44 protein-coding genes, 2 tRNA genes and 1 riboswitch are annotated in these 46,681 nt (G+C 61.5%); of the genes, 23 read left to right on the top strand and 23 right to left on the bottom strand.

Translation table 11 applies throughout. The annotated features are described in order from the left end of the window. Positions 1 to 2,832, top strand: a 2,832-nt coding sequence (locus tag B5E56_RS13090) for an S-layer homology domain-containing protein (protein ID WP_143383175.1), incomplete at its 5' end; no start/stop codon positions are given. Between the two features lie 69 nt (positions 2,833 to 2,901). Here B5E56_RS13090 and B5E56_RS13085 read toward each other — a convergent pair. After that, a complete protein-coding gene (locus B5E56_RS13085) occupies positions 2,902 to 3,333 on the bottom strand; it encodes a hypothetical protein (RefSeq protein ID WP_087390900.1) in 432 nt (143 codons plus the stop codon). Between the two features lie 323 nt (positions 3,334 to 3,656). Here B5E56_RS13085 and B5E56_RS13080 point away from each other — a divergent pair, with 323 nt between their 5' ends. Continuing rightward, on the top strand, positions 3,657 to 4,682 hold the full coding sequence (locus B5E56_RS13080) for an aldose epimerase family protein (protein WP_087390896.1): 1,026 nt from the start codon (positions 3,657 to 3,659) through the stop codon (positions 4,680 to 4,682). Positions 4,683 to 4,742: 60 nt separating this feature from the next. Here the strand turns inward: B5E56_RS13080 and B5E56_RS13075 are convergent, their stop codons facing one another. Beyond that, a complete protein-coding gene (locus tag B5E56_RS13075; protein WP_087390893.1) occupies positions 4,743 to 5,696 on the bottom strand; it encodes a hypothetical protein in 954 nt (317 codons plus the stop codon). Between the two features lie 128 nt (positions 5,697 to 5,824). Between B5E56_RS13075 and B5E56_RS13070 the strand changes: the two genes are divergently transcribed. Then, positions 5,825 to 7,996, top strand: a complete 2,172-nt coding sequence (locus tag B5E56_RS13070) for a Tex family protein (RefSeq protein ID WP_087390890.1) — start codon at positions 5,825 to 5,827, stop codon at positions 7,994 to 7,996. Then, positions 7,993 to 8,361, top strand: a complete 369-nt coding sequence (locus B5E56_RS13065; protein ID WP_087188359.1) for a metallopeptidase family protein — start codon at positions 7,993 to 7,995, stop codon at positions 8,359 to 8,361. The genes B5E56_RS13070 and B5E56_RS13065 overlap by 4 nt, the downstream gene beginning before the upstream one ends. Before the next feature lie 38 nt (positions 8,362 to 8,399). Here B5E56_RS13065 and B5E56_RS13060 read toward each other — a convergent pair whose 3' ends face one another. The 5 genes from B5E56_RS13060 to B5E56_RS13040 all read right to left on the bottom strand — a co-directional run bounded on the left by B5E56_RS13060 (position 8,400) and on the right by B5E56_RS13040 (position 10,201). Beyond that, positions 8,400 to 8,732, bottom strand: coding sequence for a cupin domain-containing protein (locus B5E56_RS13060; protein ID WP_087390887.1), 333 nt, complete (start codon positions 8,730 to 8,732; stop codon positions 8,400 to 8,402). A gap of 13 nt (positions 8,733 to 8,745) precedes the next feature. Then, positions 8,746 to 9,105, bottom strand: a complete 360-nt coding sequence (locus B5E56_RS13055) for a DUF6483 family protein (RefSeq protein ID WP_087390884.1) — start codon at positions 9,103 to 9,105, stop codon at positions 8,746 to 8,748. Positions 9,106 to 9,120: 15 nt separating this feature from the next. Continuing rightward, complete coding sequence (locus B5E56_RS13050; RefSeq protein WP_087269901.1) at positions 9,121 to 9,750, bottom strand: LexA family protein; 630 nt, start codon at positions 9,748 to 9,750, stop codon at positions 9,121 to 9,123. Between the two features lie 278 nt (positions 9,751 to 10,028). Beyond that, a tRNA-Tyr gene (locus tag B5E56_RS13045) sits at positions 10,029 to 10,113 on the bottom strand. 12 nt (positions 10,114 to 10,125) lie between these two features. After that, positions 10,126 to 10,201: transfer RNA gene (locus B5E56_RS13040), tRNA-Thr, on the bottom strand. A 259-nt stretch (positions 10,202 to 10,460) separates the two neighbouring features. Between B5E56_RS13040 and B5E56_RS13035 the strand changes: the two genes are divergently transcribed. From B5E56_RS13035 to B5E56_RS13020, 4 genes are all read left to right on the top strand, one after another. Then, positions 10,461 to 10,694: a hypothetical protein gene (locus tag B5E56_RS13035; RefSeq protein WP_087188354.1), complete on the top strand. Its 234-nt coding sequence runs from the start codon at positions 10,461 to 10,463 to the stop codon at positions 10,692 to 10,694. Next, on the top strand, positions 10,675 to 10,992 hold the full coding sequence (locus B5E56_RS13030) for a sigma-70 family RNA polymerase sigma factor (RefSeq protein ID WP_242958984.1): 318 nt from the start codon (positions 10,675 to 10,677) through the stop codon (positions 10,990 to 10,992). The genes B5E56_RS13035 and B5E56_RS13030 overlap by 20 nt, the downstream gene beginning before the upstream one ends. A gap of 97 nt (positions 10,993 to 11,089) precedes the next feature. Further along, on the top strand, positions 11,090 to 12,454 hold the full coding sequence (gene rpoN / locus B5E56_RS13025) for an RNA polymerase factor sigma-54 (protein WP_087390878.1): 1,365 nt from the start codon (positions 11,090 to 11,092) through the stop codon (positions 12,452 to 12,454). Further along, complete coding sequence (locus tag B5E56_RS13020; protein ID WP_242958982.1) at positions 12,451 to 13,125, top strand: HAD family hydrolase; 675 nt, start codon at positions 12,451 to 12,453, stop codon at positions 13,123 to 13,125. The genes rpoN and B5E56_RS13020 overlap by 4 nt, the downstream gene beginning before the upstream one ends. A 149-nt stretch (positions 13,126 to 13,274) precedes the next feature. On the opposite strand, the gene B5E56_RS13015 is transcribed toward B5E56_RS13020, so the two are convergent. The 8 genes from B5E56_RS13015 to rd all read right to left on the bottom strand — a co-directional run bounded on the left by B5E56_RS13015 (position 13,275) and on the right by rd (position 22,893). Beyond that, positions 13,275 to 14,063 (bottom strand): OAM dimerization domain-containing protein, encoded by a 789-nt coding sequence (locus B5E56_RS13015; RefSeq protein WP_087390875.1) that lies wholly within the window; start codon positions 14,061 to 14,063, stop codon positions 13,275 to 13,277. Continuing rightward, positions 14,060 to 15,628 (bottom strand): lysine 5,6-aminomutase subunit alpha, encoded by a 1,569-nt coding sequence (locus B5E56_RS13010; protein ID WP_087188350.1) that lies wholly within the window; start codon positions 15,626 to 15,628, stop codon positions 14,060 to 14,062. Before B5E56_RS13010 ends, B5E56_RS13015 begins: the two co-directional genes overlap by 4 nt. An 84-nt stretch (positions 15,629 to 15,712) precedes the next feature. Beyond that, positions 15,713 to 16,966: a lysine 2,3-aminomutase gene (gene ablA, locus B5E56_RS13005; RefSeq protein ID WP_087269892.1), complete on the bottom strand. Its 1,254-nt coding sequence runs from the start codon at positions 16,964 to 16,966 to the stop codon at positions 15,713 to 15,715. A 430-nt stretch (positions 16,967 to 17,396) separates the two neighbouring features. Beyond that, positions 17,397 to 18,437: an L-erythro-3,5-diaminohexanoate dehydrogenase gene (locus tag B5E56_RS13000; RefSeq protein ID WP_087188348.1), complete on the bottom strand. Its 1,041-nt coding sequence runs from the start codon at positions 18,435 to 18,437 to the stop codon at positions 17,397 to 17,399. 79 nt (positions 18,438 to 18,516) lie between these two features. After that, complete coding sequence (locus B5E56_RS12995; RefSeq protein ID WP_087390872.1) at positions 18,517 to 19,335, bottom strand: 3-keto-5-aminohexanoate cleavage protein; 819 nt, start codon at positions 19,333 to 19,335, stop codon at positions 18,517 to 18,519. Between the two features lie 121 nt (positions 19,336 to 19,456). Next, positions 19,457 to 19,634: riboswitch (Lysine riboswitch) on the bottom strand. 204 nt (positions 19,635 to 19,838) lie between these two features. After that, positions 19,839 to 21,335 (bottom strand): MutS-related protein, encoded by a 1,497-nt coding sequence (locus B5E56_RS12990; RefSeq protein WP_087390871.1) that lies wholly within the window; start codon positions 21,333 to 21,335, stop codon positions 19,839 to 19,841. Continuing rightward, positions 21,319 to 22,335 (bottom strand): hypothetical protein, encoded by a 1,017-nt coding sequence (locus B5E56_RS12985; protein ID WP_087390868.1) that lies wholly within the window; start codon positions 22,333 to 22,335, stop codon positions 21,319 to 21,321. The genes B5E56_RS12990 and B5E56_RS12985 overlap by 17 nt, the downstream gene beginning before the upstream one ends. A gap of 399 nt (positions 22,336 to 22,734) precedes the next feature. Continuing rightward, on the bottom strand, positions 22,735 to 22,893 hold the full coding sequence (rd, locus tag B5E56_RS12980; protein WP_087188344.1) for a rubredoxin: 159 nt from the start codon (positions 22,891 to 22,893) through the stop codon (positions 22,735 to 22,737). A 133-nt stretch (positions 22,894 to 23,026) separates the two neighbouring features. Between rd and dusB the strand changes: the two genes are divergently transcribed. The 6 genes from dusB to B5E56_RS12950 all read left to right on the top strand — a co-directional run bounded on the left by dusB (position 23,027) and on the right by B5E56_RS12950 (position 29,396). Continuing rightward, entirely contained in the window at positions 23,027 to 24,013 is a 987-nt protein-coding gene (gene dusB / locus B5E56_RS12975; protein ID WP_087390864.1) for a tRNA dihydrouridine synthase DusB, read from the top strand. 39 nt (positions 24,014 to 24,052) lie between these two features. Continuing rightward, positions 24,053 to 24,649 carry an RNA polymerase sigma factor gene (locus B5E56_RS12970; RefSeq protein WP_087390862.1) on the top strand — a complete coding sequence of 199 codons (597 nt, stop codon included), beginning with the start codon at positions 24,053 to 24,055 and terminating at the stop codon, positions 24,647 to 24,649. A 41-nt stretch (positions 24,650 to 24,690) separates the two neighbouring features. Beyond that, positions 24,691 to 25,650: an anti-sigma factor family protein gene (locus B5E56_RS12965; protein ID WP_087390859.1), complete on the top strand. Its 960-nt coding sequence runs from the start codon at positions 24,691 to 24,693 to the stop codon at positions 25,648 to 25,650. 120 nt (positions 25,651 to 25,770) lie between these two features. Next, positions 25,771 to 26,271: an RNA polymerase sigma factor gene (locus B5E56_RS12960; RefSeq protein WP_242958981.1), complete on the top strand. Its 501-nt coding sequence runs from the start codon at positions 25,771 to 25,773 to the stop codon at positions 26,269 to 26,271. Continuing rightward, positions 26,264 to 27,145, top strand: a complete 882-nt coding sequence (locus B5E56_RS12955) for a DUF4179 domain-containing protein (RefSeq protein WP_087390856.1) — start codon at positions 26,264 to 26,266, stop codon at positions 27,143 to 27,145. The genes B5E56_RS12960 and B5E56_RS12955 overlap by 8 nt, the downstream gene beginning before the upstream one ends. A gap of 172 nt (positions 27,146 to 27,317) precedes the next feature. Continuing rightward, complete coding sequence (locus B5E56_RS12950) at positions 27,318 to 29,396, top strand: elongation factor G (protein ID WP_087390853.1); 2,079 nt, start codon at positions 27,318 to 27,320, stop codon at positions 29,394 to 29,396. 433 nt (positions 29,397 to 29,829) lie between these two features. On the opposite strand, the gene B5E56_RS12945 is transcribed toward B5E56_RS12950, so the two are convergent. Both B5E56_RS12945 and B5E56_RS12940 read right to left on the bottom strand, forming a co-directional pair. Continuing rightward, positions 29,830 to 31,302 carry a hypothetical protein gene (locus B5E56_RS12945; RefSeq protein ID WP_087390850.1) on the bottom strand — a complete coding sequence of 491 codons (1,473 nt, stop codon included), beginning with the start codon at positions 31,300 to 31,302 and terminating at the stop codon, positions 29,830 to 29,832. Beyond that, positions 31,289 to 31,837: an RNA polymerase sigma factor gene (locus B5E56_RS12940; protein WP_087188339.1), complete on the bottom strand. Its 549-nt coding sequence runs from the start codon at positions 31,835 to 31,837 to the stop codon at positions 31,289 to 31,291. Before B5E56_RS12940 ends, B5E56_RS12945 begins: the two co-directional genes overlap by 14 nt. Before the next feature lie 188 nt (positions 31,838 to 32,025). Here B5E56_RS12940 and B5E56_RS12935 point away from each other — a divergent pair, with 188 nt between their 5' ends. After that, the gene (locus tag B5E56_RS12935; protein ID WP_087390847.1) at positions 32,026 to 32,892 is read left to right on the top strand and encodes a DUF6612 family protein; all 867 of its coding nucleotides are present in this window, start codon (positions 32,026 to 32,028) and stop codon (positions 32,890 to 32,892) included. A gap of 63 nt (positions 32,893 to 32,955) precedes the next feature. On the opposite strand, the gene B5E56_RS12930 is transcribed toward B5E56_RS12935, so the two are convergent. Beyond that, positions 32,956 to 34,440, bottom strand: coding sequence for a DUF1846 domain-containing protein (locus B5E56_RS12930; protein WP_087390844.1), 1,485 nt, complete (start codon positions 34,438 to 34,440; stop codon positions 32,956 to 32,958). Positions 34,441 to 34,613: 173 nt separating this feature from the next. Between B5E56_RS12930 and B5E56_RS12925 the strand changes: the two genes are divergently transcribed. From B5E56_RS12925 to B5E56_RS14645, 6 genes are all read left to right on the top strand, one after another. Continuing rightward, a complete protein-coding gene (locus B5E56_RS12925) occupies positions 34,614 to 34,979 on the top strand; it encodes a BlaI/MecI/CopY family transcriptional regulator (protein ID WP_087390841.1) in 366 nt (121 codons plus the stop codon). A 3-nt stretch (positions 34,980 to 34,982) separates the two neighbouring features. Continuing rightward, positions 34,983 to 36,917, top strand: a complete 1,935-nt coding sequence (locus B5E56_RS12920; RefSeq protein WP_087390838.1) for a M56 family metallopeptidase — start codon at positions 34,983 to 34,985, stop codon at positions 36,915 to 36,917. Next, positions 36,914 to 37,450 (top strand): hypothetical protein, encoded by a 537-nt coding sequence (locus B5E56_RS12915; protein WP_087390835.1) that lies wholly within the window; start codon positions 36,914 to 36,916, stop codon positions 37,448 to 37,450. Before B5E56_RS12920 ends, B5E56_RS12915 begins: the two co-directional genes overlap by 4 nt. Before the next feature lie 278 nt (positions 37,451 to 37,728). Continuing rightward, a complete protein-coding gene (locus tag B5E56_RS12910) occupies positions 37,729 to 38,088 on the top strand; it encodes a BlaI/MecI/CopY family transcriptional regulator (RefSeq protein ID WP_087390832.1) in 360 nt (119 codons plus the stop codon). A 6-nt stretch (positions 38,089 to 38,094) separates the two neighbouring features. Next, a complete protein-coding gene (locus B5E56_RS12905) occupies positions 38,095 to 40,794 on the top strand; it encodes a M56 family metallopeptidase (RefSeq protein ID WP_087390829.1) in 2,700 nt (899 codons plus the stop codon). Positions 40,795 to 40,811: 17 nt separating this feature from the next. After that, positions 40,812 to 40,988 carry a hypothetical protein gene (locus tag B5E56_RS14645; RefSeq protein WP_158098729.1) on the top strand — a complete coding sequence of 59 codons (177 nt, stop codon included), beginning with the start codon at positions 40,812 to 40,814 and terminating at the stop codon, positions 40,986 to 40,988. 43 nt (positions 40,989 to 41,031) lie between these two features. On the opposite strand, the gene udk is transcribed toward B5E56_RS14645, so the two are convergent. The 5 genes from udk to selD form a co-directional block, all read right to left on the bottom strand. Continuing rightward, positions 41,032 to 41,649, bottom strand: a complete 618-nt coding sequence (gene udk / locus B5E56_RS12900; protein WP_087390827.1) for a uridine kinase — start codon at positions 41,647 to 41,649, stop codon at positions 41,032 to 41,034. Positions 41,650 to 41,724: 75 nt separating this feature from the next. Beyond that, positions 41,725 to 41,985 (bottom strand): DUF3343 domain-containing protein, encoded by a 261-nt coding sequence (locus B5E56_RS12895; RefSeq protein WP_087390824.1) that lies wholly within the window; start codon positions 41,983 to 41,985, stop codon positions 41,725 to 41,727. Further along, positions 41,963 to 42,166 carry a sulfurtransferase TusA family protein gene (locus tag B5E56_RS12890; RefSeq protein ID WP_087390821.1) on the bottom strand — a complete coding sequence of 68 codons (204 nt, stop codon included), beginning with the start codon at positions 42,164 to 42,166 and terminating at the stop codon, positions 41,963 to 41,965. Before B5E56_RS12890 ends, B5E56_RS12895 begins: the two co-directional genes overlap by 23 nt. A 10-nt stretch (positions 42,167 to 42,176) precedes the next feature. Further along, positions 42,177 to 43,250: a YedE family putative selenium transporter gene (gene yedE / locus B5E56_RS12885; RefSeq protein ID WP_242955386.1), complete on the bottom strand. Its 1,074-nt coding sequence runs from the start codon at positions 43,248 to 43,250 to the stop codon at positions 42,177 to 42,179. Positions 43,251 to 43,448: 198 nt separating this feature from the next. Then, complete coding sequence (selD, locus tag B5E56_RS12880; RefSeq protein WP_087390818.1) at positions 43,449 to 44,492, bottom strand: selenide, water dikinase SelD; 1,044 nt, start codon at positions 44,490 to 44,492, stop codon at positions 43,449 to 43,451. A gap of 72 nt (positions 44,493 to 44,564) precedes the next feature. Here selD and B5E56_RS12875 point away from each other — a divergent pair, with 72 nt between their 5' ends. Further along, positions 44,565 to 45,470: a selenium metabolism-associated LysR family transcriptional regulator gene (locus tag B5E56_RS12875; protein ID WP_158098728.1), complete on the top strand. Its 906-nt coding sequence runs from the start codon at positions 44,565 to 44,567 to the stop codon at positions 45,468 to 45,470. A 68-nt stretch (positions 45,471 to 45,538) separates the two neighbouring features. After that, entirely contained in the window at positions 45,539 to 46,627 is a 1,089-nt protein-coding gene (locus tag B5E56_RS12870) for a hypothetical protein (RefSeq protein ID WP_242958979.1), read from the top strand. Positions 46,628 to 46,681 lie beyond the last annotated feature (54 nt).

The raw sequence follows: 46,681 nt of genomic DNA, 5'->3' as shown, positions 1-46,681 counted from the left end.
AGCCTGGCTCTGGCCGCTGTTATGCTGATGGGCATGATGGTCGTGGGCGCCGGCGCTGCGAGCAAGGATTTCACTGACGCCAGTGAGATCAAGAATGTTGAGGCTGTCGACGTTATGGTTGCTCTCGGTATTCTCGAGGGCGGCGATAAGGGCGACTTCCAGCCCAACACCATTCTGACCCGCGAGCAGGCTGCAAAGATCATCACCTATATGCTGCTTGGCTCCGACGCTGCTGAGAAGCTGACCACCAACTCCGCCGTCTTTAAGGACGTGGCTGCTGATCGTTGGTCCGCTCCCTACATCGGCTACTGTGTGAACCTGGGCATCCTGGCTGGCGACGGCAACGGCAACTTCTTCCCCGAGGGCAAGCTGACCGGCGCTGCTTTCGCCAAGATGCTGCTGGTTGCTCTGGGCTATGATGCCAAGATCGAGAAGTACGTGGACAACGAGTGGGTTATCAATGTGGCCACCGACGCCATTGCTGCGGGCATCGTTCCCTCCGGCCTGGTGCTGACCGATAACCTGTCCCGTCAGGACGCTGCCCAGATGGCTTTCCAGGCTCTGACCGCTGACATGGTGTACTACACCTCCAAGGGCACTACCGTTATCGGTTCCGATGGTATGCAGGTCATCATGGGCGCTTCTGCCCCCACCAAGGTTGCTCATGCTACTACTACCGGCTATAAGGCCACTGGCAACGATGCCTATCAGCAGTTCTGCGAGCAGTACTTCAAGGATCTGCGCCTGACCGTTGGTGCTCCCGACGGCATGAACCGCCTCTCCAACCAGTGGGCTTATAAGAACAAGACTGTTGGCACCTATGCTGAGACTCCCGATTACACTGTTGTGATCGATGAGGCCCAGACCGCTGCCAAGGCCATTGATAACATCAGCAAGTCCTACACTGACAGCGGCTCCATCGTCTCTGTCAACGGCGGCTCCAAGACCACTACCGCTGCCACCAGCCTGAAGGTCGGCGACGTGATCGAGGTCTATATGAGCGACACCACCGCCAACCAGGTTGCCAATATCACCGTGACCCGTTACTCTGTTGCTAAGCTGAACGGCGATGTGGCCACCAAGGGCGAGGGCGACGATCTGGAAGTGCGTGTGCCTGGCGTGTTTGCCGGTTACAAGAGCGCTGACGATGTGTCCGGCTATGCTGGCCTGACTAAGAACGATGTTGTCTACTACTATGTTGACAACGCTGGTGTTTACTACCTGGCCAAGGCTGATTCTTTCGAGGGCCAGCTGACCGGTACCAAGAACACCACCCCCGTCAAGTATGTCATCAGCGGTTCTGACTATGTTGCCAACGGCAACATCACCATCAGCGGTGTGACTACTGGCGCTGTGTACAACACCACTTATGCCTACTACACCGATGCTAACGGCTACCTGATTTATGCTGATGAGGTTGAGGCTGCTGCCAGCGATTACGTTGTGCTCCAGCAGATCGTCTATGTTCCCGGCGACGGCTCCATCGGCGGCTCTGCCCGCGTTGAGGCCCGCGTTGTGAAGATGGACGGCACCACTGAGGTCGTGACCATTGAGTCCATCACCGACGGCACCACTAAATATGTGGACATCAGCACCACTGATGTTGATGGCACCCATGATGGCGGCACCGACAAGTATCTGGTTTGGAACAACAGCGGTGTGAAGCTTGACGCCACTGTGAACGGCTATACCAGCAAGGCTTACTTCACCTACACTATCAACTCCGACAACGAGTATGCTCTGACCAAGGTGAACGCCAACGCCACTGACAAGATCACCGTTGGCAGCCTCACTTCCGCTGCCATCAACAACGGCAAGGTGTCCATCACCGGTACCGGTTCCCCCAACACTGTGAACGTGAACAACAACACTGTGTTCGTGGTGGCCAAGACCTCCGGCGATAAGACCTTTGCTGTGTACACCGGTAAGGACAACGTGCCCGATGTGGCCGGTGCGGCCCTGACCTGGGTTGCCAAGAATGGCGTTGCTACTCACGTCTATGTAAATACTTATAGCACCAGCACTGTCTCCGGTGACACCGTGTTTATCATGGACGCCAACAAGGTGGGCTTCGAGACCGTGAAGGACGGCAACACCACCACCTACTACAACACCTACAAGGCCATTGTGAACGGCGAGTCCACCACCGTGAAGGTGAAGGCTGCCTCCAACGGCAACAACAGCCTGGATGGCGGTTCCGCTTCCGTTGCTGTGGGCCTGTTTACTCCCACCTACAACACCGACGGCCTGATCACCAAGCTGACCACTAACAGCCTGGGCCAGCGCGTCCAGTACGGCTATAAGCTGAGCGATGGCACTCTGGTCGTTGGTACTTCCACTGGTTACTCCTACAGCAACGACGCACTGGTCTTCATCATGGACGAGGATGGCAATGTCACTGAGGCTGTGGCTTCCGACCTGACCGAGGATAAGAACGACAGCATCTATGTTGTGACCACCAATGCCACCGATGCCGAGGTTGATTATCTGTTCATCGTGGAGAATGACGACAGCGATGTGTCTCTGGCTACCATGACTGCTACTGGCGGCGCTGGTCTGACTCTGGATAAGGATACTGTTGTGCAGACCGTGACCGCTGCTAGTGGCCAGACCTACACTTTTGCGGCTACTGCCAATGGCGTGGGTGCCACCGTTACTTATGACAACAATAACGACGGTACCTTCGGCTCCGGCGAGACCGGCATCACCGCTGCTACTCAGACCACTTCTGCTCAGACTGTGGTTATGAAGATCAAGGTCGCTACTGTGGATGGTACCGAGCAGGTTTACACCATCAATATTGTAACTCCTGCTGCTCCTGCTGCGCCCTAATCTATCCTGATAGGATTCTGTTAGGCAACGAAGTAAAGAAGTCCTCCGGCATTTGCCGGAGGACTTCTTCTATTTAACAGCAAAATATCGAAAGCGTACGCTTTTTAAGTTGGTAGTATAATAATAGGTCTGATTTGTGCCATAAACCTGGTCCTCTTGATAAATAACCTGGAATCCGCTCTCCGTTGCGCATAGGTAGATAACATCATTTGCAACTGCGGGCAGGTCAGGAAAAACCAACCCCCCATGATAGTCCAATGAATAGTTTGTGGAAGAAAATGTGGTACCAATTTCGTTGCAGACGTATAAAAGTCGAGGCATAAAACCAAGATCAATCGTACGATTGTGTGAACCATCACCAACATAGGTGCCCACTATGATTTCCGGAAACCCGCTTAATATATGGTCGATCTTCTCCAAATCCTCATTAAAGTCGGTCCGCAGAAAGGGGTCCTCCGGCTCCCACTGGTGGAGCTGATAATGTTCCGTATAGTTTGCCATATTCATTCCTCCTCGTTTTCTCCAAAAGGGGAGAGCTGCCCTCAAAACCCCTCCCCTTGCTCTATAGATATCACCAAACTGGGATGGTGTTGCACAGCCACAAAATAAGCCCCGTCCCGGGGTGGGGAGGGGGCGGAAGAACAGCGGGGAAATGAGGCTGCTCCGGGCAGTCTGACTATTGGCAGCGGCTGCGAAATATGCTATCATTTAAGGCAAAGCTGCTCCGGCCAGGAGGCGGCTGTGGAATGGAAGAACATGGCTGATGGGAGCCCCGCCCGCAGCAAAACAGAGGGTTCCCCGGTTCGGGAGAAAGGTTGTGCACCATGGCAGACTGGACAAGAGAACCCTTCGGCGTCACCGCCGGGGGGAAAGAAGTGGAACAGTGGACCGCCCAGGCGGGCAGCTATACGGCCAAGATCCTCACCTATGGCGGCATCCTCCGCAGCTTTATGGTGGAGGACAGAGACGTGGTGCTGGGATGCGACACCCTGGCCGACTATGAGAAGCAGGACAAATACTTCGGCGCCCTGGTGGGCCGGGTGGCCAACCGCATCGGTGGCGCCTCCTTTGACCTGAACGGGGTCCATTACCCCCTGGCCGCCAACAACGGCCCCAACTGCCTCCATGGCGGCGTTCACGGCTTTCATGAGGCCGTGTGGGAGGCGGCAGTCCGGGAGGGCAGGCTGGTGCTCTCCCACACCAGCCCCGACGGGGAGGAGGGCTTCCCCGGCACCCTGGAGGTGCGGGTGAGCTACGACCTCACCGCCGACGGCGTACTCTCCCTGGATTACTGGGCCAAGAGCGACAAGGATACCCTGTGCAACCTGACCAACCACAGCTACTTCAATTTGATGGGCCACAACTTCGGCTCCCTGGAGGGACAGCGGGTCCAGGTGTATGCCAGCGCTATCACCGAAAACGACGCCAACAGCACCCCCACCGGGTCCCTGCTGGCGGTGGAGGGCACCCCCTTTGACCTCCGTTTCCCCCGGGCGTTCCTTCAGGGGCTGGCCATGCAGCATCCCCAGCTGACGGTGGGCAACGGCTACGACCACAACTTCGTGCTGCGCACCCAGCCCAACGCCCCCCTGGGGCTGGCGGCCCGGGTGATGGGCGGCGGGCTGTGCCTGGAGTGCTACACCACCCAGTGCGGCCTCCAGCTCTACACCGCCAACTATCTGGACGGCGTGCCCGGCAAGGATGGGGCGGTGTACGGGCCCCGGTCGGCCTTCTGCCTGGAGACCCAGGGCTGGCCTGACGCCATCCACCACCAGGGCTTCCCCAGCCCCATCCTGCGGGCGGGGGAGGAGTACCGCCACACCACCACCTACCGGCTGGCTACCATTTAAGCCGGGCGAACGCAAGCAAAGAGCCGGTCTGCCTCATTGGCAGGCCGGCTCTTTTGTGTTTTAAGATGAGACCGAATCCAGCAGATCTTCCCGCTCCCGCTTTAGAGAAGCCTGCTGGTCGTTCAGGTCCTGGGAGGCGGCCTCCAGATCCCGGAGTGCGGCGGTCAGCTTCATGTGGACCTCCGATACCCCCTCCTGGGCCTTTTTGATGCTGGACTGGACGTACCAGTCGGAGAAAATGCCGTCAAAGAAGTAATCGGCAAAGGTGGCAAACTCCCCGATCTGGATGTTGGGCACCTGGAGCTGACTCACATCGGCCAGCTCGGTGCGGAAGTCGCTCAGGGCCCGCTGAGCCGCCCGGATGCTGGACTGGGCGCTGTCCAGCCGGTCGTACTTGGCCATGGTGGCGATGAGTCCGCCACCCAGCATATCCCAGGTGCCCCAGCTGCGGGCGCTGTCCAGATCGTCCTGGACCTGGCCCAGCAGCCGCTTGGCGTTCTCGCCGGCGGAGAGTGCCTCCTCCAGTTCCTTCTGCTGATGGGTCACGTCAGACAGCTGGCGGTCCAGCTCCACCAGCCGGGCCCCTGTCTGGCCGCCCATGGCCTTCACCAGCTCCGCCTTCTCCGTCCACAGTGCCTCCAGCTGCTCGGGGGCGTCCCGCAGGCCGTCCCGCTCCCGGATCAGGCCGTTGAGCTTGTTCTCCAGATATTCCAGGTCCGACCTGGCCTGGTCGTACTGGAGTTTGGCGGCCAGAGCCTCCCGGCGCTCCTTGTCCAGCCGCTCCTCCTTATGACCAATCAGGGTAAGGAGAAAGGCGTGCACGCCGCCCTTCTCCAGCTTGTCCACGTCGTCCTGCTCCTTGCGGAAGCTTTGGGCGGTCTCGTCCACCTTGGCCTGCCGCTCCCCCCGCTGACGGTGGAGTTCCTCGATCTGGGCATCCAGCTGCTTGCGGCGGGCCTGGGCGGCGGTCAGGGCCTCGATGGCCTGGTCGATCTCATAAAGGCGTTGATTCATGACGTCTCTCCCCCTTCTTTCCCCTTGATTTTACACGCAACGACGGGGGAAAGCAAGGAGATACCCTGGACTTGCGGTCCAAAACCGGGTAAAATATTGATGACAAGCCCGCTGCAAAGGAGAACACTATGGATACCATCATTCAGATCCTGGCCAGGGAACTGGGCCAGAAGGAGACATACATTCAGAACGTGGTGAACCTCATCGACGAGGGCAACACCATTCCCTTTATCGCCCGCTACCGCAAGGAGCTCCACGGCGCCATGGACGACACCACCCTGCGCACCCTGGCCGACCGGCTGCAATACCTGCGGAACCTGGACAAGCGGCGGGAGGAGGTCAAGGGGGCCATTGAGGCCCAGGGCAAGCTGACGGAGGAGCTTTCCGCCGCCATTGACTCCGCCGCCACCCTGGCGGAGGTGGAGGACCTGTACCGCCCCTACAAGCAGAAGCGGCGCACCCGGGCCACCATGGCAAAGGAGAAGGGATTGGAACCCCTGGCCGATCTGCTCTTTGCTCAGGCCATGGACGGCCCTGTGCCGGAAGAAGCTGCCGCCGGGTATGTTGACCCGGAGAAGGGCGTGGAGACGGTGGAGGAGGCCCTCCAGGGCGCCAACGACATCATTGCAGAGCGCATCTCCGACGACGCCGACATCCGCAAGCTGCTGCGGGAACTGGTGTGGAAGAAGGGCTATCTGGTGTCCGCCGCCGCGGCCAAGGAGCGGTCGGACACGGTGTACCGGCTGTACTACGACTTCCGGTCTCCCATCAACCGCCTCCAGGGCCACCAGATCCTGGCCATCAACCGGGGCGAGCGGGAAGATATCCTGAAGGTGAGCGTGGAGATGGACCGGGAAGCCGCCCTCATCCCCGTCCGCCGGCGGGTGCTCAACCCCGGCACCCCCGCTATGGCCTTTGTGCGCGCCGCCGCCGAGGACGCCTACGACCGGCTCATCTTCCCCTCGGTGGAGCGGGAGATGCGCAACCTGCTTACCGAGCAGGCCGACGAGGGGGCCATCAAGATGTTCGGCCTCAACCTGAAACCCCTGCTGATGCAGCCGCCGGTGAAGGGCTTTGTTACCATGGGCCTGGACCCGGGCTACCGCAACGGCTGCAAGGTGGCGGTGGTGGACGCCACAGGCAAGGTGCTGGACACGGCGGTGGTCTATCCCACCTTCAATGAAAAGAAGAAGCAGGAGGCCATTGATATTCTGTCCAAGCTCATCCGCAAGCACGGTGTGGCTCACATCGCTATTGGCAACGGCACCGCCAGCCGGGAGACCGAACAGATGGCGGTGGAGATGATCCGCAAGCTGGGCGGCGGGGTGAGCTACATGATCGTCAACGAGGCGGGCGCATCGGTGTATTCCGCCTCCAAGCTGGCGGCGGAGGAGTTCCCCGACTACGACGTGAACCTGCGCTCCGCCGTGTCCATTGCCCGGCGGCTCCAGGACCCCCTGGCCGAGCTGGTGAAGATCGATCCTAAGTCCATCGGCGTGGGCCAGTACCAGCACGATATGCCCCAGGCACGGCTGGACGAGACGCTGGGCGGCGTGGTGGAGGACTGCGTCAATGCGGTGGGCGTGGACCTGAACACCGCCTCGGCGCCCCTGCTGGCCTATGTGGCGGGCCTCAATAACACCACCGCCAAGAACATCGTCAAGTACCGGGAGGAGAATGGCGCCTTTGCCACCCGGAAGGGGGTACTCAAGGTGCCCAAGCTGGGCCCCAAGGCCTTCGAGCAGTGCGCCGGCTTCCTGCGGGTGCCGGAGAGCAAAAACGTGCTGGACCACACCGGCGTCCACCCGGAGAGCTATGAGGCGGCCCAGAAGCTGCTGGAGCTGTGCGGCTACACCCTGAAGGATGTGGCGGCAGGAACCATTGACGAGCTGTCTGACCGGGTAAAGGCTTACGGCAGGGAAAAGGCAGCAGAAGCCTGCGGCGTGGGCCTGCCCACCCTGGATGATATCGTAAAGGAGCTGCTCAAGCCGGGCCGGGACCCCCGTGACGAGCTGCCCAAGCCCATTCTGCGTACCGACGTGATGGAGATGAAGGACCTGAAGCCGGGGATGGAGCTCACCGGCACGGTGCGCAACGTTATCGACTTCGGCGTGTTTGTGGACATCGGCGTCCACCAGGACGGCCTGGTCCACATCTCCCAGCTGTCCAACCGCCGGGTGCGCCACCCCAGCGAGGTGTGCGCCGTGGGGGATATCGTCACCGTCTGGGTGCTGGAGGTGGACGAGAAAAAGAAGCGCATCTCTCTCACCATGAAAAAGCCCAAGGAGGGAGCGGTATGATCCTCAGCTTTGACCAGGTGGGGGATCTGCTGGACGAAATGGCGGAGGAGTTCCCGGAGGAGTTCTATCAGGATCTGAATGGGGGTATCTCCCTGCTGCCTGAGGCGGTGGAGGACCCGGCGGGGGAGGACCTCTACATTATGGGGGAGTACTGCAACGATATGATGGGGCGGTACATCAACCTCTACTACGGCTCCTTTGCCGCCCTGGCTGAGCAGGAGAACTGGACGGAGGAGGACTGGGAGGACGAGCTGTACACCACCTTGTCCCACGAGTTTACCCACCATGTGGAGGGCCTGGCCGGCGAGCGAGGCCTGGAGATCAAGGACGAGCTGGAACTGGAACAGTACCGGCGGGAACAATAAAAAAAGCGGCGGACGCATCGCGTCCGCCGCTTTTTTGTTTAGTTGTGCTGAGGTACCACAGCAAAAAAGACCAGGTCGGCCCCGCCGTCGTTGATGAGGGTATGGGCGTGGCCCTCCGGGCAGTAGTGGCAGTCGCCGGGGCCCAGACGCTCCTCCACGCCGTCGCAGATGGCCTTGCCGGTGCCGGAAAGGATGTACATGACCTCGCTGTTGCCAGTGTGGGTGTGCAGGCCGATGGAGGCGCCGGGTTCCAACCGGTTCATCATGATGCGGTTGTGGCCGTCGGCCAGAAAACGGCTGTAGGTGGTCTTTTCGCCCCCTTTGAACTGGGGCAGGGGAGTCTCTTCCATCTGGGAAAAACAGAGTTTCATAGGGGTATCCTCCTTACAGAATCACACCGTAACGGGCCGCCAGCTCCTGCAGGCCCTCCTGCAGCTCCTGCCGGTCAAAGCCGGCCTGGTCCAGCTGGTCGTCGGTGAGGGTGTTGGCGCGGGCATAGAAGTCCACTGCCACCTCCAGGTAGCGAAGGTCGTCCCAGTCGCTCTCCTGAAAGAGCAGATCTTCTCCGCCGCCCACATCGCCGGCGGCCAGCAGTTCTACCAGGTGCAGGTGAAGAGCATCCAGAGCAGCATCTTCCTCCGCGCCGGTGGGGAGATAGTCGGGAGAATCTTTTTTCAGGACCAGTTTGGCCAGAGAACGGGCCAACCCGTCCACCTGCCGCAGCATCCAGTCGTCTGTCAGCATGGTATCGCTCCTTTGTTATAATTCCCGCACCAGTTTGACGGCTATGCCCACGATGCGGGCCAACCCCTGCTCGAAGTCCCGCAGGGGAATGATTTTGGGCTCATAGCAGGGATTTTCCGGCTGAAGGATTACCATGCCCTTCTGACAGCGGAAGCGCTTCAGAGTGGCGTCCTCGCCGTCCACCAGACAGGCCACGATCTGACCGTTCTCCGCCGTGGATTGCCGCCGGATGAGCACCAGGTCGCCGTCCCTGATACCGGCGTTGATCATGCTGTCGCCGGTGACCCGAAGATAGAAATGCTCCTCCGGATCGGGTACGTCGGCAGCGGCATAGCCCTCGATCTGCTGGCTGGCCAGAATGGGGGAGCCCGCCCGGATGACACCGAGTATGGGTACCACCGGTTCCCGGCGAGCAGGGCAGGGGGGCTGGCGGGGGACGTTGAAACCCTGCAGCCACAGCGGGTCCACCCCAAGGGAGCGGGCAATGGCGGCGGCGGTGCCGATTTTGGGCTCACGCTGGCCCAGGACATAGCGGTTCAGAGTCTGGGGATTCATATTCAGCCGGTCCCCCAGCTGTTCATAGCTGAGGCCGGACTCTTCCATCAGGCTGCGCAGACGGGCGCCGAAGGTGCTCTCCTGCTCCATACCATGTTCCCTCCTGTCCAATTTGTGGGTCTATTCTATCACATTTTATCACCAAACGCAACATATTTCGACAAAAAATGATTGACTTTTATCTCCGTTTGGTGTTATTATGGCTATGCGATGGAACGAAAGTTCCATATTTGGATAAGTTCATCACCAATCGGAGATTTATTTCGGAGAGGGGAGAAACGCAGGGGAAGAAAAAAGCCCCGCCGTCCGGCGAGGGATCCGATTGGGGAGGAAAATAAAAAATGCCCCGCCTTCTGGCGAGACATTTTTGGTGGAGGAGGGTGGATTCGAACCACCGAAGCGAATCGCAACAGATTTACAGTCTGCCCCCTTTGGCCACTCGGGAACTCCTCCATATGAACTTGTTGGAGCTGGTGGACGGACTCGAACCCCCGACCGGTTGATTACAAATCAACTGCTCTACCAACTGAGCTACACCAGCAGACCAGCTCGTCCACAGCGAATGTTATTTTATCAGGGAGAAGGGGATTTGTCAAGAGAAAGAACAAAATTTTTTTAAAAAATTTTTGGAGGAGGAATGGGTATCCGGCCACGGGTGTGGACAGACCCGCTGCGGGATGTGCAGCGGATACCGCCGGCAGAGTGGTGCCGCCTTTGCGGTGCGGAGCTGTATGGCCAGGAGCGGGAGCTTTGCCCGCTCTGCCGGGCGGAGCTTACCGACAGAGAGAAGGGGACTAGGCATGACATTACAGGAGTTATCGATTCAATATCGGGCAGGTGCGGAGACCCTGCGGCAGCGGGTGCGGCTGCTGGAGAGCCGAAGGACGGCCGCGGTGGACGAGCACGGACGCCGGCTGCTGGAACAGCGCATTCGCCATCTGGAGGCCATGTGGCGAGAGGCCCGGGACCTGGCGGTCCTGTGTGAGCGCTATTACGACAGGGGGTATCACTGCAATGTCCGGTACACGATATAGGAGAGGGAAAGAGTTTGCCGCCGATATGGCAGTCTATGCTCAGGTCATGGCGGAGGATAACTCCGAGCAGATGGGGCGGCTGCGCCGCAATGTGATGCGGGCCCTCCAGGAGGATGTAACCCCCCGGCAGCGGGAGTGTATGCTGCTCTATTATGATAAGGGGCTCAATATGCGGCAGATCGCCGAGCTGACCGGTGTGGATAAATCCACCGTGTCCCGCAACATCAAGCGGGGAGAGTCCCGGCTGCGCCGCTGCCTGCGCTATGGAGCCGAGCAGCTGCTGGCGCCTCGGGAGTGAAGTATTTTCTACCGGGCGAGATGTTGAAATGTGAGGGGGTTCCATGATATACTTTCTTCCGAGAAACCGCGAAAATGGGCGAAGGGAGGAAGTTACCTTGGAATTGAACCTGACACAAAAGCAGACACAGACCCTCTCTCCCCAGATGATGCAGTCCATGGAGATCCTTCAGATGGGGTCTCAGGAGCTGCTGGAATACATTGAGGAGGCCGTGCAGGAGAATCCGGTGCTGGAGCCGGAGGAGCGGTACGACAAGGCGGATGAGAGCGATCAGCTCCGCCGCAAGCTGGAGTGGCTGGAATCCACCGACCCTCAGAACCGTTACTATCACCAGCAGGACACTGAGGAAGAGGACGACCGGCTGGGCAATTACGGTACCATGGAGGACCGGGAGGACAACCTGTATTACTATGTACTCTCCCAGCTCAAGGTGCTGGATCTGCCGCCGGAGGTCATGGAGGCCGGCACCTTCCTGGTGGAGAGCCTCAACGCCAACGGCTGGCTGGATGAGCCTCTGGATGCCCTGGCTGCCGATTACGGCTGCCAGGTGGAGGTGCTGGAGCAGGCGCTGGCCGCCGTCCAGTCTCTGGAGCCCGCCGGCGTGGGGGCCCGGGACCTGTCCGAATGTCTGCGGCTCCAGCTGGTGCGCCGTACGCCGGTGGACGAACTGGCGGTGCGTATCGTGGAGAGCCAGCTGGACGCCCTGTCTAAGAGCCGCTATGGCCTCATTGCCCGGGAGCTGAAGGCAACCCCCGAGGAGGTGCGGGCCTCCTGTGAGTTGATCCGCACCCTGAATCCCCGGCCGGGCACCGGCTTTGCCGCCAGAGAGAACCTGACCTACATCAATCCCGATATCATCGTGGTCAGCTTTCCCGATCACTTCGAGCTGCTGCCCAACGACTACTATTTCCCCACTCTGGGGATCAGCGGGTACTATACCCGTCTGCTGAAGGAGAGCGATGACCAGCAGGTGAAGGATTACCTCACCGGAAAGGTCAAGCAGGCCAAGTGGATGGTCCATGCCATTGAGCAGCGCCGATCTACCCTCATGTCCTGCGCCGGGTGCATCCTGGAATTGCAGGAGGCCTTCTTTCGGCAGGGACCGGGCCATCTGGTGCCCATGTCTCTGGCCGATGTGGCCGGGCGCATCGGGGTCCACGAGTCCACGGTGAGCCGGGCGGTAAAGGACAAGTACATCCAGTGCTCCATGGGGGTGTATCCCCTGAGCTACTTCTTCTCCCGCAGCCTGGGGACCAGCAGTGAGGACGCCGCCTCTCCCGACGCGGCCAAGGCCTTGCTGAAAAAGCTCATCGCCGGAGAGGACAAGAAAAAGCCTCTGTCCGACCAGAAGTTGTGTGAGATGATGACCGCCCAGGGCTGCCCTCTGTCCCGGCGCACCGTAGCCAAATACCGGGATGAGCTGCACATCCCCAGCACCACGGGGCGGAAGCAATACGAATGATTTTTGGAGGAACCATGGGTTTTCAAGGGGTATTTTTTGATTTTGACTATACACTGGGGGATGCCACCGAGGCCATTGTGGCCGGTTTCCGGTACGGCTTTGAGCAGATGGGTCTGCCGGAGCCGGAGCGGGAGGCGGTGCGCCGCACCATCGGTATGACTCTGGAGGACGGCTATACCACCCTCACTGGAGACCAGCGGCCCGAGCAGCGGGCCCTGTTTCGGAAGCTGTACACCGAGAAGGCCGCACCCCTCCAGGTGCAGGTGACCCGCCTTTTCCCCGGTGCGGCGGAGCTGCTTACCGCGCTCAGGGAGGCGGAAATCCCGGTGGGTGTGGTAAGTACCAAGCGCACCGACACACTGACGGCAGTGCTGGAGGCCAGAGGCGTACGGCAGAGCCTGGTTTCCATCACCGGCGGCGACAAGGTGGACCGGCCCAAGCCGGACCCCCAGGGGCTGCTGGCAGCCCTGGCAGAGCTGGGCCTGAAGCCGGAGAATGTGCTCTACTGCGGGGATACCCTCATTGATGCGGAGACCGCCCACCGGGCCGGGGCCCATTTCTGCGCCGTTCTCAACGGTACCACCACCCGGCAGGACTTTGAAGCCAGCGGCCTGCCGCTGGATCATGTGGCGCAGGACCTTGGGGATCTGAAGGCCTGGCTGGGGCTGTAATTCTGTTATATAAGGTAGCAAAAAATGCCGGGGCAGCAGTCCCGGCGTTTTTTACGCAAAACGGACAACGGGGCCCCGTCTGGGGCCCCGTTGTCCTACAGAGAAAAAGAGGGGAAAAAGAGGAAAAATCGAAACAATAGAGATTTGGATTACTTACCCAGGCGGCGGACCATTTCCTTGGCGCAGAAGGTGGCCACGTCGTCGGCGTAGGTACCGGCACCGAAGCCAGCGTCATAGCCCAGCTCCTTGGCCAGAGCGTGGGTGATACGGGCGCCGCCGCAGCAGAAGATGTACTTCTCGCGGACACCCTCGGCCTCGGCCAGCTCGATGAGCTCGGTGAGGTTCTGGATGTGGACGTCCTTCTGGGTCACGGTCTGGGACACCAGCAGCACGTCGGCGTTGACCTCGGCAGCCTTCTTGAGGAACTCCTCGTTGGGCACCTGGGAACCCAGGTTGTAGGCCTCGATCATCTCATAGCGCTCCAGGCCGTAGTGGCCGGCAAAGCCCTTGCGGTTCATGATGGCGTCGATGCCTACGGTGTGAGCGTCGGTGCCGGTGGAGGCGCCTACCACCACCAGCTTGCGGCCCAGCCGCTCCCTCAGGAACTCATCGGTCTCGTCCATGCTCATGGCCTCGTCAGCCACGGTCTGCACCACGATCTCGTTGTAGTTGATGGAGTGGGTGAGGGAGCCGTACACCACATAGAAGGTGAAGGCCTCGTCCAGCTTCTGGCGGAGAGCCACGTTGGGGTCGGCCAGGCCCATCTTCTGAGCCATGAGCACGGCAGCCGCGGCGCCCTTGTCGTCGTCCTTAACGGGCAGGGTGAAGGAGAGCTGCACCTTGCCGTCGTTCATGGTGTCGCCATAGGGTTTCAGCCGGGTCAGGTCCAGCGTGGTGTCAAGGTCCTTATCGCGAATCTGATACAGTCCGGAACTCATTTGCCGGCACCCCCTTTCATCATGGGCTCAAGGAAGGGGTTGAAGTACCCGGCGGCCTTGGTCACAACGCCGTCCAGGCCCTTGCCGCCGTCGCGAGGACGCTTGATGTCGGCAAAGATGCCCCGCTCCAGGGTCTCGAAAATGCCCAGCTGCTCGATCTGGCCCAGCAGATCGGTAGCCTTGTGCAGCACGTCGGCAGCACGGTTCTGCATGATACCGCCTTCCTTGAAGACGATCTCGCTGCCCAGGTCGTGCATGGTGCGGAAGATGTACTGGGCGTTCTGGATGGCCAGGAAGCGGTCGGACAGGAAGGGAGTATGAATGGCCTCGGTCATCATGCCCAGCAGGTGGATCTTCTGGTTGGTCAGGATGGTCACCATGTTGAACAGGGCGTCCTGAACGTGGCCGCGGAAGATGTTGCCGGTCATGAACTTGGTGGGAGGCATATACTTCAGGGGAGCGTTGGGGAAGATCTCCCGGGCCATCTCGGCCTGGGCCAGCTCATACAGGAAGCCGTTCTCCACGTCGGGGTCGATCTCAAAGGCGTGACCCAGACCCATCTGCTCCTCGGGCAGGCCGGCCCGCAGGGCGAAAGCCTCGTTGAGGAACTGGGAGGCCAGCACGGTGTGAGCCTCTTCCACAGCGTCGGCGGTGGTCAGGTAGTTGTCCTCGCCGGTGTTGATGACCACGCCTGCATAGGCGTTGATGGCGCGGGAGAAGGACTGGTCCACCAGGGTACGCTGCATATTGATGTCGCGGAACAGGATGCCGTACAGAGCGTCGTTCAGCATCACGTCCAGACCCTCGAAGGCGCCCATGGCGGCGATCTCGGGCATACACAGGCCGGAGCAGTAGTTACACACGCGGATGTAACGGCCCAGCTCCTCGCCCACCTTGTCCATGGCCTCGCGCATCAGGCGGAAGTTCTCCTGAGTGGCGTAGGTGCCGCCGAAGCCCTCAGTGGTGGCGCCGTAAGGCACATAGTCCAGCAGGGACTGGCCGGTGGTGCGGATGACGGCGATGACGTCGGCGCCCTGGCGGGCGGCGGCGGTGGCCTGCACAACGTCCTCATAGATGTTGCCGGTGGCCACGATCAGGTAGATCCAGGGGCCCTGCTTCTCACCGCCGTGGGTGGCGATGAAGTCCTCGCGGCGCTTGCGGCGGGCGCGGATCTTGGCCAGGCTGGCCTCCACAATGGGATCCAGAGCGGCGTGGATCTCGGCCTCGCTGTGGGTGGGCAGAGCGGTCAGGTCCAGCTTGTCGTTGGCTACGTCCTCGGCGATGGCCTGGGGATCCTTACCGGTCTCCACCATGGCGTTGCCGATCCAGAAAGCGGCGCCCTGAGGCAGAGCGCCCTTGTCCATCAGGTGCTCCACAACCACGTTGGGCAGAGGCACGTCGCCGGCGTCCACACCGTCGATGCCCAGCAGGCGGCAGATGGTACGCTCCACGGCCACGGTGGTGCAGCCGTCGATGAAACGCTGGGTGTCGTCCGCCACACGGGAAGCGTGAGCGCGGGCCTGTTCCACCAGCTTAAAATCAAGGTTCAGCTTGGATTCCAACATCGATCACTTCCATTCTTTGTCACTTCAAAAACGGGGGGCAGCGGATCGCCGCGGTTGGGCGGCGATCCGCTGTATTTATCTGGATTACTCCTCGTGGTGGGAGCGCTTATGACGCTCCAGGTTGGCGGGCTCCATGGAGAGCGCCTGGCCGCGCTCCAGGCCGGCCACACCCATGAGCTCCTTCTTCTTCTTGCCGGTGCAGTAGTCGCACTGACAATCGGTGTAGTGCTCGGGCTCGGTGTAAGTGGTGATAACGCCCTCGTAGTTGCGCAGGATGACCTTCTTGGGGGTCTGGGAGATGACGTACTGAGGCATGACGGGAGTCTTGCCGCCGCCGCCGGGGGCGTCCACCACGAAGGTGGGCACGCAGAAGCCGGAGGTATGACCGCGCAGGCCCTCGATGATCTCGATGCCCTTGCTGACGGGAGTACGGAAGTGCTCCAGGCCCATGGACAGGTCGCACTGATAGATGTAGTAGGGGCGCACCCGGATTCTGACCAGCTCGTTGACCAGCTTCTTCATGGTGTAGACGCAGTCGTTGATGCCGGCCAGCAGCACGCTCTGGTTGCCCAGAGGGATACCGGCGTCAGCCAGCATGGCGCAGGCCTTGGCGGACTCGGGGGTGATCTCGTTGGGATGGTTGAAGTGGGTGTTCAGCCAGATGGGATGATACTTCTTCAGCATATTGCACAGCTCGGGAGTGATACGCTGAGGCAGCACCACGGGGGTACGGGAGCCGATGCGGACGATCTCCACGTGGGGGATCTCACGCAGCTTGGCGATGATGTACTCCAGGCGCTCGTCGGAGCAGAGCAGAGCGTCGCCGCCGGAGAGCAGCACGTCACGGATGACGGGAGTGTTGCGGATGTACTCGATGGCCTGATCCACCTGATCCACGGGCAGGCCGGCGTCGTTCTGACCGGCGAAGCGGCGGCGGGTGCAGTGACGGCAGTACATGGAACACTGGTCGGTGATCAGCAGCAGGCAGCGGTCAGGATAGCGGTGGGTCAGACCGGGAGCGGGGGAGTCCTCATCCTCGTGCAGGGGGTCCAGCAGGTCGGCGGCGGACTGATGCAGCTCCTTGGCGGTGGGGACGGCCTGCAGCCGGACGGGATCGTGAGGATCGCCGGGCTGAATCAGGGACAGATAATAAGGAGTGATGGCCATGCGGAGGGTGCCGAGGCAGGCCTTAACGCCTTCCTCTTCCTCGGGGGTCAGATCCACATACTTCTTCAGGTCCTCCAGAGTCTCGATGCGGTTCTTGACTTGCCAATGCCAGTCGTTCCACTGCTCGTCAGTCACATCGGGGAACAGGATCTTACGGCGGGACTCTACCATAACAAGGTCATCCTTTCTAAATCAGTGTGGGGATGTGCCATTCACAGGCGTCAGGGACCGGGAACCGGAACGGGGGGAGAAAGGGTTGGGGAGGAGAGTTTCTCCAGCGGGACCGGGGCCGGAATCATCGGCCGCAGAACGATCACATCAATCAGCTCATCTGTCGATGGGACAGGTAAGTCACAAAGTAAATGGGAAATAATCTGGAAATCGGTAAAACAGGAACTTACAGGTACTTCTTCTCGAAGTAGGCCTTCAGCTGGGGATTCTCACGCAGTGCCCCACGCAATGTTCCATCGCGCGGGGCCTCCGTGATTTGACATCCTCGGGGCAACTGAATTGCCCCTGCGGGAACGCTGCGCGTTCTGCGCGCCAAAAGGCGCGGCCAGCTGGCGCTGGCGTCCGAGCTGCACAGACAGCTCAGAATATCTTACAGATACTTCTTCTCGAAGTAGGCCTTCAGCTGGGGATTCTCACGCAGCTCGGACAGAGTGATCTCGGCGTGGTCCTTGGTGTAGCCGTTGCCGACGATCATGGTGACGTCCTTGCCGCAGCCCTCGGCGCCCAGAGCAGCCTTGGCGAAATCGGTGGCCATGGAGAAGAAGTACACCACGCCGTTGTCATGGACGGGCAGGATGGCGGCCATCTCGCAGGCGGGCACGTTCACGATCAGGATGGAGACATCGTACTCCTTGCCGTTGTTGACGGCCAGGGACTTCTCCAGCACCTCGGTGGGGTTGGTGGCGGAGCCAACGATGGCGTGGTGGCACAGGTTCATGCTCTTCAGCAGGTCGGCGTCCTCCTGGCAGATGACCAGGGCAACCACGTTGCCGGTGGGGCCAACGCGCTTCATGGCCTCGTAGCAGCACATCATGCCGCCCTTGCCGGCGCCGCCCAGGATGAGCACGGAGTCACCGGGCTTCACCAGCTTAGCGGTCTGGGCGGGAGCGCCGGCCACGTCCAGAGCAGCCAGAGCCAGCTCCTCGCTCATGTCGTCGGGCAGCTTGGCATACAGGCCGGACTCAAACAGGATAGCCTGGGCATCCACGTCCACGCGGTCGATCTCGGGGTGGATGGCCTTGATCTTGTTGATCTTCAGGGGAGTCAGGGACAGGGAGACCAGAGAAGCGATCTTGTCGCCCACCTTCAGGTCGATCTTGCCCTGCAGGTCCTCGCCGATCTCACGGACGGTGCCGATGAACATACCGCCGGAACCGGTGACGGGGTTCTGCATCTTGCCGCGCTCATTGACGATATCCAGGATCATCTGCTCAGTCTTGGCCAGGTCCTTCTCACAGGCCTCATAGATCTGGGTGAAGGAAGCGGAGTCAATGTTCAGAGCGGAAACGTCGCACAGGATCTCATTGGAGTAGCACTCCATGGTGTTGTCGATCTTCTTGGCAGCCTGGGTCAGCAGGCCCTTGGGCTCGATGACGCGGTGAGTGCCGTACTTGTTGCCTTTCTTCTGCATAGAAAGTTCCTCCTGTTTCGTTTAATGTTTGGTTGGGGAGATATATGGTTGGGGAGATAAGTAAAACAAAGGAATGAGATCAGGCTAGGGACAGGATCTTCCGGGCCTCATCGGGAGTGGCGATCTCGCGGCCCAGCTCCTTGGCCAGGCGGACCACCTTGGCGACCAGCTCGCCGTTGGAGGCGGCCTTGTGGCCCTTCTCCAGGTAGATGTTGTCCTCGAAGCCCACGCGGACGTTGCCGCCCATCACGATGCCGGCGGCAACCATGGGCCAGGCGCCCCGGCCGATGCCGGTGACGGTCCAGGTGGAACCGGCGGGGATCTGCTTCACCAGGTAGTCCAGGTTGCCCACGGTGGCGGGGGTGCAGCCGGATACGCCCAGCACGAAGTTGAACTGCATGGGAGCGCCGGGGACCAGACCCTTGTGGGCCATGTTCACGATGGTGTCCAGGTGGCCGATCTCGAAGCACTCATACTCGGGCTTGATGTTGTTTTCGATCATGCGCTTGCCGAAGGCCCGCATGGTGGGCATATCGTTGACGAAGATGTCGTCGCCGAAGTTGCAGGTGCCGCAGTCCAGAGTGGCCATCTCGGGGCACAGCTCGGTGGGCTGGAGCCGCTCCTCGGGAGTCATGCCGGTGGCGCCGCCGGTGGAGGGGATCAGGATCACGCCGGGGCAGGCCTCCTTGATGGCGTCCAGGATCACCCGGAACCGCTCCCGGTCCTGAGTGGGGGTACCATCGTCCTCGCGGACGTGGACGTGGATAACAGCGGCGCCTGCATCAAAGGCGCTCTTGGCCTCGCGGACCATTTCCTCCACGGTGTAGGGGACAGCGGGATTGTGCTCTTTGGTGACCTCTGCGCCGCAGATGGCCGCGGTGATAATAAGCTTTTCCATGACACGCCTCCTCGAAAAAATAAAGCTACCTCGCCGGTAGGAGATCCATTCCTCCGGCGAGATAGCGCTTCATGAACAAAAAAACACTACTCATGTCCGCGGGAGGGGAGACTCTCGTTCAGACACAAATAGCGCTTCATGTGACTCATGACAATCCGTAAGCACTGGGCCCACGGCTCAGGGGGAGGGCTGTACGATTCACGTCCCCCTTCGGCGGAGCGGACATTCACAGAGTACATCGGGCTCGCCTGCCCTTATCATTGCTCTGCTACCTTGCGCTCCGCGCCTCTATCCATGCGTGTTATTTACTTTTGACAAAAACACTATAACCCAGCCGTTTTTGTTTGTCAACTATTTTTTGAAAAATTAGGCTCACAAAATTTTTCTCTGTTCTGTAGACTTTTGTACGCTACAGCGGGATAGTGCTTACCAAATGGTAACCAGAACTGGAAGGGCAAAAACTCCGGCAGGCGGCGTGAACCGCCTGCCGGAGCAGGGAAAATTTACAGGTCGGCCTGGAAGAGTTCCATGAGGGTATCGTCCAGTTTGAGCAGTCGGCACACCCGGAGGGCGTCCCGGGGACAGGGGGCTCCGGGAGGGGCGGGAAGGAGCCGGTAGTCCATCCGGCGGGCGATCCGCTTGCGGGGATCGTCCCCCTCGTCGCCCTGGATGTCCCGCACCAGACCGGCCACCTGGTAGTGGGCGGCGGCCACGTCGGACACCCCGTCGTAGTGGGTGGTCATGAGGGCCACGCAGTCCAGACTGCTCAGGTGACGCACCAGAGCACGGGCCAGGGCTGCGCCCTCCTGGGGGTTGGTGCCCCGGGCGAATTCGTCCAGAGCCACGAAGAAGAACTGGCCGTGGGTCTCTCGCAGCAGCTTGTCCAGCAGATGGACTTCCTTGCCGAAGGAGGACAGGCCGCCGGCGCCGGGGCCGCTGTCGGCCAGGATGAGCTCCACCCGGTGGAACAGGGGAAGGGCGGCGGACTGGGCAAAGACGAAGAAGCCGCACTGGCACAGAAGCAGGGAGAGCACGGTGGAGCGGAGAGACACGGTCTTGCCGCCCATGTTGGCGCCGGTGATGACGGTGCAGCCCGGCTTCAGGTCCAGATCCAGCAGGGTAAACTGTTCGCCCCGCTCAGCCAGATCCTCCTCCACCTGGGGATGGCGCACCCCCCGGAGGGTGATGGATTTATCGGCGCTGAGGGCGGGCCGCACGCAGTTGTACCGCAGAGCCAGCTTGGCCTTGGCCACGATGAGATCCAGACGGCCCAGAGTCTCCATGTTGTCCAGGAAGGCCTGCTTGTAGGCCATCAGCTTGCCGGTGAGCATCCGGCGGACCTCCAGCTCCAGCTTATCCTCCTCCACCGCCAGGACACGGCGCTTTTCCATCAGGGGGCCCCGCTTGTCCTCCATGGTCATGCGGATGGCCTTCTCCAGCTTGGCCTTCTCCGCGCGCAGGGGTGCCAGGTCGTTGTGGTAGGAATTGACAACGGAGAAGGTGGGCAGACGGCGGCCCTCCGGGTCCATCAGCTCCAGGGCGTCAGCCAGGGAGGGGAAGGACAGCCCGGCCATGGGGGGCAGAGCGGCATAGGCCTGGACCAGCTGCTCCAGGGTGACCAGGAAATGCTTGATCTCAAAGAGCTCCACCAGATCGAAGGGGGCGCCGGGGTCCCGGTCGAAGGAGCCCCGGATGTCGTGAAACAGGGGCAGGCAGCGGGTGACACCCCGCAGAGCGGCGGCGGCGTCCTTGCGCTCGGCCTCGGTGAGCCGCACCGGGCCGCAGCCGCAGCCCTCGGTCTGAGGGGCGGTGGTGCCTGCGTTCCAAAGCTCCATGGCCAGAGCCACATTGTCCAGCTCCTCCTCCAGGGCGGCCTCCTCTCCGGGGCCGTACCACCGCAGGGAGCGGGCGGCCGCCTTGCCGAACGGCGACATGGGACTCAGCCGGTTCAGTACCCACTGAAACCCTGCGTTTTCCCGCAGTTCATGCGTCAGTTCCATCATGATCCTCCTTCACGTTGACCACCGGCAGGTGGATGGCCTGCCGCAGGGCGGAGATGAATTTATCCGGTTCAAAGTGCCAGCCGTAGGCAGACCAGGGGTTGGCCGCCACAGCGGCGATGGTCAGCTCCCAGCGGACAGCCAGTTGGCCGCCGTTGCGCTGGAACAGCTCCAGGGCGGCCCGGCCTGCCAGCAGGTGGGTGGCGTCCTGAGTGACCAGGGTAGTGGGAGCGCCCCGGCGGGCCAGGGTTTTGAGCAGGGGGTCGGTAACCCCTCCCGACGCCCACACCGCCAGGGGGCGGCGAGGCAGCTTGTTCCACTTGGGGCTGCCGCCTTCGTCCAGGGGCAGCTCCAGAGGGGTGCCGTCCAGCTCGAACAGGGCGAAGCGGTCCTCCACGCCCTCCAGGGCGGAACGCAGGCCGGCGTGCTCCGGTACTTTCCGGTCAAAGAGCCAGCAGGTGTGGGCGGTCTCCGATACCACCAGGTCCATATCCCGGTCCAGAGAGGCGCCGGTACACAGCAGGGCCACGCCCTCCACACCGGCGCCAGCCAGAGACTTCCGTCCGGCGGCCCCGTCGATGAGGACCCGCTGGGCCCCCAATTCCATGAAGCGAGCGGTGAGGGGGCGCAGCTGTCCGGCGGCAGAGGGACCGGCCAGCTGCACATAGCCGTCAGACAGAGTGCGGAAAATAGCCACCGGTCCCAGGGGGGTCATCACGTCGGTCAGGTCCACCACCTCCAGGGTGGCGTCGCACAGCGTGATCATGCCCCGGGCGGTGGCGAACAGATCGCCGGCTTTCAGGTACAGATCGGGCTTCTCGGTCCCGGTGACCAGGTCGGTGCGCTCTCCGTCCCGGCCCACCGAGGTGAGGGCCAGCCGCTCGTCCCCCAACTCGGCCATCAGGCGGCGCATGGCGGTGGTCTTGCCCGCGTTCTTGCACAGGCCGATCACGGTCACGGGGGAGGCATCCCCCACCAGCGGCGCTAACAGATGTTCCAAAATAGGGCCTCCCTTCCATAGGAAAATTGGGTCATTTTTGAGTTCGTCGAGGCCATTATAAGAGGCCCCCATCGGTTCTGTCAATGGGGAGAAGCAGAATTCCAGCCGCCTGAAATCAGATGCGAGGAGTAGCAGAAAATGAAAAAAGCATACATCAATCATGCAGAGCCGGGGAACGGACGAAAGAAATATATAGCATAATAGCAGGGTGGACGATTACTTTTTGGAATATAGAAAATAAAATTTACAAAATAACCGGGGAAAACCAAACGAGAATCATTTGACAGAAAAGAGGAACGCTTTTGTACATGAAATTTTGGAGTGGAATTGATGCAAAAAAGAAAACCGCCTGTCCGACGGAACAACCGTCAGACAGGCGGAATGCGGTGGGGGAAAAGCTTACTGCTTGGAGAACTGGTCCTTGCCGGCGCCGCACAGGGGGCACACCCAGTCAGCGGGAACCTGCTCCCAGGCAGTGCCGGGGGCCACGCCGTTATCGGGATCGCCCTCAGCGGGGTCGTAGATATAGCCGCAGAGATCGCAGACGTACTTATCCATGTTGGAACACTCCTTGTTTTTAATCAAAATCAAGCGGCAGATACCGGACGGGGGGAAACAACCTTGCCGGATGTCCTGTCCTGTGGTATGATACGCTTGTTACGCTACTATTTATAACACATCGGGGGACACTGTGAAAATTGGCAATATCACGATAAATTCGGCTCTGGCGCTGGCTCCTATGGCGGGAGTGACAGACCTGGCCTTCCGGACCATCTGCCGGGAACTGGGGGCGGGCTATACCATTACGGAGATGGTGAGCGCCAAGGCCCTGTGCTATCAGGACAAAAAGTCGGTTCCGCTCCTTCAGCTGGGGGAGGGGGAACACCCGGCGGCGGTGCAGATCTTCGGCAGCGACCCGGCCTGTATGGAGCAGGCGGCGGGCATAGCTGCGGAGCGCTCCGGTGCCGATATCATCGACATCAATATGGGCTGCCCGGTGCCCAAGGTGGCCAATTCCGGCGACGGCTCCGGCCTGATGAAGAACCCGGAGCTGGCGGTCAAGGTGGCCGAGGCGGTGATCCGGGGGGCTGGCGGCAGGCCGGTGACGGTGAAGTTCCGTCTGGGCTGGGACAAGGGCTCCATCAACTGTGTGGAGTTTGCCAAAGCCATGGAGGAGGCCGGAGTGGCTGCCGTGGCGGTCCACGGCCGCACCCGCACCCAGATGTACTCCGGCACCGCCAACTGGGACTACATCCGGGCGGTAAAAGAGACGGTTTCCATTCCGGTGATCGCCAACGGCGATGTATTTGAGCCCAAGGACGCGGTACGCATCCTCAAGTACACCGGGGCGGATATGGCCATGATCGGCCGGGGCTGCTTCGGCAATCCCTGGCTGTTCCAGCGGGCCCAGGCGGCTCTGGCGGGGGAGGAGATCCCGCCCCTGCCCCCGCTGGCCCAGCGGTGCGACACGGCGGTGCGGCAGTTTGAGCTGTCGGCGGCTCAGAAGGGGGAACACATTGCCTGCCTGGAGGCCCGGAAGCACTACGCCTGGTACCTGAAGGGGGTGCCCCACGCCGGATACTATAAGGAGCAGATCAGCCATGTGTCCACCCTGGAGGATATCTACAAGGTGACAGCGGGCATCAAACGGGATTTGAAAGACGAGCCGGACCGGTAACGGCGGCGGGTACAAGACAGACAAGGGGGTGGGAAAGGCATGAAAGCGGAATGGGAGCTGGTCCAGCGGGCCAGGCAGGGGGACGAGGAGTCCTTTGCCGCCCTGGTGGAGCAGAATCAGGGACGGATTTACAATCTGGCCCTGCGGATGACGGGCAACCCGGACGATGCCCTGGAGCTGAGTCAGGAGGCCTTTCTCAACGCCTGGAAGGGGCTGGGCAAGTTTCAGGGGGACAGCTCCTTTGCCACCTGGCTGTACCGGCTGACCAGCAATGTGTGCATTGATTTTCTCCGCCGGGAGAAGCGGCGCAGCGCTCTGTCCATGACCATCTCCCTGGACGATGAGGAGGAGGCCCGGCAGGCCGAACTGCCCGACGAGCGGTTCTCCCCCCATGTGGAGACCGAACGCCGGGAGCGGCGGGAGACTTTGCGGGCGGGCCTTGCCACCCTGTCGGCGGAGCACCGGCGGGTGCTCATCCTCCGGGAGCTGGAGGGGCTGTCCTACGGCGAGATCGCCCAGGTGCTGGGTCTGGAGGAGGGCACGGTGAAGTCCCGCATTGCCCGTGCCCGGCTGGCTCTGCGGAACTATTTGAAAAAACAGGGGAACTTTTTTGATTCGTCCACGTCTATACCTTGAACAACGGGGGACTTACCCCCGAATGGAGAGGAGGGAACGATATGCTGAGCTGTGACGAGGCGCTGGAACTAATCAGCGCCCGGTTGGACGGACCTCTGACCCAGGAAGAGACTGCCCGGCTGGAGGAGCACCTGTCGGCGTGCCCGGCGTGCCGGACCCTTGCGGACGATCTGGAGTCCATTCATGAAGAACTGCCCTACCTGGCAGCTGAACCTCCCGCAGAGTTGAAGGAAGGGGTCATGAACAAGATTCATACCTCCAAGGTCACCCCCTTCCAGAGCAAGAAGCGGCAGTGGCGCTGGCGGAGCCTGGCCTCCCTGGCGGCGGTGGCCGCCCTGGTGCTGGTGGGCGCGGGGGTCATGGACCAGTGGCGGACCGGCGGCTTCCGGGGCGGCGAGCAGGCCCCCGGCAGCATTTCCGTGGCGGTGGAGAGCAACCTGCCTGCCGGAGGCGATGAGGAGGGACCGGTGACCCGAGAGATCGTGCCCCAGCCCACCCAGGCCCAGGCAGAGAGCGGCAATCAGGAGGATCAGACTGCCGGCGGCAGCTCCGGTCAGGGGACAGACAGCCAGCAGGGTGGTCAGAGCTATTCCGGAGAGGGCAGCACAAAGACCACGGAGCCTGCTGCTGCGTCCCAGACACCTGCTGAAACTGGAGCTGAACCCTACAGCGTGACCCCGGACGACCGGGGCGTCCAGACGACCCAGGCCACCGTGAATCCCACGCTTACCCAGGTCGGTCTTACCCAGACGGAAGCCCTGTACAAGCTGGCCGCCTGGCTGGGCTGGAACACCGACGAGCTGACGGTGGGTGAGGATGGGACCATGACCGGCCCCACTGCTCAGGACGGCACTACCACCAAGCTGATGTGCGCCGGACTGAACCAGGAGGGTACCGGCTGGCTGTGCCAGCTGGAGCAGGTCACCCCTGGCCCTGACGGTACTGCCAGCTGCACCGCCTACACCGTGCCGCTGGACGGCAGCGAGATCGTGCAACCGTAATTATTTTGAGAAAGCGCAGGCTGCGGGCCTGCGCTTTTTCTATTTGGATGTGACGAAACAGAGGGCTGGCGCGTAGTTCAGGTGAAAGGCCTTTTCAAACACCTGGAGAGGAGGGGTCATGTGAAGAAGGATGCCGGCGGGTTCAATGCCCGGGCGGAGGAGCTGCTGGAGCGGTACGCAGGGCTGGTTTACCGACTGGCCTTTGCCCGTACCCGCCGCCGGGATGCGGCGGACGATATTTTTCAGGAGGTCTTTCTCCGCTATGTGGCCAAGGGGCCGGACTTTGAGAGCGAGGAGCACGCCCGCGCCTGGTTCTGCCGGGTGACGGTGAACTGCGCCAACTCATACTGGCGCAATCCCTTCCGCCGGCGCACCGAGCCGCTGGAGGCGGCGGAGCACCTCCCGGCCCCGGAGACGGCGGAGAGCGGATTGGACGCCTGCCTGGACAGGCTGTTCCCCGAGCTGCGGGTAGTGGTCCATCTCTACTACTACGAGGGGTACTCCACCCCTGAGATTGCCGGGCTGCTGGGCAAGAAGGAGTCCGCCGTGCGGATGCGCCTGATGCGGGTCCGGCGGCAGCTGTGGGACTATCTGGAAGAAGGAGGGGATTCCTGTGTTTGAGCATGACTATCGCGCCAAATTTGACGAGATTGCTCCGGACCGGGCGCTGGTGGAGGGTACCCGGGACCGGATGAGAAAAGCGTTGTCCGGGGAGAAGGCCCGGCCCCGCCGCCTTACCCGCCGGGGGCTTGTGGCGGCAGCCGCTGCCGCCGTCCTCACGGTTTCGGCCCTGGCGGCGGGGCCCACCCTCTGGCAGGCCATCCGGGACGACCTGGGCAGCCGGACCTCCTATGCCACCCAGGTGGAGGCCGCCTGTGAGGATCAGGGGGTCCGGATCGAAGCGGCCCAGGCCCTGGCTGACGGCAGGATGGTGCGGGTCTATTTCACGGCTCGGGACCTGGACGGGAATCGGCTGGATGAGACCACGCAGATCAGTTGTTCCCTGATGAGGACGGACAGGGATGTCTGGCCCTACTGTCTGGAGGGCTTTGGCCCCGAGCAGTTGCCCAGGCTGACCCAGGTGGAGATGCTGGTGGACTATTCTGCCCTGAGCAAACCGGTGGAAGGGGAGTGGACCATAGAAATTCCACTCCAGACAGTGGAATCTGAGCATTTTTCCATCTCCCTTGCATTGCCTGCTGATCTTGGGGCGGAGGGCTCTGTCATGGCCCAGTCCTTGGAACTCTCCCCGCTGAGCCTTACTCTGGTTTGTGATCAGGATACCATGTACCTGGAGGATGGAAAGACCATCCCCTTTATTACACTGGAGAAATTTACTCCTACGGTCGTTTTGAAGGACGGCACCGTCCTGACCCCAACGTATGCGGATGGAAACAGCTGGTGGGCCACCTGGGCCTTCGATCAGCCCGTCGACCCGGAGCAGGTGGTTTCCATTACCCTCAACGGCCAGACCATCCCCGTGGACCAAAGCTGAACTGTCCCAAGGCCCCGCCCCTTCTGCGGCGGGGCCTTCCTCTGCCTTACCCGGGAGTTTGCGCGATTTTTCTAAAGTTTTAGTTGTAACTGACGGAACTTTCATGTATAATGGACAACAGCAGTTTACCATGCTGCTCCGCGATTCCAAATGTAAGGAGAGGAAACAAGTTATGAGCTATTCCGTACAAAATATCCGCAACATCTGTCTGCTGGGACACGGTGGCAACGGAAAGACCTCCCTGGCCGAGAGTATGCTGTTTTTGACCGGTGGTACCCCCCGTCTGGGCAATCCTGCCGACGGAAACACCGTTTGTGATTATGATCCCGAAGAGACCCGCCGCCAGATTTCCATCTCCACCGCGGTGGCCCCCATTGAGTACAACGGCTGTAAGATCAACGTGCTGGACACTCCCGGCTACTTCGACTTCTCCGGCGAGGTCATGGAGGCCATGCAGGTCTCCGACGCCGCCATCATCGTCTGCTCCGCCAAGGGCGGCATGAGCGTGGGCGCCGAGAAGGCCTGGAAGCTGTGCCAGCGCCGCAATATGCCCCGTCTGCTCTACATCTCCAAGACCGACGAGGATAACTCCGATTACAACGCCGCCTTCGATACCCTGCGGGAGCGCTTCGGCAAGAACATCGCCCCCGTGGTGGCCCCCATCTGGGACGCCGACAAGAAGGTCATCGGCTTCATCGACGTGCTCCATAAGCGTGCCTTTGAGGCGGGCCCCAAGGGCGAGCGCGTGGAGATCGACGTGCCCGACGAGAAGCTGCCCGTGCTGGACGAGCTGTACGACGCCCTGAAGGAGTCCGTGGCCGAGACCAGCGAGGAGCTGATGGACAAGTACTTCTCCGGCGAGGACTTCACCTACGCCGAGATGATCCAGGGCCTGCGCCAGGGCGTCAAGGACCTGTCCCTCTTCCCTGTGGTGTGCGGCTCCGCCATCACCGGCCTGGGCACCCGTATGCTGCTGGACATCATCGTGGAGCTGCTGCCCTCTCCCCTGGAGGGTCATCCCCTCATGGGCGAGAACGAGAAGGGCGAGCTGGATGAGTTCGTGGCCTTCCCCGGCGCTCTGCCCTGCGCCTTTGTGTGGAAGACCGTGTCCGACCAGTACGGCAAGTATTCCTATGTGAAGGTGCTCTCCGGCAACCTGAAGCCTGATATGCAGGTGGTCAATGCCCGTACCGGTGCCACTGAGAAGCTGGGCCGCCTGTACGTCATGAAGGGCAAGAAGGCCGAGGAGGTCAAGGAGCTGGAGTGCGGCGACATCGGCGCCATCGGCAAGATGGACAAGGTCAAGACCGGCGACACCCTGTCTGATCCCCGCAAGGTGGTCAAGATCGAGCCCATCCCCTTCCCCGAGCCCTGCTATTCCGTGGCCATCAGCCCCAAGACCAAGGGCCAGGAGGACAAGATCGCTGCCGGCCTTACCCGCCTGAACGAAGAGGATCTCACCTTCAACTGGGTGAACAACGCCGAGACCCACCAGATGGTGGTCTCCGGTACCGGCGATATGCAGATGGACGTCATCGTCTCCCGCCTGAAGAGCCGCTTCGGCGTGGACGCCGAGCTCTCCGAGCCCCGTGTGGCTTACCGTGAGAAGATCCGCAAGAAGGTGGAGGTCCAGGGCCGCCACAAGAAGCAGACCGGCGGTCACGGCCAGTTCGGCGACGTGTGGATGCGCTTTGAGCCCGGCGACACCGAGGAGCTCCAGTTCTGCGAGGAGGTCGTGGGCGGCGCTGTGCCCAAGAACTACTTCCCCGCTGTTGAGAAGGGTATGCGTGAGGCCGTGGTCCACGGCGTGCTGGCGGGCTATCCCGTGGTGTACCTGAAGGCCACCCTGTTCGACGGCTCCTATCACCCCGTTGACTCCTCCGAAATGGCCTTTAAGACCGCCGTGCAGCTGGCCTACAAGGCCGGTATGCCCCAGGCCAGCCCCGTGCTGCTGGAGCCCATCGGCGAGCTGAAGGTCACCATCCCCGACAGCTACATGGGCGACGTCATCGGCGACCTGAACAAGCGCCGCGGCCGCGTGATGGGTATGAACCCCGACGGCGAGGGCAACCAGGTGGTGGAGGCCGAGGTGCCCATGGCGGAGATGAGCCGCTATGCCATCGACCTGCGGTCCATGACTCAGGGCCGCGGCTCCTTCACCTTCCACTTTGTCCGCTACGAGGACGCTCCTCCCGCCGCCCAGGAGAAGGCCATTGAGGCCGCCAAGGCGATGCAGGACGAGGCAGACTAATTAGATGCAAAAGGACCGGGCTGAAATCAGCCCGGTCCTTTTTATGGGGCGGCAGGAGGACGCGTCCTCGTCCAAGTGTTTTGCCCCAAGGGCAAAACCTTGATGCCGGGGCAATTCACTTGCCCCGAGCAGATGAAAAAGAATGGGGACCCCGGCGGGTCTTGACCCGCTGGGGCGGACGTACCTCCCGCCGCCCAGGAGAAGGCCATGATGGGACCCCAGAGCGAGCCCAGCGAAAGCGGGTCGCTATGGGAAAGGAGGAGCAAGGAAGCGGTATGAGGAATAGCCGTCAGGCTGTTCCGAAGAGAGCGGACTTTGCGACGACGCGGCGATGCAGGACGAGGCAGACTAATCAGATGCAAAAGGACCGGGCTGATTTCAGCCCGGTCCTTTTTTGCGGAAGAACAGCTATTATGTGCCGTAGGGGCGATTCCTACGAAAGAAGATCTGCACTTTCTGCTGTGGGGTAGAACTGAAGCGCGTCCTGAACGGTGTAGAAGGGACCGTACCAGTTCAAACCGTTGCACATTCTGGCCTCCATAGCCGTCATGGCGGGGTACTGGAGGGCGGTACGCTGGTGGGTGTAATTGAACCAGCTGTCAAGGATATAGCCGTCCTGGAGTGCTGCAACGGGATAGGCCAGGTAACCCCGCTTGTTTTCGCCCGTCTCAGGCATGGAGAAGGCGGCGAATATGTCGGTGCTGGTCTGCTCTCCCCAGAAAATGCTGTCTGAGGTAAAGGTCTGCTCGCCCAGATAGTAGTAAGGAGCGGAGTAGGTTTGCCCGTTCTTGTCGTACAACACCCGACCGGAGACAGTTCCCGCAGACCTCCATCCCTCCGAAAGGTGCTGGGCGGGCCAGAGCTGGATAGACTCGGTGCCGTAGAAACCGGGGTCCTCGGTCCAGAGGAAGTGGTGGAAAATCATCCATCGACCTTGTTCGCCGGGCAGCTCCACCGCCACACCGGTGATGCGCAGGGGTTCGTTCGCGCTGTTATTCACAGAATGATTGTGGACATCTGTTACCACCCGCAGGGCGCCGTCGCAGGCGGCGATGTCCTCGGCAGTCAGATCTTGAAGCACATAATCGGGGAAGCCCAGCTCCAGCAGCTGTGCCTCGATCTCCTCCGCACCGCTGTGCTCGGCAGGGCCTGTCGCCTGCCAGTCCATGGGATACTTGCACCCCAGCAGCCAGCCCAAAAAGCAGCCGGCCACCAGCAGGATGGCAATGGCCAGGGCCGCGGTTCCGTCCTCGATGCGCACCGGCGCGGGGCGGATGGCATAGCCCGCCTGATCCAGCTCTTTGGACAGCTTCCACAGGCTGCGGAGGATACAGATATAGCTCACCAACAAGATGCCAAGAAGGATGAATCCCACATACTGCACCAGGGCCAGCAGGAAAATGACGCCATACCATACCATCAGAGCCACAGCGCCCCCTGCACGAGCGGGGAGACCCGCCTTTTGCTGCACCGCCCGAAATCCGCGCCACAGGCAGAAGAATTGGGCGAATGTAAGGAGCAGATTGACTCCGGTCAATCCATAGACCACAGGGGAGGGGAATATGGTGCTGTGCCAAATGGTGCTGTTGAGGATCAGACCGGCATACAGATAGACGGCACGGAACACCGTGATGCCGAAGCAGAGACCCAGCCACCGATTTTCCCGCCGCAGGGCCCGGAAGCCCAGCAGCATCAGCGCCATGCCGATGGCGGGGAGAAGGTAGTTGAGCCACCAAAAATTCAAAGTGACGGTGGTGAGGGCGATGCCGGTGAGGATGCGCTTGGTGGCCAGCCGCCAGGGGGTGACCTCCGCCACCACTTCTTCCGGTGGGGGCTGGATGACGCTGCTTTCCAGCAGGGCTTCAAATTCCTGCTCATCCATGGCCTCCCAATCAGGGTCCCGCATATCCCTCACCTCCCAACAGTTTCCGCAGACGCTTTTTCAGCCGGTAGAGCTTGCCCTCCACCGCCCGCTCCGTGGTGCCCAGTTCGGCGGCAATCTGAGCCGTGGGCTGTAAGTAGTAATATTTTCGGTAAAAGAGGGTCTGCTCGTCGGGGGAGAGCAGGAGTAAGGCCCGATTGACGGCGGCCTGCCGCTCCTGCCGCAGAAGCAGCTCCTCCGGGGTGGGCTGGGTGGAGGGGGTGTTTTCGTCCAGGTCCTGGGTGCTGTGGTGGGGCTGGACGGCCCGCCGGTGATTTCGGGCGGTATTGCGGACCACCGCAGTCAGCCAGGCAGTCCAGCTGCCCCGCTGAGGATCGAACTGGTCCACCCGGTCCCATACCCGCATGGCCGCCTCCGACAGACAGTCCTCCTGGTCGTGGGGGTCCGTCACGATGGGCGCGATGATATAGCGCATCAAGGGGCCGTAATACCGCAGCAGATCATGCAGACCGGTCTCATCCCGCCCCAGCAGCCGCTCTATGATGTCCCGCTCCTCCACGCCGGCACCCCCTTTCCACGTTGCCTTTCTGTTTCATTATACACGGGGTGGTGGGAAAACCCACGGACAATTTTCAGAAAACTTTCAGAAAAAAGAGGAGACAAGGGAAGAAAACTATGGTAGACTTGAATACACCCGAGTCGTGCCTGCATAAGAATGTTAGACACAATTACAAGGAGGAAACTTTTATGCGTACAGGAAAGAGAGTTGCGGCCCTTGCGCTGGGCGCCGCGTTGACCCTGTCCATGACTGCCTGCGGCAACGGAACTGCCAACAAGGAGGATGCCACCGAGAAGATCCGGGCGGCCACAGAGAAAGTCAACGCTGCGGAGAGCATGGAGGCCACCATGGTCATGGAAATGGATATGACCGCCATGGGCCAGAAGGTGGAGACTGATACCACCATGGATATGGTGTGCTTCAACGATCCCATGAAGATGAAGGCCGACATGACCATGGACATGGGTTCCCTGGGCTCGGTTTCCATGAGTATTTTTGCTGAGGCTGACGGGGATACCTACAATATGTACCTCTATGACGGCAACACCTGGACCAGCCAGACCGCCACCGTCAATATGCTGGAGCAGTACGACGCCCAGCAGAGTGTGAATCTCTATCTGGACAGCGGCGCGGAGTACATCAGCGTGGGTACCGAGGAGATCAACGGCATGACCACCGACAAGTATACCGGCGTGATCCGGGGCGAGGCCATGGAAGAAGTGCTTAAGGCCAGCGGCGCCACCACCAATCTGGAGTCCAGCCTGGGCGGTATGGTGGATGTGTCCGACTTTTACAGCGATCTGGGCGATATGCCCATCACCGTGTGGATCGACCAGGAGAGCGGCTATCCCGTGCGCTACTTCATGGATATGACCGACGTGATGCAGTCCATCATGGGCAAGGCACTGAATGCGGCGATGGGAAGCGTGGAAGGCGCGGAAGGTGTGGATGTCAGCGGCATGATGACCGTCGACAAGGTGGAGGTCATCATGGATTGCACCAACTACAACAATGCCGCCGACTTTGAGATTCCGGCGGAAGCCCTGGGCGCCTGATCCCAGATACAGACATTAAAAATGGGTGCTGTCAACAGACAGCACCCATTTTTTGTTCTAAACTCATTTGTGATACAGCTTATTGGTCTCATACTGGGGTTCGCAGGTGAGGCGCAGACCCAGACGGCTGTAGGTGTGGGAGTCCACGGGAGAGAGGATGACGGAGGAGTGGGCCTCACACCCCCGCAGGGCGGAGAGCTGATCCAGCGCCTGCTTGGCCAGAGGATTGGTGGTGGCGGAGATGGCCAGGGCAATGAGAATCTCGTCAGAGTGGAGCCGGGGATTCACCGAGCCCAGGTGGTGGACCTTCACCTGCTGGATGGGCTCCAGAGCCTCACGGGAGATCAGGTGGTGCTCGTGGTCGATGCCTGCCAGCCGCTTGAGGGCGTTGAGCAGGGTGGCGGAGGAGGCGCCCATCAGATCGGTGGTCTTACCGGTGACTACCTCGCCGTCGGGCAGCTCGATGGCTCCGGCGGGGTTGCCGGTCTCCTCGGCCACCTGGGCGGCGGCGGCCACCACAGACCGGATGGACACATCCACATGGGCCTGCTGCATGACGGTCTCCAGCTTGTACACCAGATCGTCGGTGGCGGTGCCGATGCGGCGGTCGCACAGGGCGGTGTAGTACCGGCGGACGATCTCCTGCCGGGCGGCGGCACACACCGCGTCGTCGTCCACAATGCACTTGCCCGCCATATTCACGCCCATATCGGTGGGGGACTTGTAGGGACACTCTCCCATGATCTTCTCAAACATGGCGGAGAGGACGGGGAAGATCTCCACGTCCCGGTTGTAGTTCACCGTGGTCTCCCCGTAGGCGGCCAGGTGGAAGGGGTCGATCATGTTCACATCCCCCAGGTCGGCGGTGGCGGCCTCGTAGGCCAGGTTCACCGGGTGCTGGAGGGGTAGATTCCAGATGGGGAAGGTCTCAAACTTGGCGTAGCCCGCCTTCACGCCTCGCTTGTACTCGTGGTACAGCTGGGACAGGCACACCGCCATCTTGCCGCTGCCGGGGCCGGGGGCGGTGACCACCACCAGAGGCCGCTGGGTCTCGATATAGTCGTTTTTGCCGTAGCCCTCGTCGCTGACGATGAGGGTGGTGTTGTGGGGGTAACCGGCAATGGGATAGTGCAGATAGGTCTTGACGCCCAGGTGTTCCATCCGGCGCTGGAAGGCGTCGGCGGCGGGCTGGCCGGCGTACTGGGTGATGACCACGCTGCCCACCAGTAGGCCCTGGCCCCGGAAAGCGTCGATGAGCCGCAGCACGTCCACATCGTAGGTAATACCCAGGTCGCCCCGGACCTTATTTTTCTCAATGTCATTGGCGCAGATGGCGATGACCACCTCCACCGAATCCCGCAGCTCCTTCAGCATCCGGATCTTGCTGTCCGGCTCAAAGCCGGGCAGTACCCGGGAGGCGTGATAATCGTCAAACAGCTTGCCGCCAAATTCCAGGTAGAGCTTGTTGTCGAACTTGCGAATCCGCTCCCGGATGTGCGCCGACTGGAGCTCCAGATATTTTTGATTGTCAAACCCGATTTTGTCCATTTCCGGTCTCCGTCCCTTCTCATATCATTTTTCACTCAACGGTTATTGTACCACAATTCCGGGACGGTCTGTAGGCTTTTTTTCTGTTTGCGGAAAATTTGGCGAAAGTGTTGACATTATACTCCTACAGCTGTAGTATCTATGTAGATACTACAGCTGTAGGAGGGGCGGAGATGAAGCTGAGTGACAAGGAGTGGCGGGTGCTGGAGACCCTGTGGACGTCGCCGGATGGGCTGGCTCTGGGCGAGGCGGTGGAGGTGCTGCGGCCCGCCACCGGCTGGAGCCGCAACACGGTGCTTACCTACCTGACCCGGATGGAGGCAAAAGGTTTGGTGACCATTGACAAGACCCAGGCGCCCCACCGCTACCGGGCGGCGGTGGACCGGGAGTCCTGCGCCGCTCAGGAGCGGCGGGGCCTGCTGGACCGGGTGTATCAGGGCTCGGCGGGCAAGCTGGTGGCCGCCTTTTTGAAGGAGGAGAAGCTGACTGCCCAGGAGCGGGAGGAGCTGCGGAAGCTGCTGGACGACATGGAGGTGTGATCCATGGAAAACATCTGGGCCTTTTTGATGCAGACCCTTACCGCCTCGGTGGCGGCGGCGGTGCTGCTCATTGCCAAGCGGCTCTTTTTGGACAAATTGTCTCCCCGGTGGCAGTATGGAGTGTGGGTCATTCTGGCCCTGCGGGTATTGCTGCCTGCCGGGCTGCTGGGCCGGTCCCTCCTGCCGGAGGGGCGGATGGCGCTGGAGACCGCCAGACTGACGGTGGAGGCCAAACTGTCCTCCACCCTCACCCAGCCCTATACGCTGACGGAGGTGGTGGCCCCCGTCCTGCTGCTCCGGCCTGTCATGCCCACCAGTGTGACCGACTGGCTTTTTATCATTTATGTGGCCGGGGTGGTCCTTACTCTGCTATGGTTTTTGCTGACCTATGTGGCTCTGCGCCGGAAGGTGGCCCGGGGAAAGGCCCCCGCACCTGAGGTGACAGCCCAGCTGGAGCGGGTGGCGGTGAGGTACGGCCTGAAGGTGCCCAAGCGAGTGGTTGTGCTGGCGGCGGCGGAGAGCGCTTTTGTGTGCGGGCCGCTCTCCCCGGTGCTGGTGCTGCCGGAGCGGGCGGTGGATGACAAGGTGCTCCTCCACGAGCTGCTCCACCTGAAATATGGGGATTTGTGGGCCGGCGTGGGGATCTGCCTGCTGCGCTGCCTCCACTGGTGCAACCCCCTGCTGTGGTACTGCTGGAACCGGGCCCAGAACGACAGCGAGGCACTGTGCGACCAGCGGGTGCTGGAACGGCTGGAGGGGGAGCAGCGGCGGGAATACGGCGTGATCCTCCTGTCCATGGCAGAGGACAAATATGCCCGGGCGCCGGGTACCACCTCCATGGCCAACGGAGGCCGCAACATCAAGGACCGAATCGGAGCCATTGCCCGGTTCAAGCGTTACCCCAGAGGGGTGGCTTTAGGGGCCCGGTGCGTGGCGGTGGTATTGGCGGTGACCTGTCTGGCGGGCACCGGCGGGGCGGTGGCGGTGCCTGAGTATGACCAGCGGGGGAGTTTTGCAATGACCGCCGCCATGCTCAACCGGCCCACCACTGTGGCCGGAGCGCTGGACACCTACGCCAAGGCGGTGCTGTGCGACAGTCCGGTGTATTTTGCCATGGTGACCCCGGAGGAGGAACGGGCCCAGGTGGTCCAGGCGGTGGAGGAACCCTTTGAGGAGGTGGACCTGTACGCCTCCCCCTTTTCGGACCTGGGTTATCGCTGGACCCGGCCCGCCTGGCAGGCGGAGTGGTCGGTGATGAACCTGCTGGCCGATGGAGCGGGCGGCTACACCGGCACCCTGTTTTTCGTTCCTCTGGAGGGAGATGAGACCAAAGGCGTGGCCGTCCAGCAGGTGGCGGTCCGTCCGGAGGGAGAATTCTGGACGGTAACTCCCCTGGGGGAACTGGAGAGCTGGATGGGATTCGCCGAGGACGGGGCGCCCCGGTGGCTCCCCCGGAATTTGAACACCCCCGGCACCACCTACGTGGCGGAGACAGCCACCCTTCGGGTGGAGGTGGACCTGCGGATGCAGCTGGGCATTGACCGCACCGTATCCTCCTACAGGCCGCAGCAACTGGTCGGTTATCTCTCCAGCGGCTGGGTCGAGCCGGCTCCCCGCCCCAATACCCCGTTTACTTTGATGCAGGACGGCTTTGCCCTCCGAGTCACTGTGAGACAGACGGAGGAGCCTGTGGAAGTGCCGGTGGAGCTGGCCTTCATGTCCCGGTCCGCCGATCCGGAGCGCGCCCTTTCCCAGGCGGACTACCGGTATACCCTGTATCCGGTGGGGCCGGATGAGGACCCGGTGCGGAAGAGCACCGGCTTATACAGCGGCGAGAATATGACCCTGACCGCCATGCCAGAGGCCCTGGCGGTGGCCGTTGAGGACGGGGATCGAACCTATATCTGCGTGGCTCTGCCGGAGGAGGTGGTCCCATGAGCAGTACCTATCGTGGCCTGACCAAAATTGCCTGGGGCTATGTGTTTCTCCACCTGAATCTGAACCTGGGTACCCTGAACGTTCTGCCCAACTGGGTGGGCTATCTGCTCTTTTTCTTCGCCATCACCCTGCTGGGGGATCAGCTGCGGGACCTGACCCTGCTCAAACCCTTCTGCATCCTGCTGGGAGCGAGGGAGCTGGCCGACTGGCTGGCGGTGTTTGCCACCGGACAGACACTGATGGGGCAGTTTTTCCTGCTGAATGCGCTGCTTACCTGCATCGGCCTGTATTTTCACTTCCAGATGCTCACCGACCTGGCCCTTCTGGCGGAGGCGGCGGGGGAGAGCGGAGGCGGCCTGAGGACCTGCCGCAATGTGGACGCGGTGCTGCGTACCCTCATGTTCCTGCCCCTGCCCTGGGAGGAATGGGATACCCTGGGCACCCTCATTCTGATGGGTGTGCTGGTGGTATGGATCATCGTCATGTTCTGCATCATCTGGCAGCTCTTCCGCCTGCGGAAGAAATTTGCCTGAAAAGGGCCTGTTGCAAAATAGCTGTTTTGCACAAACCTGTCATTGCGAGCCAGTGCGCACACTGGCGTGGCAATCCATTTCCCCGGCAAAAGGGGCGGATTCCCACGAAAAACGGCCGCCCGGTGGGCGGCCGTTTTTCTCGGAATGACGGGTCTTTGTACGAGCTGCACATTTTGCAACAGACCCTTTTTTGTAACCGGATTGTCATTGACAGAATGGTCTATAGACTGTAGACTACAGGTGAGGACGACAAGTAGTAGACCAAAGGAGGCGATCCTATGAGCGATTGGAAACTGGGGGCGGTGGAGTCCCGCTTTGCCGGTCTCATTTGGCAGGGGGAACCCATGACCTCCACCCAGCTGGTGCGCCAGGCGGAGGAGGCCCTGGGCTGGAAGAAGTCCACCACCTATACGGTGCTCAAGCGGCTGTGCCAGCGGGGCATTTTTCAAAATCAGGACGGGGTGGTGACCGCCCTGGTATCCAAAGAGGAGTTCTACGCCCGGCAGAGCGAGGAATTTGTGGAGGAGACTTTTTCCGGGTCCCTGCCTGCCTTCCTCACCGCCTTCACCCGCCGGAAAAAACTGTCCCAGGAGGAGATCGCGCAGTTACAGCAGCTCATCGATGAGAACAGGGGGTGACCTAAGATGACGGCATTCTTATCTCAGACGCTGTTTCCGACCCTTTTGAACATGAGCCTCACGGCGGGTATCGTGATCCTGTGTGTGATAGCGGCCCGACTGGCCCTGAAGCGGGCCCCAAAGGTCTTTTCCTATGCCCTGTGGGCGGTGGTGCTCTTCCGGCTTCTGTGTCCGGTGTCCCTGCCCTCCGGCATCTCCCTGCTGGGGGCCCTGGATGCCCCGGCCAGACAGGCAAGCCCGGTGGTGAGCACCGTCACCTATGTGCAGCCCCAGCGGCAGCCGGAGGCTATCCAGCCCCAGACCGAGCAGGTGCCGGTGGAGCCCCAAACACCCGCCTCTGATTCCTTGGCTCCTGTAGTCCCGGAACAGCAGGCTACTTCCACTGTGGACTGGGCCGCTGTGGCGGCCTGGGTGTGGTTGGCCGGCGTGCTGGGCATGGCGGGGTACAGCATCTTCGCCCTGCTCCGGCTGCGGCGTAGGCTGGTGGGCAGCTTGCGTTTGCGAGACAACATCTATCTGGCCGACCACATCTCCACCCCATTTGTGCTGGGATTGGTAAGGCCCCGGATCTATCTGCCCTCCACCCTGACCCAGGGGGAGATGGGCTACATCATCCGCCATGAGCGGTACCACATCCGCCACGGGGACCATGTGGTAAAGGTGCTGGCTTTTGCCGGCCTGTGCCTCCACTGGTTCAACCCCCTGGTGTGGGCGGCCTTCATTCTGGCGGGCAAGGACATGGAGATGCGATGCGACGAAGCGGTGGTGCGGCAGCTGGGCGAGCGGGTCAAGGCCGACTACTCGGCCTCCCTGCTGGCGCTGGCCACCGGGCGGCTCACCATCGCGGGTACTCCTCTGGCTTTCGGCGAGGGAGACCCCAAGGGGCGTATCCGCAACCTGCTGCGGTGGAAGCGGCCCCGTGTGTGGCTATCCATGGTGGCGGGGGTGGCCTGTGTGGCGGTCATCGCCGCCTGCGCCTCCAACCCCGCTGGGCAGAACACCGGCGGCAGCGGGCAGTATCAGAGTGTGGAGGACTTTGCCCAGCAGACCTTGGACAGTGTCAAAGAGGTAACCTACTATAAATTCTCCAACGGGACAGCTACCACCGAGGAGGCCACCGCCCAGGTCACCAGTACCAAGCTGGCCTGGTTGGACAAGCAGGGAGAGTTGGAGGGGCTGGCTCCCGAGGGCACCCTGGAGGCCTGGACCTTCAACTATCTGGTGCAGATCGATGCCCCTGCGGAGGATATCGCCCTGGTGGGTGGGATGTACGAGGAGGACGGCTGGTTTGACCTGGAGGGCCAGGGGGGACACAACATCGTTGCTCTGCGCTATCCCGACGGCAGCTACAATGTCCTCTATGACCAGCCGGTCAATGACAATCTGGACTTCTACGGCTACCACAACAGCTATGAGGAGGCCATCTACGACTGGTATGTAGCGGAAAAGGGCCTGGATCTGCCTCCCTATGTGGAGGAATGGAGTGTGCTGGATCTCGGTCCCAGCGGAGAAGAGAATATCAATATCCCGGTACACCGCTATGACGGAGACGGCTGGTATCTCTACATCCCGGTGGTGGCGTGGAAGCAGACGTCGGCGGACCCTGTCCACAGCGTATGGGTGTCCGAATACGACACCGGCTCTGCCATTACGGTGGACTATACCAAGACCAACCTGGCCGACTATCTGGCTGGGGATACCCGAGGCATGACCCCTGCCGGTGACAGCGGACGAGTCTTTGAGGCCCAGGGGGACGGCTGGAACTACCGTTACTACTATGTGGAGGGGGCAGAGGGCTGCTGGAGGATTACCATCCAATGGCAGGACGGCGGCACCGATGGCCAGCCGCTCACCATCACTGCCGTTGCCGCACCAAAGGTGCTGGCTCTCATGGCGGAGAGTTTTACGCCGGACAGCCGGATCACCCCGGCTCAAACCTCGGCAAGTCTGCTCTCCGGAGTGACCTGTGGCGAGACGCCCCTTACCCTTACCCTGCTGCCTGAGGGCGGTCAAGCTGGTGAAGCGCTGAAGGATTGTTGGAACACCGATAATGGTGAGGGCTATTACAGCGGACTGGCCGATCTCACCTGGCGGAAGTACAGCACCCCGGCGCAGGAGGCCCCCAAGGGGGACGGAGTGACCCTGGCGGGGCCGGGCTGGACCCTTACCGCCTATGCGGGACTTTCAGCGGCGGCCTATGACGACGGCTCCGGTGTGATATGGCTCAATCCAGACAGTGTGGAGGAGCGGGAAGTATACCGGATTCTGCGGGGCTGGTATGATGAAGTGGAGTTCCAGGCGCTGGGGGGCAACTACGATCAGCAGGATCAAATCGTCATTCCCAATACCGGCCAGGATTATCTGGCGGCAGCCAAGGCCCACTGTACCGCATTGGAGGAGCGCCACCTCCAGGCCAGTTCCGGCAGCAGCTTCTGCTGGACCTATGTCCAGTGCATCGTCAGCCCCGCGGAAGATGATATCCCCGCTTTTGAGGACCTGCCGGACAACGTCTATCCCTTCTATCTGACCACTATCTTTGTGCCGGAGAACGAGGACGCCTTGAATCACTCCATGGCGGGCAACACCGGGGAATATACCGGAAACGACCCATCGGTACCAAAGGGGGCTTATGAGTACGGCCGCTGCGGTTTTATCACGCTGGAGACCGACGGATGGCACGGCAATCTGGTGGGTACCGGTTGGTGACAATAAGGAGGGAGCGGATGCAACTCACGGCATATACAAAGGAGCAGTGGGTGAGCGGCAGGGTACGGCTGGATGAGGCCCGCATCGTCTCCTTCCATCCCATGGAGGGCTGGCGGCTGCTGAACTTTTGGGACCATGGGCATTTCATGGGCTTTCTCCAGAGTTTGCAGCAAAAGGGCTACCGGTTTCAATAAGAAAAGGGGACCTGCCGTATGGCAGGTTCCCTTTTGCTGTCTGTCAATCCAAAGAAATATGGCTGCGGATGCGCTGAATGATCATCTCCATGGCCACCTGGTTGCGGCCGCCCTCGGGTACGATCAGGTCGGCGTACCGCTTGGAGGGCTCCACGAACTGCTCGTGCATGGGCTTGACGGTGGTGAGGTACTGCTGTACCACCGAGTCCAGGGAGCGGCCCCGCTGTTTTACGTCCCGCAGGATGCGGCGGAGGATGCGCACGTCGGCGTCGGTGTCCACAAAGAGCTTGATGTCCATGCGCTCCCGCAGGGCGGGCTCCACAAAGATGAGGATGCCCTCCACCAGGATCACCCTGGCGGGACGGACCTCCACCGTCTCGGCGGCCCGGTTGTGCATGGTGTAGTCGTAGGTGGGGCTGTACACTGTCTCCCCCCGGCGCAGAGCGTCCAGATCTTCCACCAGACGCTGGGTATCGAAGGCGTCCGGGTGGTCATAGTTCAGCTTGCACCGCTCCTCATAGGGCATCTCGTCGTGCTGCTTGTAGTAGTTGTCGTGGTAGAGGATGGAGACCGCGTCCCCAAAGCGCTCCTTCAGACCCAGAGTCAGGGTGGTTTTGCCCGAGCCGGTGCCTCCGGCGATGCCGATGATCATGGTGTCCATTGCGTCCGCTCCCCCATTTTTTTATTTAGTATAGCATAATCCCCCCGGATGCTACAAGACATCCGGGGGGATTTCTCAGGTTTCCTCGTTCTCGAAGAGCAGCCGGTAGTTTCCCTCTTCATGGAGGTAGACCGCCTCCAGATCCTCGTCGGCCCAGGACTGGTCGAAGGGAAGGGAGAACTTCACGCAGGTGCCGCAGGAGGCGGACAGCTTGCGGGGCACCGGCATCATCACCGCGTTGTCTCCCAGGGCTTTCAGCTTCTTGTGGAAGGTGAGGGCCCCGAAGTGGGTGTGGAAGGTGGCGATGTGCTCCTTACTTGGTGATGGTGAGTTCATAGTCCTCCCCCACCTCTTTCCAGGTCACCTGGTAGCCATTGTTGGTGGCAAACCGGCGCACGTTCTGGAGGGGAGTCTCATTGTCTACCAGCACCACCAGGGGGGTGCCGTTTTGCAGGGCCTTCTTGGTCATGAGCACCGGCTCAGGACAGGAGTAGCCTCTGGCGTCCACTTGATTCATACCGTTCACCTCACGCTTTCTTGGTGTTGCCCGCGCCGATGGCGCAGACCAGGACCAGACCGATGATGACGGCCACCTTACCGGCAAAGCTGGGGCCGTCGGTGGAGGAGGCCAGGCCGAAGTTATGGCAGAAGGCGGCGCCCACCACCATGCCCAGCACGGCCACGGAGGAGTCGCTGTTGCCGCTGCCGGAGAGGATGAGCTGACGCAGGGGACAGCCGCCCAGCAGCACGGAGCCCAGACCCACCAGCACCATGCCCAGCAGGTTCCAAAGCCCGTCGGTGTGGGCCACGGCCTGACCGGCAAAGCCGGGGTTGAAGCCGCCCTTGAGGCCCATGCCGCCCACGATCAGGTTGCCCACCAGCACGGCCACGAAGATGGCCACGAAGCCCATGAGCAGGTGGAAGTCCTTCAGCATCATGGCGTCCCGGATGCCGCCGGCCATGCACAGACGGCTGCGCTGGGCGATGGCGCCCACCACCAGACCGGCGATAAGGGCGGCGGCGATGGGGGCCCGCATGGAGCCGGGACCCTCAGTGGAGAAGAAGATGAAGGCGGGAGCGGCGATCACCAGGATGAGCAGGCCCACGTTGACGGCGGGCATGAGCACACCCTCGATCTTGGGCTGAGGCTGGGACTTCTTGAGGGAGAAGCCTGCTTTCAGGAACAGGGTGCCCACGAAAATGCCGATGATGAAGCCAATGAGGCCCAGGATGGCGTTTCCGTCGCCGCCGCCCAGGCGGATGACCATCCGCAGGGGGCAGCCCAGGAACATGAGGGCGCCCACCATGACGCAGAAGCCCAGCACGAACCGGGTCATGGGGGAGGAGCCGCCCCGCACCTTGAACTCCTTGCCTGCCAGGGCCATGATCATGGCGCCCAGCACCAGGCCAATGATCTCGGGCCGGATGTACTGCACAATGGCGGCCCGGTGCATCCCCACGCCGCCGGCGATGTCCCGCAGGAAGCAGGCGATACAGAAGCCCATGTTTACCGGGTTGCCCAGAGCAACCAGCACCACCGAGGCGATGCCTACCACCAGTCCGGCCAGAATAACCGGCAGGTGTCCTTTGAGCTTTGTCACACACAACACCTCTCTAACTTTTTTTCAGGAAAGCAAACAAACTTTCTCTCAAGCAGATTATAGCGCCGGGGTACAAAAATTTGAAATACGAATTTTCCATAAATAAAATGAAAGATATAGAAAAAATCAATAAAGAGAGGTATAATGGGAAAACGCACAAAGGGCTGCCGCACAACGTGCGGCAGCCCTTTTGTCTGCTTATGGCTTGATGTGGACCAGCTTTTCCCCTCTGGGACGCACCGCGCCCACGGCCACGGCGGGCACCCCGGCGTCCATCATCCGGCCCATGAGGGCGTGGAGCTGGCGCTCGGGTACGCTGAACAGCAGTCCGCCGGCGGTCTGGGGATCGTAGAGACAGTCCAGCACTTCCCGGGGAACAGCGGAGTCCTCCAGGGTGTCGCCGGCGGTAAAGTCCATGTTGCGGTAAGCGCCGGCGGGGATGATGCCGTCCCGTGCCAGCTCCAGAGCCTTGGGCACGATGGGCACCTTGCCCGCCCACAGCTCCATGGTGGTACCGCTGCCCTCCGCCATTTCCTTCACATGGCCCACCAGGCCGAAGCCGGTGACGTCGGTGCAGGCGCTGAGGGAAATAGACCCCACCGCCTGGGCGGCGTACTTATTGAGGGTGGTCATCAGTTCCACCATCTGCTTGTAGTCGGCCTCTTCCAGCAGCTCGGCCTTGGCGGCGGTGGACAGCACACCGGTGCCCAGCGCCTTGGTCAGCACCAGGATATCCCCCACCTTTGCCCCGCTGTTGGTGAGGATGCGGCGGGGATGGACCAGCCCGGTGACGCACAGGCCGTACTTGGGCTCCTGATCTTCAATACTGTGGCCGCCGGCGATCACTGCTCCGGCCTCAGTTACCTTGGAGGCGCCTCCTGCCAGAATATCTCCCACCGCCTCCACCGGCAGGCAGGAGGGGAAGGCCAGCAGATTCATGGCCAGCCGGGGCTCGCCCCCCATGGCGTACACGTCGGAGAGGGCGTTGGTGGCGGCGATCTGCCCGAAGGTATAGGGGTCGTCCACCACCGGAGGGAAGAAGTCCACCGTCTGGATCATGGCCACGTCGTGACTGACCTTGTAGACGGCGGCGTCGTCGCTGGAGTCATAACCCACCAGCAGGTTGGGGTCCGCCGCTTTGGGCAGGCCCGCCAATACATTCCTTAGGACACCCGGCCCTATTTTGGCCCCTCACCCACCGGCCGTGGTCATGGCGGTCAGGCGCAGCTTCTCATACGGCATCTCATCACCCCCTGAATGTTTGTTAGCAACAGTGTATCTTATTTCAACGAAAAAAGCAATCGGAGGCTTACCATGCAATTCAAACAACTGGAGGCATTTTTACAGGTGGCCCGCCAGCGCAGCTTTTCCAAGGCGGCGGAGGCCCTCTATCTCACCCAGCCTACCGTCAGCGCCCATGTAGCCGCTCTGGAGGACGAGTTGGGGACCCAGCTGGTGGTGCGCTCTACCCGGGAACTGCGGCTCACCGCCGCCGGGCGGGTGCTCAGCCGGTATGCCGCCGAGATTTTGGGCCTGTGCCAGCGGGCGGCCCAGGATGTGCGTACCGCCGCCTCCTCCATCTCGGGGACTTTGTCGGTGGCGGCCTCCACCGTGCCCTCCCAGTACCTGCTGCCCCAGATTCTGCCCCTGCTGCGCCAGCGCTACCCAGACGTGTTTTTCCAGGTCCGGCAGGGGGACAGCGGCCAGGTGGTCCAGTGGATGGTGGAAAACGGAGCCGAGCTGGGGCTGGTGGGGGCTCCGGTCCAGCGAGCGGGACTGCTGTGCGTCCCCTTCTTCGCGGAACAGCTGGTGATTGCCACCCCCAACACCCCGGAGTATCAGGCCCTGGGAGGCCAGATGACGCCGGAGATCCTGAGACACGCCCCCTTCCTGATGCGGGAGCCGGGCTCCGGTACCCGCAAGCAGGCCGAGCAGTATCTCAAGGGCATCGGCCTGGAGATTAAGAATCTGACTATGGCAGCCCAGTTGGAGAGCACTGAGAGCATCCTCCAGGGGGTGAAGAACGGCCTAGGCATCTCCATCCTGTCGGGCTGCGCCGCCAAAGAGGCGGCTCAGGAGGGCAAAATCCTGGTGTTTGCCCCGGAGAGTCCCCTGCTGGAGCGGCAGTTTTATCTGCTCTACCGGCGCTCCAGCCCTCTGTCCCCGGCGGCGGCCATGCTGGTGGAGGAATTACTCTACTTTTACCGGGACAAGATGTGACCGGCGCACCGTCCAACCTGCCCACGCATACCCTGAGAGTGAGAAACTTACTCTTGGAGGGTCTTTTTATGGAAGCAGAGGCAAGGATCTGTTATTACTTAGGGGCCAATGCCCCCACCGGCTTTTATTCCCTTTACGATCAGATGCTGGACCCGGAGAAGGCCCGGGACATCCGCATTTTGAAGGGCGGGCCGGGCTGCGGCAAATCCACCCTGATGAAGCAGGTGGGGCGGGCCATGGAGGAGGCGGGCCATTCGGTGGAGTACATCTACTGCTCCGGCGATCCCGACTCCCTGGATGCGGTCATCATCCCCGCCCTGGGTGCGGCGGTGGTGGACGGCACCGCCCCCCATGTGGTGGAGCCCAAATATCCCGGCCTGGTGGAGAGCTATGTGGATCTGGGGGCCTGCTATGACCGGGCGGCACTCCAGGCGGTGGGTGCGGAGCTGAAAGGGTGCATGAAGGGCTATAAGGCCTGCTATGCCCGGGCCTACCGCTGTCTCACCGCTGCCGCCCAGCTGGAGGAGGACGGGCGGGCCCTGCTGCTCACCCCTGCCCTGGAGGCCAAGATGGCCAAGCGGGCCAAGGGCATCCTGTCCCGGGAACTGAAGCGGGAGGGAGAACAGGCAGGCCGGTCGGTACAGCGGTTTTTGGGGGCGGTGACCTGGCAGGGGGTGCTGCGGGAGTACGGCACGGTGGAGGCCCAGTGCAGCAGGGTATATGAGCTGAGCGATACCTATGGCCTGGCCCACACCATGCTCACCTGCCTGGCCGCCGGGGCCATGGCAGCGGGCCACGATGTGGTGGCCTGCCCCGATCCCATGTTCCCTGACCGGATGGCCCATCTGATTGTCCCCGATCTGTCTCTGGCCTTTGTGAGCACCACCCCCGAGCAGCCCTGGCCCCGCCGGCCCTACCGCCGTATCCGGCTGGAGGCCATGGTGGATGCCGAGCTGCTGCGGCGCAGCCGGGCCCGGCTGCGCTTTGCCCGGAAGGTGACTGCCGCCCTCATGGAGGAGGCGGTGGACGCCCTGGCTCAGGCCAAGGCCATGCACGATGAGCTGGAGGCCATCTATAATCCCCATGTGGACTTTGACCGGGTACACGCCCGGGGGGAGGAGATCATAAAGGATTTTCTGGCCCTGGAGCAGGCGTAAAGAAGAGAAGCGGGGGGGGGGGGGGGGGGGGGGGGGGGGGGGGGGGGGGGGGGG

Origin of the sequence: Flavonifractor sp. An112 (assembly GCF_002161085.1) — a bacterium.
In the GTDB taxonomy this organism is placed as follows: domain Bacteria; phylum Bacillota; class Clostridia; order Oscillospirales; family Oscillospiraceae; genus Flavonifractor; species Flavonifractor avicola.
Note: the sequence above shows the minus strand (reverse complement) of the source record. Positions and strands in the feature narration are given on the sequence as shown.

What these genes read in the sequence shown, in the direction of transcription:
- B5E56_RS13085 (WP_087390900.1), bottom strand. Translation starts at nt 3,333, where the DNA reads ATGGCAAACTATACGGAACATTATCAGCTCCACCAGTGGGAGCCGGAG.
- B5E56_RS13080 (WP_087390896.1), top strand. Translation starts at nt 3,657, where the DNA reads ATGGCAGACTGGACAAGAGAACCCTTCGGCGTCACCGCCGGGGGGAAA.
- B5E56_RS13075 (WP_087390893.1), bottom strand. Translation starts at nt 5,696, where the DNA reads ATGAATCAACGCCTTTATGAGATCGACCAGGCCATCGAGGCCCTGACC.
- B5E56_RS13070 (WP_087390890.1), top strand. Translation starts at nt 5,825, where the DNA reads ATGGATACCATCATTCAGATCCTGGCCAGGGAACTGGGCCAGAAGGAG.
- B5E56_RS13065 (WP_087188359.1), top strand. Translation starts at nt 7,993, where the DNA reads ATGATCCTCAGCTTTGACCAGGTGGGGGATCTGCTGGACGAAATGGCG.
- B5E56_RS13060 (WP_087390887.1), bottom strand. Translation starts at nt 8,732, where the DNA reads ATGAAACTCTGTTTTTCCCAGATGGAAGAGACTCCCCTGCCCCAGTTC.
- B5E56_RS13055 (WP_087390884.1), bottom strand. Translation starts at nt 9,105, where the DNA reads ATGCTGACAGACGACTGGATGCTGCGGCAGGTGGACGGGTTGGCCCGT.
- B5E56_RS13050 (WP_087269901.1), bottom strand. Translation starts at nt 9,750, where the DNA reads ATGGAGCAGGAGAGCACCTTCGGCGCCCGTCTGCGCAGCCTGATGGAA.
- B5E56_RS13035 (WP_087188354.1), top strand. Translation starts at nt 10,461, where the DNA reads ATGACATTACAGGAGTTATCGATTCAATATCGGGCAGGTGCGGAGACC.
- B5E56_RS13030 (WP_242958984.1), top strand. Translation starts at nt 10,675, where the DNA reads ATGTCCGGTACACGATATAGGAGAGGGAAAGAGTTTGCCGCCGATATG.
- B5E56_RS13020 (WP_242958982.1), top strand. Translation starts at nt 12,451, where the DNA reads ATGATTTTTGGAGGAACCATGGGTTTTCAAGGGGTATTTTTTGATTTT.
- B5E56_RS13015 (WP_087390875.1), bottom strand. Translation starts at nt 14,063, where the DNA reads ATGAGTTCCGGACTGTATCAGATTCGCGATAAGGACCTTGACACCACG.
- B5E56_RS13010 (WP_087188350.1), bottom strand. Translation starts at nt 15,628, where the DNA reads ATGTTGGAATCCAAGCTGAACCTTGATTTTAAGCTGGTGGAACAGGCC.
- ablA (WP_087269892.1), bottom strand. Translation starts at nt 16,966, where the DNA reads ATGGTAGAGTCCCGCCGTAAGATCCTGTTCCCCGATGTGACTGACGAG.
- B5E56_RS13000 (WP_087188348.1), bottom strand. Translation starts at nt 18,437, where the DNA reads ATGCAGAAGAAAGGCAACAAGTACGGCACTCACCGCGTCATCGAGCCC.
- B5E56_RS12995 (WP_087390872.1), bottom strand. Translation starts at nt 19,335, where the DNA reads ATGGAAAAGCTTATTATCACCGCGGCCATCTGCGGCGCAGAGGTCACC.
- B5E56_RS12990 (WP_087390871.1), bottom strand. Translation starts at nt 21,335, where the DNA reads ATGGAACTGACGCATGAACTGCGGGAAAACGCAGGGTTTCAGTGGGTA.
- rd (WP_087188344.1), bottom strand. Translation starts at nt 22,893, where the DNA reads ATGGATAAGTACGTCTGCGATCTCTGCGGCTATATCTACGACCCCGCT.
- B5E56_RS12970 (WP_087390862.1), top strand. Translation starts at nt 24,053, where the DNA reads ATGAAAGCGGAATGGGAGCTGGTCCAGCGGGCCAGGCAGGGGGACGAG.
- B5E56_RS12965 (WP_087390859.1), top strand. Translation starts at nt 24,691, where the DNA reads ATGCTGAGCTGTGACGAGGCGCTGGAACTAATCAGCGCCCGGTTGGAC.
- B5E56_RS12950 (WP_087390853.1), top strand. Translation starts at nt 27,318, where the DNA reads ATGAGCTATTCCGTACAAAATATCCGCAACATCTGTCTGCTGGGACAC.
- B5E56_RS12945 (WP_087390850.1), bottom strand. Translation starts at nt 31,302, where the DNA reads ATGCGGGACCCTGATTGGGAGGCCATGGATGAGCAGGAATTTGAAGCC.
- B5E56_RS12935 (WP_087390847.1), top strand. Translation starts at nt 32,026, where the DNA reads ATGCGTACAGGAAAGAGAGTTGCGGCCCTTGCGCTGGGCGCCGCGTTG.
- B5E56_RS12930 (WP_087390844.1), bottom strand. Translation starts at nt 34,440, where the DNA reads ATGGACAAAATCGGGTTTGACAATCAAAAATATCTGGAGCTCCAGTCG.
- B5E56_RS12925 (WP_087390841.1), top strand. Translation starts at nt 34,614, where the DNA reads ATGAAGCTGAGTGACAAGGAGTGGCGGGTGCTGGAGACCCTGTGGACG.
- B5E56_RS12920 (WP_087390838.1), top strand. Translation starts at nt 34,983, where the DNA reads ATGGAAAACATCTGGGCCTTTTTGATGCAGACCCTTACCGCCTCGGTG.
- B5E56_RS12915 (WP_087390835.1), top strand. Translation starts at nt 36,914, where the DNA reads ATGAGCAGTACCTATCGTGGCCTGACCAAAATTGCCTGGGGCTATGTG.
- B5E56_RS12910 (WP_087390832.1), top strand. Translation starts at nt 37,729, where the DNA reads ATGAGCGATTGGAAACTGGGGGCGGTGGAGTCCCGCTTTGCCGGTCTC.
- B5E56_RS12905 (WP_087390829.1), top strand. Translation starts at nt 38,095, where the DNA reads ATGACGGCATTCTTATCTCAGACGCTGTTTCCGACCCTTTTGAACATG.
- B5E56_RS14645 (WP_158098729.1), top strand. Translation starts at nt 40,812, where the DNA reads ATGCAACTCACGGCATATACAAAGGAGCAGTGGGTGAGCGGCAGGGTA.
- udk (WP_087390827.1), bottom strand. Translation starts at nt 41,649, where the DNA reads ATGGACACCATGATCATCGGCATCGCCGGAGGCACCGGCTCGGGCAAA.
- B5E56_RS12895 (WP_087390824.1), bottom strand. Translation starts at nt 41,985, where the DNA reads ATGAACTCACCATCACCAAGTAAGGAGCACATCGCCACCTTCCACACC.
- B5E56_RS12890 (WP_087390821.1), bottom strand. Translation starts at nt 42,166, where the DNA reads ATGAATCAAGTGGACGCCAGAGGCTACTCCTGTCCTGAGCCGGTGCTC.
- B5E56_RS12875 (WP_158098728.1), top strand. Translation starts at nt 44,565, where the DNA reads ATGCAATTCAAACAACTGGAGGCATTTTTACAGGTGGCCCGCCAGCGC.
- B5E56_RS12870 (WP_242958979.1), top strand. Translation starts at nt 45,539, where the DNA reads ATGGAAGCAGAGGCAAGGATCTGTTATTACTTAGGGGCCAATGCCCCC.